This is a genomic window from Flavobacteriales bacterium, assembly GCA_021739695.1.
Classification (GTDB): domain Bacteria; phylum Bacteroidota; class Bacteroidia; order UBA10329; family UBA10329; genus UBA10329.
Genome location: JAIPBM010000021.1, coordinates 1 through 57671, shown reverse-complemented (window position 1 = coordinate 57671; position 57671 = coordinate 1). Strand labels below are relative to the sequence as shown.

The 57671-nt window shown below is 44.6% G+C and carries 43 protein-coding genes and 1 tRNA gene; 13 read left to right on the top strand and 31 right to left on the bottom strand.

From position 1 onward, the window contains the following. Positions 1–18 precede the first annotated feature (18 nt). On the top strand, positions 19–2463 hold the full coding sequence (locus K9J17_13170) for a DNA translocase FtsK (protein MCF8277677.1): 2445 nt from the start codon (positions 19–21) through the stop codon (positions 2461–2463). 11 nt (positions 2464–2474) lie between these two features. Next, the gene (locus K9J17_13165) at positions 2475–3125 is read left to right on the top strand and encodes an outer membrane lipoprotein carrier protein LolA (GenBank protein ID MCF8277676.1); all 651 of its coding nucleotides are present in this window, start codon (positions 2475–2477) and stop codon (positions 3123–3125) included. Between the two features lie 3 nt (positions 3126–3128). Here the strand turns inward: K9J17_13165 and K9J17_13160 are convergent, their stop codons facing one another. The 5 genes from K9J17_13160 to guaA form a co-directional block, all read right to left on the bottom strand. Next, entirely contained in the window at positions 3129–6470 is a 3342-nt protein-coding gene (locus tag K9J17_13160; GenBank protein ID MCF8277675.1) for a PKD domain-containing protein, read from the bottom strand. A 62-nt stretch (positions 6471–6532) separates the two neighbouring features. Next, positions 6533–10780, bottom strand: coding sequence for a PKD domain-containing protein (locus K9J17_13155; protein ID MCF8277674.1), 4248 nt, complete (start codon positions 10778–10780; stop codon positions 6533–6535). Positions 10781–10894: 114 nt separating this feature from the next. After that, the gene (gene hemF, locus K9J17_13150) at positions 10895–11791 is read right to left on the bottom strand and encodes an oxygen-dependent coproporphyrinogen oxidase (protein MCF8277673.1); all 897 of its coding nucleotides are present in this window, start codon (positions 11789–11791) and stop codon (positions 10895–10897) included. Between the two features lie 2 nt (positions 11792–11793). Beyond that, positions 11794–13461 (bottom strand): ABC transporter substrate-binding protein, encoded by a 1668-nt coding sequence (locus tag K9J17_13145; GenBank protein ID MCF8277672.1) that lies wholly within the window; start codon positions 13459–13461, stop codon positions 11794–11796. Positions 13462–13480: 19 nt separating this feature from the next. Further along, entirely contained in the window at positions 13481–15010 is a 1530-nt protein-coding gene (gene guaA / locus K9J17_13140) for a glutamine-hydrolyzing GMP synthase (protein ID MCF8277671.1), read from the bottom strand. Positions 15011–15144: 134 nt separating this feature from the next. On the opposite strand from guaA, the gene K9J17_13135 reads away from it, so the two are divergent. Next, positions 15145–15945 (top strand): T9SS type A sorting domain-containing protein, encoded by an 801-nt coding sequence (locus K9J17_13135; protein ID MCF8277670.1) that lies wholly within the window; start codon positions 15145–15147, stop codon positions 15943–15945. Between the two features lie 49 nt (positions 15946–15994). Here the strand turns inward: K9J17_13135 and K9J17_13130 are convergent, their stop codons facing one another. The 11 genes from K9J17_13130 to K9J17_13080 all read right to left on the bottom strand — a co-directional run bounded on the left by K9J17_13130 (position 15995) and on the right by K9J17_13080 (position 32264). Beyond that, a complete protein-coding gene (locus K9J17_13130; protein ID MCF8277669.1) occupies positions 15995–16717 on the bottom strand; it encodes a M15 family metallopeptidase in 723 nt (240 codons plus the stop codon). After that, positions 16714–21615, bottom strand: coding sequence for a gliding motility-associated C-terminal domain-containing protein (locus K9J17_13125; GenBank protein MCF8277668.1), 4902 nt, complete (start codon positions 21613–21615; stop codon positions 16714–16716). Before K9J17_13125 ends, K9J17_13130 begins: the two co-directional genes overlap by 4 nt. A gap of 83 nt (positions 21616–21698) precedes the next feature. Continuing rightward, a complete protein-coding gene (locus K9J17_13120) occupies positions 21699–22472 on the bottom strand; it encodes a toxin-antitoxin system YwqK family antitoxin (protein ID MCF8277667.1) in 774 nt (257 codons plus the stop codon). Between the two features lie 12 nt (positions 22473–22484). Continuing rightward, entirely contained in the window at positions 22485–23018 is a 534-nt protein-coding gene (locus tag K9J17_13115; protein MCF8277666.1) for a hypothetical protein, read from the bottom strand. Between the two features lie 88 nt (positions 23019–23106). Further along, positions 23107–23180: transfer RNA gene (locus tag K9J17_13110), tRNA-Arg, on the bottom strand. Between the two features lie 33 nt (positions 23181–23213). After that, the gene (locus tag K9J17_13105; GenBank protein ID MCF8277665.1) at positions 23214–27632 is read right to left on the bottom strand and encodes a hypothetical protein; all 4419 of its coding nucleotides are present in this window, start codon (positions 27630–27632) and stop codon (positions 23214–23216) included. A 1-nt stretch (position 27633) separates the two neighbouring features. Further along, positions 27634–28467, bottom strand: coding sequence for a 50S ribosomal protein L11 methyltransferase (gene prmA / locus K9J17_13100; GenBank protein MCF8277664.1), 834 nt, complete (start codon positions 28465–28467; stop codon positions 27634–27636). A gap of 1 nt (position 28468) precedes the next feature. Next, the gene (gene tpiA, locus K9J17_13095; protein ID MCF8277663.1) at positions 28469–29224 is read right to left on the bottom strand and encodes a triose-phosphate isomerase; all 756 of its coding nucleotides are present in this window, start codon (positions 29222–29224) and stop codon (positions 28469–28471) included. A 71-nt stretch (positions 29225–29295) separates the two neighbouring features. Continuing rightward, positions 29296–30372: an ABC transporter permease gene (locus K9J17_13090; protein MCF8277662.1), complete on the bottom strand. Its 1077-nt coding sequence runs from the start codon at positions 30370–30372 to the stop codon at positions 29296–29298. Then, complete coding sequence (locus K9J17_13085) at positions 30373–31662, bottom strand: DoxX family membrane protein (GenBank protein MCF8277661.1); 1290 nt, start codon at positions 31660–31662, stop codon at positions 30373–30375. A gap of 50 nt (positions 31663–31712) precedes the next feature. Further along, complete coding sequence (locus K9J17_13080; protein MCF8277660.1) at positions 31713–32264, bottom strand: DUF1599 domain-containing protein; 552 nt, start codon at positions 32262–32264, stop codon at positions 31713–31715. A gap of 30 nt (positions 32265–32294) precedes the next feature. On the opposite strand from K9J17_13080, the gene folP reads away from it, so the two are divergent. Genes folP through K9J17_13055 form a run of 5 tightly spaced genes read left to right on the top strand, consistent with a single transcriptional unit; the run spans position 32295 to position 35276 of the window. Then, the gene (gene folP, locus K9J17_13075) at positions 32295–33164 is read left to right on the top strand and encodes a dihydropteroate synthase (GenBank protein MCF8277659.1); all 870 of its coding nucleotides are present in this window, start codon (positions 32295–32297) and stop codon (positions 33162–33164) included. 3 nt (positions 33165–33167) lie between these two features. Beyond that, positions 33168–33404 carry a hypothetical protein gene (locus K9J17_13070; protein ID MCF8277658.1) on the top strand — a complete coding sequence of 79 codons (237 nt, stop codon included), beginning with the start codon at positions 33168–33170 and terminating at the stop codon, positions 33402–33404. Continuing rightward, complete coding sequence (locus tag K9J17_13065) at positions 33386–33691, top strand: type II toxin-antitoxin system RelE/ParE family toxin (GenBank protein ID MCF8277657.1); 306 nt, start codon at positions 33386–33388, stop codon at positions 33689–33691. Before K9J17_13070 ends, K9J17_13065 begins: the two co-directional genes overlap by 19 nt. Beyond that, a complete protein-coding gene (locus K9J17_13060; protein MCF8277656.1) occupies positions 33688–34482 on the top strand; it encodes a class I SAM-dependent methyltransferase in 795 nt (264 codons plus the stop codon). The genes K9J17_13065 and K9J17_13060 overlap by 4 nt, the downstream gene beginning before the upstream one ends. Beyond that, positions 34479–35276, top strand: a complete 798-nt coding sequence (locus K9J17_13055; GenBank protein MCF8277655.1) for a phosphatidylinositol-specific phospholipase C/glycerophosphodiester phosphodiesterase family protein — start codon at positions 34479–34481, stop codon at positions 35274–35276. Before K9J17_13060 ends, K9J17_13055 begins: the two co-directional genes overlap by 4 nt. Positions 35277–35285: 9 nt before the next feature. On the opposite strand, the gene K9J17_13050 is transcribed toward K9J17_13055, so the two are convergent. After that, entirely contained in the window at positions 35286–36140 is an 855-nt protein-coding gene (locus K9J17_13050; GenBank protein MCF8277654.1) for a hypothetical protein, read from the bottom strand. Between the two features lie 82 nt (positions 36141–36222). Between K9J17_13050 and cdaA the strand changes: the two genes are divergently transcribed. Beyond that, positions 36223–37023, top strand: coding sequence for a diadenylate cyclase CdaA (gene cdaA, locus K9J17_13045; protein ID MCF8277653.1), 801 nt, complete (start codon positions 36223–36225; stop codon positions 37021–37023). A gap of 1 nt (position 37024) precedes the next feature. On the opposite strand, the gene K9J17_13040 is transcribed toward cdaA, so the two are convergent. Further along, the gene (locus tag K9J17_13040) at positions 37025–38263 is read right to left on the bottom strand and encodes an ABC transporter permease (protein MCF8277652.1); all 1239 of its coding nucleotides are present in this window, start codon (positions 38261–38263) and stop codon (positions 37025–37027) included. 36 nt (positions 38264–38299) lie between these two features. Here K9J17_13040 and K9J17_13035 point away from each other — a divergent pair, with 36 nt between their 5' ends. Further along, the gene (locus tag K9J17_13035) at positions 38300–39517 is read left to right on the top strand and encodes a DUF1343 domain-containing protein (GenBank protein ID MCF8277651.1); all 1218 of its coding nucleotides are present in this window, start codon (positions 38300–38302) and stop codon (positions 39515–39517) included. Here the strand turns inward: K9J17_13035 and K9J17_13030 are convergent. Next, positions 39514–40713, bottom strand: a complete 1200-nt coding sequence (locus tag K9J17_13030) for a pyridoxal phosphate-dependent aminotransferase (GenBank protein ID MCF8277650.1) — start codon at positions 40711–40713, stop codon at positions 39514–39516. The two genes, K9J17_13035 and K9J17_13030, sit on opposite strands and share 4 nt — an antisense overlap. Positions 40714–40787: 74 nt before the next feature. After that, a complete protein-coding gene (locus K9J17_13025) occupies positions 40788–41231 on the bottom strand; it encodes a DUF1573 domain-containing protein (GenBank protein MCF8277649.1) in 444 nt (147 codons plus the stop codon). Positions 41232–41542: 311 nt separating this feature from the next. Here K9J17_13025 and K9J17_13020 point away from each other — a divergent pair, with 311 nt between their 5' ends. Both K9J17_13020 and K9J17_13015 read left to right on the top strand, forming a co-directional pair. After that, a complete protein-coding gene (locus K9J17_13020) occupies positions 41543–42709 on the top strand; it encodes a proline dehydrogenase family protein (GenBank protein MCF8277648.1) in 1167 nt (388 codons plus the stop codon). 54 nt (positions 42710–42763) lie between these two features. Next, a complete protein-coding gene (locus K9J17_13015) occupies positions 42764–45481 on the top strand; it encodes a PAS domain S-box protein (protein MCF8277647.1) in 2718 nt (905 codons plus the stop codon). Here the strand turns inward: K9J17_13015 and hemN are convergent, their stop codons facing one another. The 8 genes from hemN to ccoS are packed head-to-tail and all read right to left on the bottom strand — an operon-like array spanning position 45482 to position 53124. Next, a complete protein-coding gene (gene hemN, locus K9J17_13010; GenBank protein MCF8277646.1) occupies positions 45482–46834 on the bottom strand; it encodes an oxygen-independent coproporphyrinogen III oxidase in 1353 nt (450 codons plus the stop codon). It abuts the gene before it with no gap. Further along, positions 46831–47538 (bottom strand): sulfite exporter TauE/SafE family protein, encoded by a 708-nt coding sequence (locus tag K9J17_13005; protein MCF8277645.1) that lies wholly within the window; start codon positions 47536–47538, stop codon positions 46831–46833. The genes hemN and K9J17_13005 overlap by 4 nt, the downstream gene beginning before the upstream one ends. Next, positions 47538–47960 (bottom strand): FixH family protein, encoded by a 423-nt coding sequence (locus K9J17_13000; protein ID MCF8277644.1) that lies wholly within the window; start codon positions 47958–47960, stop codon positions 47538–47540. The genes K9J17_13005 and K9J17_13000 overlap by 1 nt, the downstream gene beginning before the upstream one ends. A gap of 4 nt (positions 47961–47964) precedes the next feature. Next, positions 47965–49380 carry a cytochrome c oxidase accessory protein CcoG gene (gene ccoG / locus K9J17_12995; protein ID MCF8277643.1) on the bottom strand — a complete coding sequence of 472 codons (1416 nt, stop codon included), beginning with the start codon at positions 49378–49380 and terminating at the stop codon, positions 47965–47967. 52 nt (positions 49381–49432) lie between these two features. Continuing rightward, positions 49433–50614 (bottom strand): c-type cytochrome, encoded by a 1182-nt coding sequence (locus K9J17_12990; protein MCF8277642.1) that lies wholly within the window; start codon positions 50612–50614, stop codon positions 49433–49435. A gap of 3 nt (positions 50615–50617) precedes the next feature. Further along, entirely contained in the window at positions 50618–50809 is a 192-nt protein-coding gene (locus K9J17_12985) for a CcoQ/FixQ family Cbb3-type cytochrome c oxidase assembly chaperone (protein MCF8277641.1), read from the bottom strand. A gap of 10 nt (positions 50810–50819) precedes the next feature. Next, positions 50820–52958: a cytochrome-c oxidase, cbb3-type subunit I gene (gene ccoN, locus K9J17_12980; protein MCF8277640.1), complete on the bottom strand. Its 2139-nt coding sequence runs from the start codon at positions 52956–52958 to the stop codon at positions 50820–50822. A 4-nt stretch (positions 52959–52962) separates the two neighbouring features. Beyond that, positions 52963–53124, bottom strand: coding sequence for a cbb3-type cytochrome oxidase assembly protein CcoS (ccoS, locus tag K9J17_12975; GenBank protein MCF8277639.1), 162 nt, complete (start codon positions 53122–53124; stop codon positions 52963–52965). A gap of 326 nt (positions 53125–53450) precedes the next feature. Here ccoS and K9J17_12970 point away from each other — a divergent pair, with 326 nt between their 5' ends. After that, positions 53451–54206, top strand: a complete 756-nt coding sequence (locus tag K9J17_12970; protein MCF8277638.1) for an SDR family NAD(P)-dependent oxidoreductase — start codon at positions 53451–53453, stop codon at positions 54204–54206. A gap of 14 nt (positions 54207–54220) precedes the next feature. Here K9J17_12970 and K9J17_12965 read toward each other — a convergent pair whose 3' ends face one another. From K9J17_12965 to K9J17_12955, 3 genes are read right to left on the bottom strand one after another with little or no spacing between them, the layout of a single operon-like run. Beyond that, on the bottom strand, positions 54221–55294 hold the full coding sequence (locus K9J17_12965) for an NAD(P)-dependent glycerol-3-phosphate dehydrogenase (GenBank protein MCF8277637.1): 1074 nt from the start codon (positions 55292–55294) through the stop codon (positions 54221–54223). Next, positions 55269–56969: a 1-acyl-sn-glycerol-3-phosphate acyltransferase gene (locus K9J17_12960; GenBank protein ID MCF8277636.1), complete on the bottom strand. Its 1701-nt coding sequence runs from the start codon at positions 56967–56969 to the stop codon at positions 55269–55271. The genes K9J17_12965 and K9J17_12960 overlap by 26 nt, the downstream gene beginning before the upstream one ends. 37 nt (positions 56970–57006) lie before the next feature. Next, positions 57007–57501 carry a DUF4442 domain-containing protein gene (locus tag K9J17_12955; protein ID MCF8277635.1) on the bottom strand — a complete coding sequence of 165 codons (495 nt, stop codon included), beginning with the start codon at positions 57499–57501 and terminating at the stop codon, positions 57007–57009. Between the last annotated feature and the right edge of the window lie 170 nt (positions 57502–57671).

Here is a 57671-nt window from a genome sequence, read left to right as displayed (position 1 = left end):
TTTGAGTTCGCGGGAGGAATGGCTGAAAAACAGGAAAAATCAACTTCAAAAAAGGATTCATCTAATGCCAAGAAGGGAAATAAAAATGGCCTTCTTGAGTTTTTAGGCGATTCGAGAACCCGTACCATTACGGGGCTTTTCTTCGTTATCGTTTCCCTCTTTCTGGTGCTTTCGTTCATTTCGTACCTCATCGATGGTTTTACCGATCAGAGCGAACTTCAGGAATTCGCTGAAACGCTGGCCGACCCTAGCACCAACGTCAATAACATCATGGGAAAATTCGGTGCTGCGGTAGCCGAGAAGTTCATTTACAACTGGTTCGGAATTGCTGCTTTTCTATTTCCGTTTCTATTGATGTTGGTAGGCTTGAAAATTCTGTTCCGCAGAAGCATCCTTCCGATAGGAAAATCAATCAAACATTCCCTGTTCTTCCTTTACGTGTTGCCGCTGGCGATGGGTTTTCTGTTCTTGGAAAACTTTGTCCTTTCAGGCGCGTTGGGATTTCAACTGAACAGATGGACAACAAGTCTGATCGGTTCTGCTGGCACCGCTCTGCTCCTTCTCTTCATGGCTGCAGTTTATTCTGCTGTTGTTTTCAATCTATCCGTTGATAGCATCAAAGCACTTTTCGCAGCCAAGCCTCAAGATGTAGCATCTGCTGATAATAAAGTGGAAAAAGACGATGATGATTTTGAGCCAGTTGCAGATGTGACCATCAAAACCAATGAGCTGGATCTGAAGGAAACGGTATTCAAACAACGGCCTCCAGTTCAGGAAGAACCAAAAGCAGAGCCTGAATTGAAGTTGGAAACATCCGTTCCATTCGAACGACCGATGATTATTGACGCTCCAACGCTAGATGCAAGTCCGTTATTGGAAGATGTTCAATTCGACATTGAAACGGTTGCAGTTGAAGAAGAAACCGTTGCTGAATCTGACGGAGAAGGTATGGGAGAATACGACCCGACACTCGACCTCAGCAACTACAAAAAACCTCCGTTAGATCTTTTGGAAGCCTACGGAAAAGGCGAAATATCGGTAGATCAGGAAGAACTTGAATCGAACAAGAACCGAATCGTTTCAACCCTCAAAAATTACAATATTGAGATTGAAAGGATCAAAGCTACCATCGGTCCAACCGTTACGCTTTATGAAATTGTTCCAGCTCCCGGAATTCGAATTTCGAAGATCAAAAACCTAGAAGACGACATTGCACTGAGCCTTTCTGCTTTAGGAATCAGAATCATTGCGCCAATTCCAGGTAAAGGAACAATCGGTATTGAGGTACCGAACTTGAACCCTGATACCGTTTCGATGAAAGCCGTGTTGAGTTCAGAGAGGTTCCAACACTCAAAAATGGAGTTACCTATTGCGTTAGGAAAGACGATTTCTAACGAAACCTACGTAACGGACCTTACTAAAATGCCCCACCTTCTGATGGCTGGAGCTACAGGACAAGGTAAATCGGTAGGATTGAACTGTATTCTCGCTTCCATCCTTTACAAAAAACACCCAGCGCAGGTCAAGTTCGTATTGGTGGATCCAAAAAAGGTAGAGCTAACGCTGTTCAACAAGATTGAGCGTCACTTTCTAGCCAAATTGCCAGATACTGAAGAAGCAATTATCACCGACACGCAGAAAGTAGTTACCACGCTGAATTCTCTTTGCTTAGAGATGGATAATCGCTACGATCTTCTGAAAGATGCGCAGTGCCGAAATCTAAAAGAATACAACGCTAAGTTCATTGCCCGAAGGTTGAACCCGAAAGAAGGACACAAATTCTTACCATACATCGTTCTGGTGGTTGATGAGTTCGCGGATCTGATCATGACTGCGGGTAAGGAAGTGGAAACGCCTATCGCCCGTTTGGCGCAATTGGCGCGTGCTATTGGTATTCACTTGATCATAGCTACGCAGCGCCCTTCCGTGAATATCATCACTGGAACGATCAAAGCGAACTTTCCAGCGAGAATTGCCTTCCGCGTTACGTCTAAAATTGACTCACGGACAATTCTTGACGCAGGTGGAGCTGACCAGTTGATCGGAAGAGGAGACATGTTGATGTCTACCGGAAATGACATGATCCGTATTCAGTGCGCATTCATAGATACGCCCGAAGTGGAAAAAGTGGTGGATTTCATTGGCAATCAACAGGCTTATCCATTCGCGTTCGAATTGCCTGAATTCATTGATGAAAGTAGTGGTAGTGGAGAATACGGAGCGATGGATCCTGGCGACCGCGATGCGCTTTTCAATGAAGCTGCTCACATTGTGGTTCAGCATCAGCAAGGATCAGCATCTTTGCTACAACGAAGACTAAAGCTCGGTTACAACAGAGCTGGCAGAATTATTGATCAATTGGAAGCTGCGGGAATCATCGGCCCGTTTGAAGGAAGTAAGGCGCGACAAGTGCTTATACAAGATGAAATGAGTTTGGAACAAAAGTTGCAAAACCATAGTTGAGAAATTTAATCATGTTTAGAAAGATCCTTTTCATTGCCCTTTTACCCTTGGCTGTTTTTGGCCAAGATGACGAGAAAGCCGCATCAATACTTAAAGCCGTAAGCACAACAAACGGCAGCTACAAAGACATTCAGGTCAGTTTTAGCTACACGCTCGAGAACAAAGAAGCCAAGGTGAATGACACCAGAACGGGTGAATTGACCCTTGCTGGAAATAAGTTCCATCTGCAACTGATGGGACAAGATATTTACAGCGATGGGAAAATTGTTTGGTACGTTATGAAGGACGACCAAGAAGTCCACGTTAAGTCCATAGAGGAATTCAAAGAAGAAACAGAACTTGATCCATCCAACTTCTTCAGTCAATACGACAAAGGTTTCAAATCAAAATTCTATGGCGAAGAAACCAAAGAAGGCAAGGCACTGAACGTGGTGGACCTTTTTCCTGAAGTGCCAGGTAAAAAATCGTTCTCAAGAATCAGAATGGGCATCGACAAAAAGACGAACCATATCGTGTATTCCAAAACCTTTGGAAAGGATGGTACAGATTACCTTTTGGAAGTAAAGAGCATGAAAACAAATGCTGGTGTTACTGCCGATAAGTTTGTTTTCTCTAAGGAGAAATACGAAGCACAGGATTTCGACATTGTCGATTTCAGGTAGTGCTTAGCGCACCAAATTCACACTTCCAGTAAACTTTTTACTTTCCCCTTTCACGTCTACGATCTCAATTCGATATACGTAGCTGTCTGATGGTAGCAGCATGCCTTTGTAAATTCCATCCCAAGGTTCATCTATCCGAGCAGTATAGTACAATTCTGTTCCCCATCGATTGAAGATGGTCATCTCAAACTTCTCAATTCCAATCCCTTTCGCAGTAAATCCATCGTTTAACCTGTTTCCATTTGGTGTAAACGCATTCGGAATATAAATGAAGGTTTCTGGGTCTATATGAACGATTCGAGTTGTGGCATCAGAGCAGATTCCATTTTCAGCCAAAAGTGTTACCACATAATCGCCTTCGGCAGGATAAGAATTGGTCGGGTTAGCTTCAGTAGACGATCCTCCGTCACCAAAATCCCAAACATACGTAACTCCATTTGAAGTAGTGTTTGTGAACCTAATGCGTGGATCTAGCATGGTCGCATCCGTAGGCCGGTAATTGAAATTGGCCGTTGGCGTAATGTAAATGGACATGGCCTGAGCAATCGTCAACGTGTCTGCACAACCACCATTCTGAGTGGTCACGATCAAACTTACATCGTAAATACCAGGCGTAACATATGTGTGCGAAGACGAAGCTGAGGATCCCGTAGAACCATCTCCAAAAATCCATTCGTACGAACCAATAGTGTAGTTGTTTGGAATGGTGCTCTCATCAACAAAATTGATGGCAACGGGCGTGCAACCTTCAAACTCAGAATAACCGATACCCGCTACCGGATATGGATAAACTTCAAGCTCTGTGGTTGCCGAGCCAATGCAACCACTATCTGAAGTGGCTGTCAGCTCAGCGGTAAATGTGCCGTAATTCTGATATTGATGTGCAGGTGAATTTTGGTTACCTATTTGACCATCGCCAAAATTCCAACTCCAAAGTGCAATGGTATTATCATTCGGTACCGTGGAATTGACAAAAACGGCCTCTTCTCCCAAACAGATATCGGCTGCATCTATCGTGACAACCGGAGTTGGATTTACGTAGACCAATTGCGTAATGGTATCTCTGCACCCCATGGCGCTTTGCGCTATCATTCGAACTTGATACGCACCAAAATTTGTATACGTATGAGTTGGCGTTTGCCCGTATGCAATATTAGAACCATCGCCAAACGTCCATTCCCAACCCGTTACGGCTCCTTCTGGAATGATTGATGAATCTGTAAAACCAGTTGCTTCTCCAAAACATGCGGGCGTTGAACTGAAAGCCGCTTGTGGGATCGGATGTACGATAACATCTTCCGTTGAAGTGTTAAAACATTGATCGGCTGTTCCAACGGTGAGTGAAACGGTGTAGGTGCCAAAACTTGAGTAACTAAAGTTTGGAACCATTGCCGTTGAAGTAGTTCCGTCACCGAAATCCCACAGGTAGGTCACAATCGGGCCGAAACTTGAATTGGTGATCTGTAGCAACTCCTGTTCACAAAAATCAGGGCCGTCTGCCAACGAAAAGACAGGAATCGGTCCATCAATTACTTCAGCAGTTCCTGTGGCTGTGGCACTGCAACCATTGGCGCTCAAAGTTGTGAGCGTTACTGTGTATGTGCCAAGATCGGGATAAACGTGTGTTGGATTGGTTCCCTGTCCAGTGGTTCCATCACCAAAATCCCAATTGTAACTGACGATTGTTCCCGTTGAATTGTCATTGAATTGAACAGCATTACCGTTACAAACAGGCGTTGGATTTGGAAAATCGGCTATCGGAATTGGATCAACATCAACCACAATACTATCAACTGACGAGCAATTGTTAGCATCTGTTAGTGTTACGAGATACGTGGTTGTAACAGAAGGGCTGGCACTCGGATTTGCAATCAATGTATTGCTTAAAGCCGTTGGCGGTGACCACGAAAAACTTCCTGTTCCGACAGCATTCAATTGCACCACATCTCCTTCGCATACATTCTGATTTTGACCAGCATCTAAAATCGGTGCGGGTTCAACTGTAATATCCACGTTATCAGTGTTTGAGCAGTTATTGGCGTCCGTTACAGTAACCGTATACGTGGTGCTGGTGATAGGAGAAGCTGAAGGATTGCTGATGGCCGCATTGCTCAAACTTGCTGCAGGCAACCAATTATAACTCACTCCGCCAGAGGCTTGCAAGGTTACTGGAACGCCTTCACACATGGTCTGATCCTGTCCTGCATTAGCTACGGGCAACGGATTTACGATCACCTGAACGTTATCTGAACCAGAACATCCATTGCTTGACGTGAATGTGAGGTTATAATTGATATTTGAAACGGTTGAACTTGTTGGACTTGGAGCCGATGCACTGCTGAGTGCTGTTGTCGGAGACCAGCTATATGTTCCACTTCCGAGCGTATTAGGGCTGTTCAGCTGTACCGTCTGTCCATCGCAAATACTCAGATCAGGACCAAGATTGACAACTGGTGTAGGGTCGATGGTTATTGGAATAACGGTGTCTTGAGAGCAACCTTCCGTGGTTATGCTCAAATTCACGTTAAAATTGCCAGCGCTAGAGTATGTATGTGAAACCGGAGCGCCAGAACCCGTGGTTCCATCACCGAAATCCCATGTGTAATTGGTGATGTTCCCTGATGATGTCAACGAAGCATCCGTAAAATTGATCTGATCACCAACGCAAGTAGTCGAATTGCTAATTGTGTAATCTGGCAGGATGGAATTGCAAAAGCGCTGATCGGCACTGGCGGATCCCGTTCCGCCTGTCCAACCCCAATAAACCTGAGAAGAACCACCGAAAATAGTATTGATGATATCGCCCGTGTAGCTCGTACGGAATACTCCATCGAAGAAAACAGCTAAGGTATTAACACTAGGCTGCCAGACAACCTGTACTGTGTGCCAAGCACAATCTTCTATATTTGGTTGTGTGCTACTCGCCACAACCGGTCCTGCAAGATTATTTGCTGAACCATGGTTCGAATCGCCATTCTTCATGATAGCGATATGATCCTGTGGAGGATCAGCCATCGTCACATCATTTGGCCAGGTATCAACTTCAACTTCCAAGGAAGGAACTATACCTCCATAACCCAAAGAACTAGAACCTCCTCCTTGTGTCACATTTACAGGCTGCAGCACAAAGGCAATTCCGTCTGCTCCCCACTCACTACAGCCGAGCCAAACCTCAAAATTGTAATTGAAAGGAGTGTTAAGATTGATTTGATTAACGTTCCAAACTGAACCACCAGAATATGGTTGATCTTCAGTTAGTTGGTAGCAATTACAGGAGATCTGATTGGCGTTACCGTTTATCTGGTACTGTCCAAATCCTGCCAACGGCAAGATTACCGCTATCATTGAAAAAACAAACCTGAAAATCTTGTCGAACTGTATCAAACCCACGGGACACCTTAACTCTTCTACCTAAATAATGTTACACCACCACGATACAAATGAGGTTCGCCTTTGATATCCAAAATATTGAACTGGTACACGTATACGCCCTCTTGAACTTGCTCTCCCATGAACGTGCCATCCCAATGGAAATCATATTCATTGGATTCAAAGATCTGTTGACCCCATCGGGTGTAAATGCGCATTTGATATTCGATGATTCCAATTCCTGAACCGAAAAACTCTTCATTCACGCCATCAGCATCCGGAGTAAAGGCTGAAGGAATATAAAATCTGAACTCAGGATCTACAATAACTATCGCCTTGGCGGTATCCTTGCATCCGAATTCCGTTACTACGTATTGGATAATCTCATAATGACCAGTATCGGCATATTCGTGGGCAGGATTCTGAAGATTCGAAGTGGAGCCATCGCCCCATTCGTAAGTCCAACTGACCACGTTGGGAGATGCTAGATCGGTAATATTGAAATTCGGAAAAAGAATCTCGGTGCGCATCGGATCCACCGAGAACAGCGCATCCGGTTTCGGATACTCCGTTATGTAATCCTGATAGATGGTGTCGGAAACACAGCCATTGGCCGAAGTAACCCGCAACCAAATGGAATAAACTCCAGTCTCAAAATCGCCTAGCTCTTCGTCATTATAGGTATGAACTGGATTCTGCGTAGAAATAATTCCAGGGCCATCGCCAAAATTCCATTCCCACGTTGTGAGTAGATAAGGATTCGGAATCTCGGTCAAATCCGTGAATTGAACACGGAAAGGTTGGCATCCTAAATTCGTGTCGACCGTAAATTTGACATCTGGCAACGGGTAGATTTCTACTGGAATGATGGTTGTGTCTTGGCAGCCATGGTTGGTCTCCACACCCAGAATTACGTTGTAAAAACCGTGTGTTCCAAAAACGTGATCGGTATTCTGATCATTGCTTCCGTAACCATCTGTAAAATTCCAGCTCCAAGTAGCTAGAACATCTTCAGGACCGTTCTCCAATGTTGATAGGTCTTCGAAAACAGTAGTGTCGTTCAAACAATTGGCCAATTCATTGCTGAAATCAGCATGCGGTTTAGGATACACGCGAACTGGCGATAGTGTGGTATCTGCCTCGCAACCAGCGTCTGTCGTAACTGTTAATTGAACAGAATAATCGCCCCACGATGTGTAAGCGTGTGTCGGATTTTGAATTCCTGCATTCACAATTCCATCGCCAAACTTCCAGTCCCAATCGGTTACACTATACAGCCCCGTTACGTTCGAAAGATCAACGAAATTGGTAGCAAATGGAAAACACACAGAATCGAAGGTGAACATGGCTGTTGGCACAGGAAATAACTCAACTGTCTGAACCAAGGTATCTCGGCAACCATGATTTGATTGCGTAATCAGTGATACATCATAGAATCCCGCAGCGGGATACGGCTGCCCGACCGGCTGCTGAGCGGAAGAAATATCACCATCTCCAAAATCCCACTCATTGATTACAATTGAACCAGACGGAATGCTTGAAGTGTTATTAAAAATGACCGGGTCGTACAAACAGACATCACTGAAAGTGAAATCAGAAATCGGCAGGTCATACACTTCGGTAGTGTGCTGAACGGTATCACGACAACCGAAATCGGTTTCTGTCATTAGCGTTACTGTATAAACGCCACTTCCTGAATATACGTAGGTTGGAAATTGGACTGAAGATGTCCCCATACCATCACCAAAGTCCCAATCCCAACCAACAACTTGAGATCCGGCAGCCACATTCGACTGATCGATGAATATGTTTTCATCATTTTCACAAGCAGCCAAAGCTGTGAATTCTGCTAGTGGTTTCGGATAAACAATAACCGTTTTGGCGATGCTATCTATACAACCGAGGTCGGACTGAACCACAAGCGAACTGGTATATTGACCACCAATTGAATACACGTGAATTGGATTGGGAACCGCAGAAACACCTCCATCTCCAAAATACCACGACCAGTTTGAAATAATTCCGGAAGGAACGGTAGTTGTATCAGTGAAGGTCATTTCCAGCTCTGCGCACACGGTATCGTTCACAAATCCGGCTACCGGACTTGGGTGAACCATGACGCTTTGGGTAATGGTATCGCGACAGACAGAATCGGTAGTTGAGATAAGTGTAACGTTGAAAACGCCTGTATCTCCGTATGTATGAACCGGATTTTGAAGCGTGGAGGAAATCGTTCCATCTCCAAAATCCCACAGCCAACCTTCTACCGAACCTGCTGAAACTGTGGTAAGATCAAGAAAACTCGATGCGTTACCATAGCACACATCCGTAGGTGAAAAATCGCCAATCGGCAAGGGAAATGAATACACTTGTTGTGTGAGATATGCGGGACAACCGCTATCTGAAACCGCAGCCAAGGTCACATCGAAATAACCTGTGTTGGCAAATTGATGCGTAGTGCTTGGAAGTTGAACTGGAGCTGTTCCATCTCCAAAATCCCATGCCCAGGAGACCACTTGGCCAGTATCTATTGTAGTAAGATCAGTGAAGGTAAAAAGTGTGTCGGTGCACACATTTTCAAATTCAAAATCTACTCTCGGAGGTGGATTGGCCCAAACGGAACTCCAAGCAGTATCCACACATCCAAGATCGTTCGTCACAATAAGTTGTACTTGATACAATCCTGCCGTATCGTATGCATGGGTTGGATTTTGGACACCTGTAAGCGTTGATCCATCTCCAAAATCCCATTCCCAATCAACAATGGTAATTGGTGGCAAATTGGCAGGATAATTACTGAAAGATTGATCCACAAAAGCAACGGCCGAATCGACACACGCACCTGTTGGGTCAAAAAATGCGCCTTGAGGATCATCTACGTAATAGACCTCTATCGTATCACTTCCTGTGCAGCCTTCATTGTCTGTAACTTCAACAATATATTGTCCGGCCCCAACCCATCTACTTGCGCCAGCATATCCATCGTTCCAGAGAAAACTATAGGGTGGTGATCCATTGGAAACGGTGGCAACCATTTGAACCGAATCCGCACAGGAAATGGCCACCGTATCAATATCAACTAATAATTCGAGGCCGGTGATGGTAAAATCGTAGGTGAAATTGGAAAATCCGACCACGGGACAGTTATCATCGAACGCAGTGAATACGAGTGTTTGGTTGGAGCCGATGGAACCTTGATCAGGAGTCCAAAAGAACTGACCGACAATGCCTCCTGGAGCTGTTCCACTTGGCACTGTATTGAATGTGGCGCCAGGGAAATCCGCTAGATTTTCCAAAACCATATTGTAATTGGCGTTGGGAAGGGTGTTGTTCAGATACACATCCAATTGGATCTCGTTGTTCGCACAAATCACGAAGTTGTTCCCGTCAAATATCCCATCCTGATCAATGTCGAAATCGTTGCCTGGATTTTGTGGACAGTTATTGATCACGCGCACCTGCATGTCTCGAACCACACGTCCGATGAGCACACCGTTCCGATACTCTTCCACCATCACACCAATTACAGTGATCTGACCATTGGAAGTTGGATGAACTTCAATCACACCATCAGTAAACGTGTAGTTGGAATTAGAAAGCGGATTATTTGGATTAAATCCGCCTGTGTAATTAACGCTCTGACCTGGATTGTGCCATGGAGTGTAAACGCTGTAAACAAGAAGATCGCCATCGGGATCAGTGGCGGTTGCCAAAATCGTATTGTCTTGGTTTAAGCATATGAAACCACGAGCTGCCACGTCAAACTCAGGAGAACTGTTGCATGGTGCAGCTTGATTATTTAGAAAAGCACTGACATAAATATCCTGATTACCAGGTGCGCTTATCGTATTGATAGCAGCACTGCGACAGCAAAGGTCATAGCTAAATGTCCAGTCTGCACATGGAGGAAGCGTTACCGTTGCCTCATACACGTATTCTTGCAAACCAGGATTATTACCACTTCCACAATCAGAAGCAGAACAATAAACAGGCAGTTCGTAAGGCGCCAAATACTGATCGAACGGTGGATAAGCTGGTTCTGGTGGTTGCAATGTCATTGCCAGACTCTGATTTCCACATGAAGATGAAAGAGTCAATGCCGGGGCCGTTGGTGCTGCAATTCCGCCACAATCACGGTAAAAAACCAACCTCACTCGATACTGATCGCCTCCCAAACATTCGTACGTGATCTCTGCTCCCAAGGCGTGCGAAGCCTCAGCCTTATTGGCAGAAAAAACTATGGAACATATCACTGCAAAAAGCAGACGGAAATAACGGTTTTTCATTTCAAGCGAATGGCTGGGCGACAGCCATTTCAATAACGACCTATGAACGCTTCGGTTGCTTCATAAAGCCACGAACATATCAACCAAAAATAGCCAAAAATGAACTGAAAATTCTTAAGATTGAATCCAATCTAGCCCTTTGACCAAAAGGCTCTGAGTTCGTTCCTCCAAACTGCCTGCTTCGGTTTGAAAATTATATATCCAAGATGCATTTTCAGGCAGACTCATCAATATCGATTCGATCCTTCCATCGGTCTCCAAACCGAATTTCGTTCCCTTATCGTACACCAAATTGAACTCCACGTAGCGACCTCTCCGCACATTGCGCCATTTCATGTTGGATTCAGTGAACGTTTTGGCCTTATTGGCAGAAACGATGTGGCGGTAAGTGGGCGCGAAAGTTTCTCCAACTGCTTGCACAAAATTCCAGATATCAGTTTTCGATTTCGAATCGTTTTCCATCAGGCGATCGAAGAAAATGCCGCCAACTCCACGTGTTTCTTTTCGGTGAGGAATGAAAAAATAATCGTCAGCCCAATTTTTAAATTTTGGGTGATACGCTGAATCAAATCGGTCACAGGTTTGCTTCAATGCCGTGTGAAAATATTGAGCGTTGTCGTCAAAGATGTAATGAGGTGTAAGGTCAATTCCTCCACCAAACCAATAGGTACCATCGCCCAACTCGAAATAGCGAACATTCATGTGAATGATCGGAACAAAGGGATTGATGGGGTGAATGACGATTGAAACGCCTGTTGCAAAAAAGACGTTGGATTTTACACCCAAAGCCCGAACGATATTTTCACCAAGTTCGCCATGAACTGCCGAAAAATTCACGCCACCTTTTTCGAAAACATTTCCGTGTTGGATAACGCGAGTTCGGCCTCCTCCTCCACCTGGTCTTGTCCAAATATCTTCCTCAAACTTGGCTTTGCCATCTTCTTTCTCAAGCTCCGTGCAAATGTGCTGTTGCAAGCCCTGGAACCAACTGGCAATTTCTTCCTTGTTCAAACTCAATCTGTGGCAATTTTTAGTTCGAGGTCAGTGTAGTCAACCATAATTGCATGGGAATTCTCGAATCCACCATCTGGAACTTTTGACCACGAAAATGACGATTGTAATCCCGTTTCGCGCACCTGCTGCATGTAATCCACACCTTGCGATTTTATCCCATCCAAATTCCGGATAAAATGCATGGCAAGATCGTAGCCTCTGAAAGCAAATGAACTTGGCTCGGCATTGAACTTTTCTCTAAAATTCAGAACGAAGTATTCCACGTCCAGCCTTTCGTAATTGACATGAAACGGAACCGGCATATGCAATCTCAGCTTATCGAAATAATCGATCTCGAGATTTTTGAAGGTTTGCCACGTGTTCGGAGCGTAAGCCACTATGTAATCGTCTTCTGCCCACGATGAAATCTTCTTGATAAGACTAGCCAATTTTACCTGATTGTTACTCAACACCACGATGTTGTTTCGCTTGGCATGCGATAGATGATTTCGGATGGAATCCGATCCAGAGGTATAAATGTTGTAGGATCTGAAGGAAACCGGTTTCCCTCCTCTTGCTTTCAGACCACTTCTAAACCTTTCAACCATTGCAAGCTCATCGGCAGCACCATAATGCAAAATCATATTGTTGGTTGAATCTGATGCACCGAGGTAGCGACCCATTTCTCCTATCATCGCATCATCCGCAGCAATCATTTTGAATACGTTTGGAGAATTAAGAATGATGTTTGAGCCCTTAATTGTGGGAGAAACAATTGGCACACAGCTCTGATTGGCGTAAGCAGCCGCTTCAGAAAAAACCTTCGAATAGAAAGGGCCAATTATAAGGTCAACATTTTTCAATCCGCCCGTTTCTGCTATCCGCTTTACTTTCCAAGCACGGTTTTCTGTATCAATGACCTTAAGCTTCACATTATAACCAATGGCATTCAAAGAATCCATGGCCATTAGAAATCCTTCATAGAATTGAAGAGCGATTTCTGATTTTTCGTAGATCTCTTCTGGCTGTTCCTGAATTCGCTTCGCTTCGATTGTATCATTCATATCCAGATACAAAGGCAACATCAAAGCAATGGTATAAGCTTTGCCTGAACTCGTTTCCGCTTGCGTAACGAACTCTTTACGCTTCACGATGTCCGGCAATCCGACCATCTCCATTTTCACATCCTTCCTCTCTCCTTCTTTATTTCCATCTCCAAAAATCTTGGGGGTTGGAATCCGAATGGTGGAGCCAACTTTCAATCCTTCCGAAAGCTCTGGATTCGCATCAATTATAGCGCTAACCGTTGTGTTGTACTCTTTGGAAATTGCATACAACGTTTGCTGCTTTGGCACGGTATAAAGCACATAGTGGCCGTCCAATTCCAGCGTCTCTTTGGTGGACTCGGTTGGCTGCGTTTCGCCCATCGCACTTTTAAGAATTCTTAACGGCTGATCAAGCTTCAACCCGTCCAGAACACCCGGGTTATCGAATGCAATGCGGCTTAGTTTTACTTCGTAAGCTTTTGCAATGGAGAATAACGTTTGCTTGGGTTGCACCACATGAATGATGTAAACATTGCCTTCAATTTTGGCGATACTATCGCTTAATTGAACTGCAACATCCTGCGCAAATCCATTATATAGATTCAGCAAAAAGGCAAGAAGTATGAATAAAACAGATCGCATATCCAATGCTAAACAAGCATTATTCCCATTCTATTGTTGCAGGAGGTTTTGAAGATATGTCATAAACCACCCGATTGATGCCCCTGACCTTGTTAATTATTTCATTCGAAACCTTGGCAAGGAACTCATAAGGCAAATGACACCAATCTGCGGTCATGCCATCTCTTGATGACACCGCTCGCAGACAGACCGCGTTCTCATAGGTTCGCTCGTCTCCCATAACTCCAACAGAATTGACGGGTAAGAAGATAGCGCCAGCCTGCCACACATCATCGTACAGATCTGCTTCCAGCAGAGACGAAATGAAAATATGATCGACTTCTTGAAGAATTCTGATCTTCTCAGGAGTGATATCTCCCAAAATACGAATGGCCAGACCTGGACCTGGAAATGGATGTCTGCCCAACAAGCGCTCTGGCAAGCCGAGATGTTTACCCACTTCGCGCACTTCGTCTTTGAAAAGCGTGTTCAAAGGCTCCACCACTTTGAGCTTCATAAAATCAGGCAAACCACCAACATTATGATGTGACTTGATGGTTGCTGAAGGTCCATTCACCGAAATCGATTCAATCACATCGGGGTAGATCGTTCCCTGAGCCAACCATTTCACATCTTGAATTCGCTTTGCTTCCTGATCGAATACTTCGATGAACACACGACCAATGATCTTTCGTTTGGTCTCAGGATCAAAAACACCAGCCAATTCATCCAAAAATTCGGATTTGGCATCCACTCCTTTTACATTCAATCCCAAACCTTGATAGGTTTGAAGAACTGTTTCAAACTCGTTTTTACGAAGAAGACCATTGTCTACAAAAATGCAGTACAGATTCTTGCCAATTGCTTTATCAAGCAGCATGGCAGCCACGCTACTGTCCACTCCGCCCGAAAGACCAAGAACCACTTTGTCATCACCCAATTGTGATTTCAGCTGAGCAACAGTGCTATCAATGAAAGAATCTGCGGTGTGAGATTGATCGCAGCCGCAAATACCAACTACAAAATTCCGAAGCAAAGTGAGTCCATCAATGGAATGCGTCACTTCTGGATGGAATTGAATACCGTAGGTTTCTTCTCCCGAAAAACAGAAAGCAGCCACTTCCACATCTTTGGTACTTCCGATCAGTTTCGCTCCATTCGGCAGTTTTTTGATGGTATCTCCGTGCGACATCCACACTTGCGATGTTTCAGGAACACCTTTCATCAACGCGTTTGCACCATCAGAAAACGAAAGGTTCGACCTGCCATACTCTCGCGAATTAGAAGCCTCTACACTTCCTCCGTCGGCCTGAGCCAAATATTGTGCTCCGTAGCAAACGCCAAGAAGTGGAAGTTTTCCTCGTATTCCACTAAGATCAGGCGCTGGTGCACCTTCGTCTCTTACGGAAGATGGGCTTCCAGAAAGAATCACTCCTTTTATATCGCTCGTGATAGCTGGGATTTTATTGAAGGGATAAATTTCGCAGTAAACGTTCAACTCGCGAACTCTACGCGCTATGAGCTGGGTGTATTGCGAACCGAAATCGAGTATCAGAATGGTCTCTTGCATCAAGATAAATCAGGTAAAGTACTGTCGGTTTATTGTACGTCTACCGACACTTGGCAAAAATATGATTTGACTTTCGAGAACCTATTCTGATCTGTTCGTTAGATTTACGGAGTTATCAACCTTAAAAAAACACGATGAAAAAACTATTACTTCTAATTTCTTCAATTATTGTGTCATCTGGAAGCTACGCCCAAATGGGAACTGCTCCTGATTTCACAGTGACCGACATTGACGGTCAAACACATCATCTATACGGGATTTTGGATCAAGGCTATGTGGTTGTGCTAGATGCATCTGCAACTTGGTGCGGTACCTGCTGGAGTGTTCACAATGCTAATTACCTGAATGACCTGAACACGCAAATGGGGCCAACTGGAACCAATCAGATTCGTGTCATCTTCTACGAAGCCGATGCTAGTACGAATACTGCAGACCTGAATGGAACTGGCAGCAACACGCAAGGCGATTGGGTTACTGATGCCAATTATCCAATTGTGGATGAGTCAGCTCCACTTTCGCTTTCTGGAAGTGTTTATTGGCCAGATGGATTTCCAACAATCAGTGTAATTCGTCCTGCAGACAGAGAAATCACTGCCGATGTTTGGAATCAAAACCTTGCTGGAATGGTGAGTGCTGTGAATAACGCCATCGCTACAAATCCAGCTTCAATCAGCTCAGATTTCCTTTCAGAGCATGGTATTTCAATCTTCCCAAATCCTGCAACAGACCATTTGGCAATCAATCTCGGCACTGCCAACGATTTGGTTGATATGATCGTGATCCGCAATGCAATGGGACAATCTATCCGAGTGATTCCAACTAGCAGAAATCAGCGATTGGACCTTACAGTTTCTGACATCGCATTCGGAGCTTACATCTTGGAATTTCAATCTCAAGGTTCTGTAATGGGTGTTCAAAAATTCATGAAGAACTAAGAATATCATTCAGCAGTAGAAAAGGCCGTCTCAAATGAGACGACCTTTTTTATTTGCAATCGGTAGAAATACCTAATACATATTTTCGGATCTCGCTGAACGGAAGCGCATCTGCCCCATCAAACCCTTGTATGTCCGTTTGCTTGATATTTCGTTTGTAGTAAGCCAAGTATCGGGAAGATAACGGCACATAACTCCAGTGCCATTTTTCCTCCTCGTAGCCGTGTTTCCGCTCGTTTCCTTTCTCCGAATAAACCTGACAGAATCCAAATTCCAGCGCATTATCACGCAGCCATTCATATTCCTTCTTCCCTTTTCCCGATTCAAAATAAGCTGAACTCAAGGAATTGACATCAATGTCTGTTCCCCAATGATGGCGCGAAGTACCTGGCATAGAACTGTATTTTAGGATTTCCTTGGCGCGTTCCGCAGCATTAGGAATTGATTGGCTCAGATCCTTCCCTCCTACTTTACGGCTGCCATTCCACTTGGCTTCCCAAATACTTTTCTGATGATTAAAGTTCCTACAAGCAGAAATGATGGTCAGATTCACGCCATCAGTCTGCGCTTTCTTTCGCATCAGAATGAATGCGTCCAAGGCTTCTTTCCGCAGATACATTCCTTCCTTATTGGCGTAGGCTTGTGGGATTTTTACAAACTCCGAATGCTGGGCGTATTCAACTTTCCCAAGTACAAACTTGGCTGTGTCCGAGCTTTGAGCGAATACTGAGAACGGGAAAAGGAGAAAAAGAAAAACGGGTAATTGTCTCATTGATAAATGACCGTCACGTATCCCGCATGATCCATGCCATGAATGACGGATATGTAGTAATACGTTCCTTCGGGTACCATATTGCCACCTTTGGTCCTTCCGTCCCAACAGTGATTCTGCCCAGCAACTGATTCAAACAAGAGCTCGCCCCATCGATTATAAACCTTCAGTTCGTAACATTCGCTGAACCGACCGTCAAAATCGGGTTTGAAACAATCGTTTATCCCATCAAAATTTGGGGTGAAGACATTTGAATAATCAATGGTCACGCTATCATTCCCAAACCATTGACCGGAATAATCAATGGTCATTGAATCCACGCACAGACTATCATTATTGTAAGCCACCAAGGTCACCACATTTCCAGATCCAACTGCATAAATGTGAGTTGGTTCCATTGAGGAGGAAAACGTGCCGTCACCAAAATTCCAAGAATAGGTTTGTGTGTTTTCAGATGTGTTGTTGAAACTTGCGAAAATCCCATCACAGCTTGGTTCAAACGCAGCAGTGAACCCTGCAATGGGTAAGCTTAGAACCTGAACATTGACTTCGGTTTCAGCCAAACATCCAAATGCACTTGTAACCGAAATGATGTAGTTCGTACTCGTTTCGGGGCTAAGATATGGCGCATTGGAGGTTGAATCACTTACACCTAAAGTTGGTGTCCAAACATAACTTGACCCGCCAAGAACCGTTGCTTGAACACTATCATTCAGACAGATCACGTAGTCGCCCGAATTGGCAGCAACACCGAAAATCATGATTGAAACCGAATCCATATTCGAACAACCGTTCACATCCGTTCCGGTCACGTAATAGGTCGTTCCGTTGGTCGGTGATGCTGATGGACTCGCACTTTGAGGATCGCTCAGACCCACAAGTGGACTCCACAGATATGTGTTTGCTCCGCTTGCCTGTAGCACGATGGTGGCATTGGCGCAGATCATGCTGTCCTGTCCTGCATCCACTATCGGTAGCGGATTTACCGTCACTGTGGTCTGATCCGTGTTCACACACGCGTTATTGTCTATCACCGTTAGCGTGTAGGTCGTGGTCGCCTCTGCTGTGGAGATCGGCAGTTGTGCGGTCGGATCGTCCAGATACGTGGTCGGGAACCATTGATAGACCGTGCCGCCAGAGCCTTGTAGTACTACGCTCTCTCCGATGCATATCGCATGGTCGGGACCTGCATTGGCCTGTGGCAATGGGTTCACCGTCAGCGTCATCTGATCGGTGGCCTCGCAACCGATGTTGTCTCTTACGATGAGCGTGTAATTGGTGGTGGTGATCGGTGATGCGTCCGTGTTCGGGTCGGTCGGATCGCTGATCCCTATCGGTGGAACCCACTCATAGGTGCTTCCTCCAGATCCTTCCAACTGGGTCGTCTCTCCGATACAGATGGCCTGATCGGCTCCTGCATCTGCCTGTGGAAGTGGGTTCACTGTAACGGTCACTTCGGCCGTGTTCGTGCAGAACGTGCTGAACGTGATGTCGTCCAATCCGAAGTCGTTTCCGCCCGTGTTGGTGTTCTGGTTCACCACGCAGATGGTGGCTGTGGTGGCATTGCCTGAGTTCCATGTCTGGAAGAACTGTACCCAGTTGTTCGTGTTGAACGGGGCGCTGAACGGTGAGCCGAGTACCTGTCCGTTGATCGAGAACTGAAGGATGGCTGGGCTGCTGGCAACCATTGTGCTTACCCATGCTCCAAAATAATAGTCCGTGTTAGGGCTCACCGATACGGTCTGACACCAGACATTCTGGTTCGGTATGCCTGCTCCGTTCACCACCATGAAACTGTCCTGTGGGGCGTTGCCGGTGTGACCTGTGCCTTGGAAAGCGTTGTGAACCGCATTCGCATCTGTCTCAACGGCATACAGCCCTTCACCCATATTCGGTCCGCCACTATAATAGGTGTAGTCGCTTCCGAAGCCCACATTGCCCTGTGAGAAATCTCCGTTGAAAACGATGTTTCCGCTCTGCTGACCTACCGTGACCGTGTAGGTGGTCGTGGTGAGCGGAGTGGCCGTGGGGTTCTGTGATGTCGGGTTGTTCAATCCTGAGGTAGGGCTCCAGATGTAGGTCTGTCCGCCTGTGGCGAACAGTTCAACACTTCCGCCCACGCAGATGGTGGTGTCGGGACCTGCCAATGCCTCTGGTAGTGGCTCTTGCCAGACGGTCACCGCATCGGTATTGGAGCATCCGATATTATCCGTGACGGTCACTTGATAGGTGATGGTGTCTGTACTGAAGGTGACAACAGGGTTCGAGATGTTCGGGTTGCTAAGTCCTGCGGCCGGTGTCCATACGTAGCCTACTCCGCCTGTGGCGTTCAACTGTGCCTGATTGCCTGCACATACGCCTTGGTCGAAGCCTGCAAATACGGTCGGAAGCGGACTGACCGTTACTGTGACATCATCGCTGGCCAGACAGCCTGTGCCGTCATCCGCTATTACCGTATAGGTTGTAGTTGTTGTTGGATCAGCTGTTGGAAACTGTGCGCTCGGATCGGATAGTCCCGTGGTCGGTGTCCAACTCCAGCTGGTGCCGCCAAATGCTCCAAGTTGTGCCTGATCTCCGATGCAGATGGTCGTATCGGCCGTGGCACTTACGGTGAACACATCGACCAGAACCGTATCGGTGCCTGTGCAGCCGTTCACATCTGTACCTTCCACAACATAGGTGGTCGCCTGCGTTGGTTGAGCGGTCGGGTTCGGAATGTTGGAGTCACTAAGTCCAGTTGATGGTGTCCACTGATAGGTATCTGCTCCTGTGACTGTCAATTGTACTGACTGTCCAAGACAGAGGGTCTGATCCACTCCCGCATTGACAAGTGGCAATGCGTTGACCGTCACTACGACTGTGTCTAGGTCTGTACAGCCTAAAGAACTTGTGCCTTCGACCACATATGTTGTAGTTGATACTGGCGAAGCAAGCGGTCCTTGGCTATTTGGATTATCCAAAGAAGCAGAAGGACTCCAAGTGTATGAATTAGCTCCGATTGCTCCGAGCAACGTAGATTCACCATCGCAAATCGATACATCTAAGCCAGCATTGACGTTCGGCAAAGCATTAACCGTTACTTCTACAGCCCCAGAAACTTCACATCCATTGCCAGTAATAGCATCAACCGTGTAAATAGTGGTTACCGTTGGAGAAACAAATGGTGAAGAACTGTTCACATCACTGATATCCTGATTAGGACTCCACAAATAAGTGACTGCCCCACTAGCAGAAAGTTGCGTGGAATCTCCGAAACAGATATCCACATTACTGGAAACTTGCAGTTGAGCACTCAATACTTCAACCAAAACCGTATCCACCCCAACGCAACCATCACTACTGGTCACTCCGACAATATATTCGGTAGATGTAGGTGGGAACACGAACGGGTTCGCGATTGTGTTGTCATCGATGAAAGTGAACGGGAACCACAAATAATCAACACCTCCAGTGGCATTCAGCTGAACCGAATCCCCGGAACAGATCTGTACATCGGCCCCTGCATTAGCGCCAGGGTTTGAAAGAAGACCGATGGTGACGGCATCACTTCCCGAACAGCCAACCGCATCTGTCGCGGTCAAAGTATAAACTATTTGTTGGGTAATGCTCGCAGTTGGCTGAGCAATATTTGCATTATCCAAGCCTGTAGCAGGCGTCCACTGATAGGTCCATCCTGGTACTGCCGGTGTTCCAATTTGGACAGGAATACCAGGGCATGTTGATTGATCTGGTCCTGCATCAGGAATAACCGTGTCTTGAACCGTAACCTGCTGAACCACAGTATCAGTACAAAGTGGGTCGTTAGGGTTGATCGGATTGTAGACAACGAGTGTTAGGTCGTAAACCCCCGGCCCTGGGTAAGTCCAAGTAGGATTTTGGATTGTGGACTGGTCACTTGTCGTAGTTGGATCTCCAAAATCCCACCACACACTGAATCCTGCAGAATTAAAGGCATTGAACTCTACAAATTCAGTACAATTAATGAATGAGGTCGGTGAGATTTCGTTGACATCATCTGGAAAAGCAACGGGTGCTTGACAATTCACCACATTAACTTGAATTCCTCGTCTGGTTTCTCCTAGTAAAACACCGTTACGATATTCTTGCACACACATACCAATAACATAAGTACCAACGCTGGTGGGAGTGGCATTTAGCTCGCCTGTTACTGGATCAATGGTTAATGGAACAGTTCCGCCCATCATATCAGTTAAACTATAAGGCGCAGCCCAAGTTATAGGTGTGTAAGGTGGTGCGGCTGGCGGATCTGGTTGAGGAGCATTGGCCGTTGCGCCTTCGTAAGGGTTGCACAAGGAGTAAACCAACACATCACCATCGGCATCAAACGCAGAATGATTGAACTGCCACGGCAAATTCACACAGACGTACAACGGGGGAAGATTATTCCAGAATGGGCTACTATTTGCAGGACTTGACTCAGTTCCTGGAATGGTAGCTACATATGTAGCACCCACATCACCGGGGTTTTGAATATTCTGAACAACTGCATTTCTGCAGCAACGTTGATACGAAATAGTGTAACCTCCAGCTATTGGCGGTAAAGTGACAATCTCGGTGTAATAACCCGCTTCTGTACAAACATTACTAGGGGCTGTTACACAGCTCGAGTTGATTGATGATTGTATAGAAACAACCGAATCAAGGTTGAAATTCAGATTCTGAAGTAGCGTTCCACTCGAATTGAAAATACCGACAGCAGCAGGATCATCAAAATCCGCAGTACCACTTAGACAGTCGCGGTAAATCACAAGTGTTACGGCATATTGGCTATTTCCAAGGTAATTGTACACGAGCTCACCACCAACAATATGTGTTGCTGAAGCATTTTGGAATCCAAGAAAAAATATGGTTGAGAATAAGAGTAGAAGTCGTTTCACAAATCTCTAGCTTAAGTTGGTTTGCAAGCTTTAAAGAAATGGAAAATTACGCAGCTTTTTTAAATCCCAATACTGTTCTAACGTTATTGATCCGGCACAGGGTGAGATTCCTCCTTTTCCAACTCGCCAAAAGGTGACCAATATTGCCATTTACCAACTTTTTGCTCACCCTTGTAGTTGCCTTTGCTTTTCATTTGGCCGTTATCATGCCATTCAATCCAAACTCCTTTCAAACTGCCTTCAAAATACTCGCCTTCCTTAGACTTTCTTCCACTATCAAACCAATATGTCCACATTCCATGAGGAATTCCCGCAAAATAAACTCCTCTTGAACTTAATTTACCGTTGGGATGCCACTCTTCCCACGTTCCTACTCGGGTATTCATTTTATACTCTCCTTTGTCTTTTACGGCTCCATCTTCGTAATAGGTGGTCCAAACTCCCACCTTCGTACCGTCTTTCAAACTGCCTTCACTCCTTGGTTTTCCATCATTGTACCATGTGAAAAATGGTCCGTTTGGCACCCCGTTGAGCATATTTCCCTCTTCCACCTTCGCACCGTTCATGTCGTAATCTTCGTAGCGACCGTTCGGTATGTCATTTTCAAAATAGGACAATGACCAAAGTTTTCCGTTCTGGTACCACTCTTGCCACTTCCCTTGTTTCTTCCCTTCTTTATATAATCCTTCAGATTTCTTGCTACCGTTCTCGTACCATTCGGTATAGATCCCGTTCAAAACTCCATCTTTGGTTGTTGCAACCGATTTCAAACGTTTGGATTCGTAATAATCTTTAACAGTTTCTTGACCTATGGCCAAATGTGGAAGCACAAAAAGGATTAAAAGCAGGATTCTCATCGTAATTTGGGGTTAGTTGAAATTCTTCTCTTCAATGAGCTTGCCAAGTTCGTAGACCTCCTCACGCTTCATATTGCCGTCCAAAAACCAATAGGTCCACTTTCCTTGGCGCTCACCATTGGAATAAGCGCCTTGCTCCGACATCTGGACCTCATCAAACCAAGTTGTCCAAACACCGTCTTTTTGACCATTTGTCAATTGTCCTTCAAAAACAAGGGTGCCATCTGTTCCATACCTTTTGAATGCTCCATTCTGCTTGCCATCAACAAATGAAGTTTGCTCTTTGAGCGTATTGTTGGGATAGTAGAACTCAACGACACCATGAACCGAACCCTTTTTCATAGGTGTAACCGACAGGGTATCTCCACTAGGATAAAATCTGATTTCCTTGACTAAATTATCTGGAGACTCAGTACCCGCATAAATGAGTTCAACGTTGCCATTGGGATTTTCCACCAATACCGACATCAACTTCTTACTACAGGAAGTGACCAAGGTTAAACTGGCCGTTATCACCAGTAAGCTTCTGAATCTGTTTTTAAACAAGGTTAATGCGTTTGACTGCAAATGTAAATAAAGTGACACGTTGCGGTCAACAATAAAAAAAGGAGGCAATTGCCTCCTTTTCTTATTGTGACCATGTAGGGATTCGAACCCCAAACCTCCTCATCCGTAGTGAGGTGCTCTATCCAGTTGAGCTACATAGCCATCCCGTTTTTTGGGGCTGCAAATATAAGCAGATCATTCTTCAAACGAACGCACAAAATTTCTTCTTTGGATCGCTGTTGATAGGACGTAGGTAATATTTGGCTTTCCCTTCTCCCCTTTCTGTGTGCGCTTATCGTCTTTCGTATCACGAATCTGTGCGTTGAAATCATCGTTCGAAGAGAATGCACCAAGCATTCCTCGTTTATAGTTGAAGAAAAACCAACTGTCATCACTCGGCTCAAAATAAACCGAAAGTTCATCGCCATTACGCTTTTTGGTGAGCTCAACCAATCCGTAAACCATCTTATTGACCTGGAATTTTCCAACACTGGAAATACCGATGAATCCTTTATAGCGATACGATCCAGTAGTTGGGTTCCAAACAAGTTCCACATCTGTAAGGAACATGGTTTTTTCAAGCTCCTTCGGTAGCTTTTTGAAAGTTCCATAAAGATTGAGCTCTTGGATGAGCTTGGTTGTTTCGTCTTTTCCAACCAACTCGATCAAGGCTTTTTCATATTCCGTTCCATAGAACACAGCATCCAATGGAGGGAAGTGATTACTGATCTTCTCGGCCATGATCCTCAGCGACTCATCATTAAAGAAAAAGTCGATACCAAGGAATAGATTGAATTTGGTTGAATCATTATTCATGTTGTGCTCAACCGTTCCGAGCGGAGTCAATTCAACTTGCCCGAAATCCATTCCCATGTTCAATTTTCCTTGACCTCTGGCAATACACTCGTTGCTTAAACTCAAGTAATTGCCACCAACAACGGCACCTTGCAATTTTTCCTTGTTAGAAATCCGGTATTCTTGACTCTCGTTATCGAAATGGAGATAGCCTTCTGCTGCCACAATATCAATATCATTCGGTTTGATCTTCTTGGAAAGGAACGTTGGATAAACCGTTGTAGAATCTTTACTGATAACAACACCTGAAGACATCGGCATTCCATTGGCATCTTTCGGCTCAGCAGGTATCGGAATATAGATGTTTTTCGGATCGATATCTGCATCAAACGCTAACCAGTCGCGGGTAATACCAGGACAATCATGTTTGATTCGCGTACTACCATCGTAGGTGAGAAACTCCTGACTGGCAAACAATTTTGCCTTGCCCTTGTAATCGAAATTTGGACTGAGCGTAAAGGCTGCTTCTTCAGCAATGATTCCCTCACCAAAAGTCTGCCCAGCCGAGTCGATACCGATCTTGGCAAATTCAATCAATTGTTTTTTACCCGTTACATCTTCATAATCGTACTTGCCTTTAGCGTTGTACTTCCATTTGCCCAGCACATTTACAGTAGACTCATAGAATGTATGAAACTTGGTGATTCGGTTGGCCACAATCCGCGAATTTCCCAACGGATCCATCGCAGCCTGTTCACGGATGGTCACGTTTCCACTATCAGGATAAATGATTGCATCGGCCACATCAATGTGGTCCACTTTTTTGGCGGAAATGATGAAATTATCAAGATTGAATTTTGCTAACGGAGAGCGGAACTCAAGCGAATCCTGCTTCGGGTTGGTGGATACGTAGCGTGAGCCTTCGCCATCAGACACTACATCAATATTCTTCTGATCAATGTTCCACTTGAACTCATCAATGTAGCAGATGTATTGATTCACTGGAAAATCAACAAAATCGCCTCCCGTGTTCGACTTGAACTTTCCTTGTCGGTCATCCAAACTGATGTCCATTCTCACGTTGCTTGTTTTGAAAGCGTATGAGTTTTCTGAAGCGCCTTTCAATTTGAAATCCGCAGTATCCGCATGGAAATCCCTGTATTTGAAATTGAATCTGTTCGACCGCATGTAGCTATCAGCAAAATCGAGATTCCCGAAACCATCAAGACCTTTTGGAGAAAGGTCGAGGCCGCCATGATGTGTCACTTCGCCCTCATACATATCGAAGGGGTTTTGAAGCTTATAGGCATAGAAGTGGTCTAGTTTCGGCTCCCAATGCACGCGACTATCAACACCCGTAACTGGCGGATATGGCGTTGGGCTCTTTTGCTTGTTTATCACAAAATCTTGAGCAACTCCGTTTACAGAATCTGGATAGAAAAGGAAATCATCTGACTTGGAAATGGATGTCAAATATTCCAGATTTCCATCTCCTCTCAAACCCTCATGACTTAGCTTGATAGTGGCTTTGTATTTTCCTTTTCCACCATAAGTATCTAAACCTTCTGGCGGAGTTTCTCGCACAAAACCAAGAGAAAAGTCTGGTTGAAGTCTTAACGTTTCCTCGAAATCCGGAAAAATACCGGCTGACACAAAATTCCCATCAAAGGCCAAACCTTCTTTGGTAAAATTCTCCAAACTGTCTATACTGAATGGCTTAAGGTGCATGTAAAACTCCTCTTTCTTATAAGCACCATCTTGAATTGAACGCTTGTCATAATACACGAACGAATCGTCCGTACTATTGAACACGGGATACCGAGGATGATCTTTGAGTCCTGATTTGTTATCGGGCCTATCCACCAAGAGTTCTCCTTTCAGATCGCGAAGTACCGTTTTAACCGCTCGCAAAGGTTGCCTTCCGCTGTCATCAGGCGTGCCATCCGGAACCTTCAATCGCAATGAATCCACTTGGTTCATGGTGATTTTGAAATCGTCATAGCTGAAGTAAAAATCGCTTCCAAAGAAGTCCAATCTACCACCAACTACTTTTCCGTTGAAAAGGAAATCCCGATTCTTTTTCAGTGTCAATTCCTGCTCGTATGGAAAGACGATCACATCCTGCGAATCGGAAAGGAAAATGCGACCAACTCCATTCATGTCCATATCCCAGTTCAATAGATTCAGTTTGGCATTTGGCAAACCATCTACAATAGACTCGAATTGAAGAATGTCGTAATCTGTCTTTTTCGAACGGGCCAAGACATAGTGATGCAGACGAGGCTTGAGCATTACAAGGTCTTTCTCGTAGTTGTATGTCATGAAACCTGAGTTTGACAGATTGATGAGAAAAACCTTTGTTTCACTGATATCTGACTTAAACAGACGCGCTACCTGTTCTACTGTCAGCTCCTCCATGCCCAATTCCTTCGCATAGTTCCGGATTTTCCAAAGTGGATGAATATCCGCAGTTCCTCTGATTCGGTCGTAGCGGTATTCATCGTAATAATCATCAGACTCAAACATGGCGCTACTTTCTGCTCCACCAGTGGTATTTTGAAGCGTCATCCAATCGGCACTCATATTCCAAGTAATGGCATCCACGTGCATATCAACCTTATGGTAGGTATCGTAAAACGGACTTCTGCCCGAACCTTCCTTGTCTTTTGCAAAGACCACTTCGTGTTTTTCCACATTGTAATCCACCCGAATTCCAGGATGATAAATGGAATCGCCTTCGTAATAGAAAGACACTTCCGCCTTTTTGGAAAGCACTTTATCAGGACGGATCACAAACGATTTAGATCGAGCAGCAATGAAATTTTCATTCTTCTTCGTGAGGTGATTCATCTTTTTGAATATCAGCGTGGCATCTTGATCCGCATCTCCAGAACCAATGAACTTGATTCCGTGCTGCGAAAACCCTCCCGAGTAATCGATATCCTTATACATGTCTTTGATAAGGATACGCTTGTCGTAAGAATCGAATCGAGGATAAGAAGCCGATTCTTCGTCCACATCGGCCAGAATTTTTTCGGTGAGAACACCAATGTGTGGTCTATCAAGATAGTCGGGATGATAGAACGTAACTGAGTCTATTGAATAGGTTGATTTGGTTGCATCAACGGTATAATTCCCAATATCAGCGTAGGTTTTTGCGGGGTCGAATCCAGCACGGCTCCAATCTATTTTTCCGCCTTTGCCCACCCATTTGGTAAGTGTTGGATAATAGACTCCTTGCGTTCCGTAGATGATTGAACTATCGCGCTTGGAATATGCTTTCAGGTCCAATTTCCCAAAAACAATCTTGGGCAAAGAATCGAATTGAATCTTGTAAGCATCAAATTTGGCCACCCATTTCACGGCCTGAGAATCGTACAGAATGTAATCAGTAAAGAGGCTTTTACACACTTCCAAATACTCGGTAAACTGCTTTCTTGAAAGTTGCGTGATGGTTTTTTCCAAACCGTCATGAAATGCATCAAAGTCGGAAGCTGGCTTCATACTCTTTGCAAAACTCATGAGTGCAAAAAGGTAGTTTTCAAAATCGACCGCCTTTTTTTTCTCCTTCAACATCAGATCCGAAATCTTGTAAACCCGCTCCTTCTGCTGCGGACTGTAATGACCGCTATTCCAAACAGGAAGAAAGGTTTCCTCAATCAGCTTTTTGGCTGCTTTTGGATCGCCCATTGCAAAGAACTCTTGCAATTCGGTGATGTACTTTTCGTTGTCGTGAGTAAAGGATTTGAGCTGCTGCGCTTGCGCAAATTGAACCGTGCCAAGTACGAGCGCGGCAAATAGGAAAAGAAAATTTCTCATGTTATTGTTTGATGAATCGGGCTGAGACCCAATTGTTCTTAGTCAGATTTCCGTTAAAGATAAAGCCTGATCGAATAGCTACGTCTTTGATGATATCTAAGTCTTCAACATAAAATCCACTTACAAAAAGCTGTCCGTTTTTCTCGAGTGATGCTGCATATTTCGGAATATCTTCCACCAATACATTCCGATTGATATTGGCTAGAATTGTGCGAAACTTCTTCGTTCCGAGCAGAGAAGCATCGCCTTTAAGAATCTCAATATCGTTGATGTCATTCAACTCGCAATTGTCTGGCGCATTCTCAAATGCCCATTCATCAATATCAATGGCGGTAACGTCTTCCGCACCAAGTTTGCGCGCAACAATGGCCAGCACCGCTGTTCCAGAACCCATGTCCAACAGCGGACTTTCCACTTTGGTGGTCATCAGGTATTCCACCATCAGCGAAGTTGTGGCATGATGACCTGTTCCGAAAGACATTTTAGGCATAATGAGAATTTCCATCTTGAAGCCTTGTTTCGATTCATGGAATGGCGCTCGGATGCGGCAAAGGTCTTTGATCTCAACCGGATCGAAATTCTTTTCCCATTCCTCATTCCAATTCTTTTCCTCAGAAAGAGATGTCTCAAACGAAACGTCAAATTCAGCTTCGCGAATGCGGGAAAAAACGGCTTCCACGTTATCCAAATTCAACGCTGATTCTTCGATGTAAGCTTCCACACCTTCATCGGTTTCCAAGAAACCTTCGAAGTCAATATCGGAAAGTTCAGAAATAACGATCTGTCGTCCCATTTCTACAGGACTGACCTTAATTGTAAGCACCGCGTGGGCCATATTAGAAAGAGTGAATGATTTGTAAAAAGTCGGTAGCAGCTAAAGATGCGCCACCAATAAGGCCGCCATCAATATCTTTTTGAGCGAAGAGTTCGCTGGCATTTTCAGGTTTTACACTTCCCCCATAAAGGATGGAAATTTCCTCTGCGTGTTCAGACAGAACCTCAGACAGTTTTTCGCGAATAAATGCATGCATTTCCTGTGCCTGTTTCGGTGTAGCAGTTATCCCCGTACCAATGGCCCAAACGGGCTCGTAGGCAATTACAATCTTGCTTAATTCGTCCTTTGTAAAACCTTGTAAAGCAGATTGAATCTGATCTCCGACCACATCAAAATGATGCTCCGATTCGCGTTCTTCCAACGATTCGCCACAACAGTAGATCGGTGTGATTCCATGCGAGAAAAGACGCTGAATCTTCAAATTGACAAGCGCATCATCTTCTCCGAAATACTGGCGTCTTTCAGAATGACCCACAATGCAATATTCGCATCCGAATGACTTCAGCATTTCAACAGAAACTTCGCCTGTAAAGGCACCATTTTCTTCTTGATAACAGTTTTGGGCAGAGACGGAAACAGCCGATCCATCAGCTTTGGAAACAAGGTCAGAAATGAAGGGGAAAGATGGCGCCAAAATCACCTTAACATCTGACGAAGCACCATCAGCCAATCCTGTAAAAATCTCATCCGCCAAACTTAACCCTGTCTCTCGGGTCATGTTCATCTTCCAGTTTCCAGCTACTATTTTCTCTCTCATTTTAATGAGTTAAAAGGAAAAGGGAGGAAATGAAAAATGTGAATCCATTCTCTCATTTCTCCTTTTTCGTTTCATCCAATACTTACACGTGGGTCAAATATACCATAGAGCACATCAACCAACATATTAATAACCACAAAGATGACAGCCACTAAAATGATGCAGCCCATCACCACTGGAAGGTCGTAGGTATTCAGCGCATTAAGCATGATAAGTCCCAAGCCTTTCCAGCCGAATACGATCTCGACAAAAACGGCTCCTGCAAGCAACGAAGCCAACCAGCCCGAAATAGCCGTGATAACAGGATTTAGCGCGTTGCGCAATGCGTGCTTCAGCACAACGGTTTTGAACGATAGGCCTTTTGCCGTAGCAGTTCGTACATAATCCATCGAAAGGACTTCGAGCATCGAGTTTCGCGTTAACTGCATAAAAACGGCCAATGGTCGAACTCCAAGCGTGATGGCTGGTAGAATCAGGTTTTTGAGCACCAGCTTTTTCCCTTCAAATTCATCTATTTCGTACAAGCTTCCTGTTACTTCCAAGCCCGTGATGGAACCAAGCAAATAAGCGAAAACCCACATGATGAGAATGGCTGCTACAAATGATGGCAAACTCATTCCGAAAATGGAAAAAACCATCAGCAGTTTATCCAACCATTGCCCTTTGAACAACGCTCCGAAAATGCCGAATGTGATTCCAAGAAACGTAGCAATAATGATTGAAGTAACCGCCAAAACGGCTGTTCCGGGAAGTGCTTCCAAAACGATAGAGACAACCGTTTGCTGCGACTGGTATGAACGTCTCAGATAAGGCGCTTTCAGCACAAGAACAGTTGAGCCAGAATTCCAAAGACTTTTGCTGCTTTCGTGTTCAGTAGGTTCGAAAAAATAAGCACTTTCAGAATCGCTAAGATTGTAAAACGCCAAGGGCGATAAGTCGTTGAGATAAACGAAATATTGCGTCAAGAGCGGTTGATCCAAGCCAAGATCTTTTCGGATCATCTCAACTTCCGATTGATCTGCACGCTGACCGAGCATCAATCTCGCAGGATCGCCAGGCAAAGCCGCAAAAAGCAGAAAAACCACGGTCACGATACCGAACAGCACCGAAATGCTGTACAGTAATTTACGTGAGATATATCCGATCAATTAAGGCTGATTGAGATAATCCAACTCCAACACCTGAAGCTCTGGCAGATCATTGTAATGCCACTTGCCATACACTTTTCCATCCTTTAAAAGCAATAATCCGGGATTGGAACGAATGATGGTTTTTAGCACGATCTGATCGCAGAAAAGGTAGCTGAAAGGATTGCTGTTCTCCTGTGCAAAAGCAACAGCATTTTGCGGAGAACTGGAAGTCAAACCGACAAACCTGTAGCCTTTTTCCTGCAAGCGTGCCGCAAGCTCATTGATTCGTGGCTGAGGCTGCGTTACCGCCAAATTCAGGTCATAAGAAATAAGAAGGAACGTGAAGTTCTCACTCATCAAGAAATCTTCGGTAAGATCTTCGCCTTCGGCAGATGTGATGGAGAAATCCATGATCTTAGGTTCAACGCCCTGCTCAATCACTTCTGTTCTCGAATCTACGTACTCATACTTCTCTTGATAGTTCTCTGGGAACTTCTCAAACTCTTGTTCTTTACCCGTTTCCTTATCGCGCAAGATGTAGAAGTACTTTAACTTGTCTGGAATGCCTTCCATCTGTTCAGCAATGCTTTTTCCCGGAGCGTAAGCACGGAAATCCTTCGCAGGTAGATAACTGTAGGTATAGAATGTAAAAAATGCCATAGCAAAAGTTGCCAGAATGGTAGTGAACATGGGTGCTTTTCGGTGCTCTACCAAGCGCACCAAGAAGAAGAAGGTGAAGGTTGAAACCAAAAACCAGAATGGGAAAAACCATTCGAGGTCGTAAGACAACTTCAGCATGATCAGCGACCCAACGCCCGCCAACACAAAATCGTTGACGCCTGTTTCGGAAATACTGATCTGCTTCTGTCTGATGAAAATGATCAGAATCAAAACCGATAAGATGACATCCTTATAAAAGCTTTCCCAAGCTGTAAGTGGAATGGCATCGCCAAAACATCCGCAGGTTTTTACAATGCCAAAATAGGCCGATGCAAACGTAAGTGCGGTAAAAAACATGATCAACAACAACAGAAGCGTTGCTGTAAGTCTGGTCTTAAAACGAACCAAAATGGCAACGCCAAGCACAACTTCCAACACAACTAGAAAAATGGCCTGCGGAAGCGCGTAATCATGACAGAAATGGAAAAATGGTTCTAAGAAGCCCCAATACTCGCCCAACTTGGCAAACTCCTCAAAATATTCTTCGAGTTTATAGCTAAAACCTAGCGGGTCGTTGGCTTTTACAATGCCCGAAAAAATGAACAGTACACCTACAAAATATCGGGCTATATCAGTTATCAGTTTCATTGATAGTGGGTTTTAAAAACAAATTTAAACTTCGGTTTCAACCGACAATGTCAAGCCGAGGTCTTTGCCTCATCAAGCTTTATCAACGCAAAAATGGAGTAATTGATCATATCATACAGATTAGCATCAATTCCTTCTGAAAGTTCGCTCTGACCCTGGTTGTCTTCCATCTCTTTGATGCGAAGGATCTTCACCAATATCATATCTGTCAGCGACTTCACACGCATATCGCGCCACGCTTCGCCATAATCATGGTTCTTTCGTTCCATCAGTGCTTTTGCTTCGGCTGCATATTGATCATACCAAGTAATGGCACGATCAAGATTCAGATCAGCTTCATCCGCATGGCCATGTTCCAACTGAATGATCTCCATGATGGAATAATTCACCAGACCGATGTATTCAGGATAGATTCCCTCTCCTACTCTGCTCACGCCTTTCTCTTCCAAACTGCGAATGCGATTGGCCTTGATAAAAAGTTGATCGGTAATGGAAGATGGGCGAAAAATGCGCCACGAAGCACCATAATCCTTCATCTTGCCCACGAAAATCTCGCGGCATTCGGCAAGCGCCTTATCGTATTGTGTATTGGTATCTGCCATCAGTATTGAACCATTAACTTCGGCTCGAAGATGAGCGGCAAAAATAGCTTAACCAACGAAGATAGACCTACTAGGTTTTCAAAACCTAACAGGTCTTTAAATTGCCGAGGTAGACTGGTCATACTCGACCGTCCATTAGTTATGGGAATTCTGAACCTAACGCCTGACAGTTTTTTCGATGGCGGAAAGTTCAATTCCGTGGATGCTGCTTTGAAACATGCCGAGCAAATGCTCAATGAAGGTGCGGATATTCTGGATCTTGGTGCTTACAGCAGTCGACCTGGGGCAGACAATATTTCGGAAGAAGAAGAGTTTAATCGCCTTCTACCAGCTTTGGAAGCCATCGTTTCGCAGTTTCCTGATGCGCTGATCTCCATTGACACATTCCGTTCTGTAGTTGCCAAAAAAGCCTTGGAAATTGGAGCGCACATCATCAACGATATTTCGGGCGGAAATCTGGATAGTGAATTGCCTGCGGTTGCCGCCAAATTCTCTGCACCTTACATCTGCATGCACATGAAAGGTACGCCTCAAAACATGCAGAAGAACTTAGAACGTAAACCAATCACACCCGAAGTGCTTTCATTCTTCGCACAGCGAGTTCCTCAATTGGTGAAACAAGGCGTTAATGATGTGATCATTGACCCCGGTTTTGGCTTTGGAAAAACCTTTGATCAGAACTACGAACTGGTTGACCGTCTTGGCGATTTCGCCATTTTTGGGAAACCCATTTTGGTTGGTGTTTCTCGCAAAAGCATGATTAAAAAGAAATATGGCGAAAGCCCTGAACAAACCTTAAGAGGAACGATTGAAGTGAACCGCCAATTGCTGCAAAATGGAGCTGATATTCTGAGGGTTCATGATGTGAAAGAGGCGGTTGAAATAATTTCCGAACTTTAGAGCATGAAAGCTATTAATACGCTCAAAACAAGTCTTATCAATAAAATTCTCACCATTGAGAATCAAGAACTTCTTGAAGCCTTGCAGACCATTGTCAATTCAACTTCTGATGAAAAAGTGAAGTTTACGGACGCACAGAAGACAATGCTTCAAATGAGCGAAGATGACGTCAAATATGGTCGGTTAACTTCTCAAGAAGATTTAGACGCAGAGGATATGGCATGGCTCAGCGAACAGTAGTTTGGACGGATACTGCCAAACTCCAAAGACGAAAGATTCTCGAATACTGGAATACAAGAAACGGTTCTACCCAGTATTCCAAAAAGCTTCTCAAATTCATTCGCGCACGAATTAAACAATTGGTAAAACACCCGTTTTCAGGAAAAGAAACCGAAGTAGTAGGAACAAGAATTACTTCACTCGGTCACTTTAGTATCGTTTATCAGCTAACTACAACTCAGTTAATTGTCATTGGATTTTGGGATACACGCCAAGACCCCGAAAAGCTGCTTGGTTCGCTCAAATGAAACACGACTATCAAACCACCAACCGAGACGCTTGGAACAAACGGGTTTCAGCACATTTATCATCTGAGTTCTACGAACTTGAAGCCTGGAAAGCGGGCAAATCCAGTTTGAACGATATTGAACTGGATTTGCTTGGCGATGTGCAAGGAAAATCGATTCTTCATCTTCAATGTCACTTCGGACAAGATTCGCTTTCGCTGGCACGAATGGGAGCGAATGTGGTTGGTGTTGACCTTTCGGATGAAGCCATTGCGGCAGCAAAAAAACTGAATGAAGAATTGGGTTTGAATGCTGAATTTGTGGTGAGCGATGTCCTTGAACTCATTGGTAAGCTCGATCAACAATTCGATATCGTTTTCACTTCCTACGGAACCATTGGTTGGCTGCCTGATCTGAATAAATGGGCCGAAACCATTTCGCATTACCTCAAACCAAAAGGCAAACTTGTATTTGTGGAATTTCATCCTGTGGTGTGGATGTTCGATTCGGAATTTGAGAAGATCGAATACCGTTACTTCAAAGACGAAGCAATTGTTGAAACCAGTTCTGGAACATACGCAGAGAAAGATGCAGCCTTCGAGAAAACAGAAATCAGTTGGAATCATGGGCTGGCCGAAGTGTTCCACGCACTAGAAGAAAACGGATTGATACTGAAAAGCTTTGATGAATTCGATTATTCGCCCTACAACTGTTTCAACGGAATGAAGAAATTGGACGAGCGGAAATTCATCATCGAGAAACACGGAAATAAACTTCCATTGGTTTATTCACTTACAGCCACCAAAAAATGAAGCAATTAGTCGCGTTCAGTTTTTTCGTTTTCTCCTTTTTCGTTTTCACTTCATTTGCGCAAACAGTCATTCCTGGCCATGCACACAACGATTACCTGAACAAACCAGCTCTTTATGAAGCATTGGAAAGTGGCCTCGTTTCGGTAGAAGCGGACGTACATCTGATGAAAGGAGAACTCTACGTGGCGCACGTGCGTCCCTTGGGTCGAAACAAAAAACGCTCGCTCGAAAATCTTTACCTGAAACCGCTTTTTGAGCACGTTCAGAAAAATGGCAGAAGGGTTTATCCGAACTATGGCGGACCGTTTTACCTGATGATTGATTTTAAAGGTGGCGGAATGGAAACCTTCAATCGACTGACAGAACTTTTGGGAAAATACCGTTCCATGCTAACGGTTATGGAAGATGGAGAACTGAAACCTGGAGCAGTAACCGTTTTCCTTTCAGGAGGAAGACCGACCGAAGGCGTTCTGAATGCTGAACCCAAACTGGCATTTTTGGATGGACGACCGAGCGATATTGGACAACAGATTCCTGCCGAAGTGATGCCTGTTATCAGCGACAATTACCACAATCATCTTTCGTGGAACGGAGTAGGAGAAATGCCTTCGGAAGAGCAACTCAAACTCAGAAAACTGGTTTCAAAGGTTCATGCTGAAGGCAAGAAACTACGGCTTTGGGCATCACCAGACAATCCGAATGCTTGGGAATCTTTTCAGAAAATCGGCATTGACCTGATCAACACGAACACTCCGAAAAAATTTGCTGAGGAATTCGGAAAATCGGAGACGTAACTGTCCGTTCTAGAAAATCTTTCCCAAAATCGGAATTCGACCTTTTGAAAGTCGGTCCAATTCTTTTTGCATCACGTACATCACATCGTCATTGATGTTTTTCACGATCTCAGGATTATCCGCATCACTTGGTTGGTAGTGATTGAGGTAAAATGGCTCAAGAACGCTTATTGTCATTTGCGAAGGAAGTGGCAATTCGAAATGTGGAAAATGACCTACGTGCCAACCAAAGGGAAACGACCAATACGTGGGCCACGTATGAACTTTAGCCAAGCGTTTCAGACCACTCCAAGCTGCAAAGCGTTCACCAGAATTGAGCACAAAAAGCGTTTCTCCACCGCCACAACCCACAATTGGAAGTATCGGCACTTGCGCCCTCAACGCAGTTTTAACATATCCTAAATGATCAAAGAAATTGATCTTGTTCCTATCGGTAAATGTTCGAGCCACGTCTCTGTCGCCTCCAGGATAAACCGTTACTGCAAAACCAGATTGCAATGCGTTCAATGCGCTATCTGGTTTTGCTTCCAAAAATCCCAATTCGTTCACAGGCAAGTGCACCAATCGGCCAAACAAGTGTGTCATGTGATGAATGAGTGTGAGCATTGGAACAGAACGTTCTTCCGAATGATATTTACTGAGCCAAAGCAACGATTCGGGCATGAAATGCATGCCCGTATGATTGCCTACACCAAGAAATGCTTCACTGGGAATATTCTCTAATCCGAGAAATTTTGCCCGATGGTAGGTTTCGAGAATTGGCAGATACAACTTGGCCACTTTTCGGGCCATTTTCGGGTCAAATACTTCAATATGATCTTCGTCCATGTTGTCTGTATAGAACGAAGTAAGCCAATCGTCCAAATCTTCAACTGACTTTTGACAGCAGTCCCACGCATTACGCTAAATTTGACAACCGCCTGTTGTAAAAGGAAAGCTGATTCTGATGGTGCTTGATATTATTCTAGGATTTCTGACCTTCCGTTGGCTCGATGCCTTGGACATTCTGATTGTGGCCATTCTGCTCTATCAACTTTACAATCTGGTTCGAGGAACAGCAGCCGTCAATATTTTTCTGGGCATTCTTTCGCTTTACCTACTATGGCTGCTCGTTCGAGTGCTCAATATGCAACTGCTTGGGTCGATCTTGGGACAATTCATTGGAGTTGGTGTATTGGCGTTGATCGTGGTTTTTCAGCAGGAAGTAAGGCGGTTTCTGCTACTGATCGGAACTACCGGAATCATGAGCGGAAAGCGCTCTCCACTGAGATGGTTTAATCTGGGAAAAGGGCTTCGCAATCGACAATCATTGGATATCAGCGCCATTGTTTCGGCAAGCCTGAATATGGCACATTCACTTACGGGTGCCATCATTGTGATTAGCCGCGAAAACAGTTTGCAATTTTATGCCAACACGGGCGAACCAATTGATGCGGGCGTTTCTGCAAAGATCCTCGAATCGATCTTCTACAAGAACAGTCCGTTGCACGATGGCGCGGTAATTATCACCGAAAATCGCATTAGAGCCGCTCGCTGTGTTCTTCCTGTAACGGACGACAAGGAATTCCCTGCTCATTTGGGCATGCGCCATCGAGCTGCTGTTGGTCTTTCGGAAAGTTCGGACGCAGTTGCCATTGTAGTTTCGGAACAAACTGGCGGAATTTCAGTGACACATGATGGGAAACTGGAATACGATATTTCACCGAAACAGCTCCGCGATCTGTTGGAGAACATGTTCGGTCAATGACCTAACTGAAGCGGATCGCCTTCAAAGGTTGAATGCGCGACACGACCATCGAAGGCAGCAGCAACATTAGAAAACAGAAGAAAAGTGTTCCTGCATTCAACATTAATATGTGAATGAGTTGAAGATTGATGGGAACAACTTTCACATAGTAGCTTTCTTCTGGCAGCGTAATAATGCCAAAATGCTGTTGTATCAGGCAAAGTGAAATACCAACAAGATTTCCCCAAAACAACCCAACACTTGTAAGATAAAGTGCTTGATAAATGAAGATGTTGCGAATCTTGACATCATTCATTCCAAGCGATTTGAGCGTGCCGATCATATAAACGCGCTCGATGATCATGATGAGCAAGGCCGAAATCATATTGAAACCAGCCACCACCAACATGAGAATGATGATGACGCGCACGTTCATATCCTGAAGATCAAGCCAATCGAACATCTGCGGTTGCAATTCCTTCACCGTTGCCGAAAACAGATCTGTTCCAATGGAGTGATAAACGATGTCGTCCAATTCATCCAAACGGTCGAAATCATCTACAAAAACCTCGAATCCAGCGACCTGATCTTCACTCCAACCATTCAATCGTTGAATGTGCGCGATATCGGTGATCACGTAGCGTTCATCAAAATCTGCAAGCCCTGTTTTATAGATTCCGGTCACGTCAAAAATCCGTGCACGCTGCTTTTCATTCTGGATGAAAAAAATCTCCATCCTATCTCCTACAGCCAGTTTCAGTTTCTTAGAAATGATCTCGGAAATGAGAATATTTCTACTTCGCGATGTGTCAGTGGTGCTGAATACATCACCATCAACCAAGTGCTGCTTGAAGAAACTCCAGTCAAAATCGGCACCAACTCCTTTTACAACTACACCTTCAATTTCATCATCCGTTTTAATGATGCCTGCTTTTGTAGCAAAAACCTGAATGTGGCTGATGCCATCGAGTTCCTCTAAACTGGGATAGAACAATTGGAATTTAGAAACAGGCTGCGGCTCAATGGCATTAAGATTGGAGTATTCGGTAATGACGATGTCTGAACCGAAGTTCACGATCTTATTCGTGATCTCTTTCTGAAAACCCGTGACAATGGCCATTGAAATGATCATCACCGCTAAGCCTAAAGCGATGCCAGCGATGGCAATCCGCACAATTGGACGCGTACCCGAAATAGTGTTACTTTCGGCCTGCCCGCCTGCTCGGATGAGGCGTTTTGCAATAAAAAAGGAAGTATTCAATTGCTTGCCGCTAAATTGATTTTTGTGCGAGAGATAATGGCTAAAACTATCAAATATCTGCTTACCGTTCTGTGGCTATCGTCCTGTGGTCAACCTGTGCCAGCACCACCGCCTGCATCTGTAGAAAGCAGCGCAGAGGAAGTCAGCAAACTCATGCGTTTAGGCGCGGAGAGAACGGAGGCTTACTTGCCATTGTTGGAAGGAAAATCAGTCGGGGTTGTTGCCAATCAGACTTCGCTTATAAGGCAAACTCATTTAGTGGACACACTTCTAGCCTTGGGAGTGAATGTAACATGCGCTTTTGCACCTGAGCACGGTTTTCGTGGAAATGCTAGTGCGGGCGAGAAGATCACGGACAGCAAAGACCCGAAAACGGGCCTTCCGATCGTTTCACTTTATGGAAGCAATTACAAGCCATCAGCCAAGCAACTGGAAGGATTGGAGCTAGTGATCTTTGATATCCAAGATGTTGGAGCACGATTTTACACCTACATCAGCACGATGAGTTACATCATGGAAGCCTGTGCAGAAAACGGAATTCCAATGATGATTCTTGACCGTCCGAATCCGAATGGACGTTACGTTGATGGCCCAGTTCTGAAAAAGGAATTCTCCTCATTTGTAGGATTACATGAAATTCCAGTGGTTCACGGAATGACTGTGGGCGAATATGCCAAAATGGTGAATGGCGAAGGCTGGCTGAAAAACGGAGTGAAATGCGAACTATCCGTGATAGAAATGGAGCATTATTCTCGAAACGAAGCCTATGAATTACCTGTTCCTCCATCGCCTAATTTGCCAAATCAAAAAGCAATTTACCTCTACCCTAGCATTTGCTATTTTGAAGGAACAGTGGTGAGTGAAGGCCGCGGAACAGACAAACCTTTTCAACAATTCGGCTATCCGAAAATGCCTAATGGAAACACCAATTTCACTCCAAAAGACATCAAAGGTGTGGCCACCGATCCGAAATTCGAAGGAATAGATTGTGCAGGAACCGACCTTTCAGTCTTGACCGAAGATAGTCTTCACAACTTGGCCAAAATGAACTTAGAATGGCTTATTTCTACCTATCAAGCGTATCCGGAAAAAGACAAGTTCTTCGACAAGAAATTCTTTGATCTTTTGGCTGGCTCATCGCAATTGAGAGAGCAGATCATGGCAGGAAAATCTGCTGAGGAAATACGTGAATCATGGCAGGCTGACCTAGCTACTTTCAAAACAATGAGAGAGAAGTATTTGGTCTATCCTTAGTTCGTTCTATCAGGATAAACCTTCAACGCTTCGTCAATAATCTTAATAGAGCGTTTCAGATCTTCTTCGTTAAGAACATAGGCAATACGGACTTGCTTTTCGCCATAGGCGCGCGTTGAGTAGAAGCCGCTTCCGGGTGCCATCATCACAGTTTCGCCTTCGTAGCTGAACTCCTCCAACATCCATTGGCAGAAATCATCTCCACTTTCCACAGGCAGTTGTGCCATGGCGTAGAAGGCACCTGCAGGTTTCGGACACGTCACGCCATCAATCGCGTTCAGCCCATCAACCAAGGTGTTTCGCCTTTGCATGTACTCCTCTTTCACACGGTCGAAATACGACTGAGGCGTATTCAACGCAGCTTCGCCAGCAATTTGCCCAAGTGTTGGCGGACTTAATCGCGCTTGCGCAAATTTGAGTGCATTGGCCATCATTTCCTTGTTTCTCGAAACCAACGCACCAACCCTTGCACCACACATGCTGTAGCGCTTGCTCACACTATCAACCATTACCACATTATTCTCAATTCCTTCCAAATTCATGCACGAAAATGGAATGGCACTATCGTAGCAGAATTCGCGGTAAACTTCATCAGCAAACAGAAACAGATCGTATTTCTTCACCAATTTGGCCAAAGCCTCAAGGCTTTCTTTCCCATACAATGTTCCTGTCGGATTTCCTGGATTACAGATAAGAATGGCGCGCGTATTCTCCGTAATTCTTCGTTCAAATTCAGAGATCGGTGGCAAAGCAAAACCATCTTCAATCTTGGCGGTTATCGGTTTTACGTTCAATCCTGCCATCGTGGCAAATCCGTTGTAATTGGCATAGAACGGTTCAGGAATAATGATCTCATCGCCCGGATCCATACAGCTCATAAAACCGAAGATCAGGGCCTCAGAACCGCCAGTTGTTACCATGATGTCAGAATCTTCCAGTTCAATTCCCACACTTCTGTAATACTTAGCAAGACTCGTTCGGTAGCTTGCGTAGCCTTCCGAATTGCTGTACTCAATAACCTTTCGATCAATATTTCTGATCGCATTCAGCGCCACTTCTGGCGTTTCAATATCCGGCTGGCCAATGTTCAAATGATACACTTTTATGCCTCTCGCTTTCGCAGCTGTGGCATAAGGAACCAACTTTCTAATTGGCGATTCGGGCATCATTTGCCCCTTCAACGATAAACGTGGCATTGCTAATTTTTAAGCATAAAAAAGTCCCGACAATAATCGGGACTTTTCAATTCACTCTGAAAGTTTAATTTAGCTTATTCCTCAACAGGAGTTGCTCCTTCAATACTCTTCATTTCTGGAGAATCAGATTCAGTTGGAACCGCGTTCACTGTTCCTTTGATCTTCAACAGCGCAGTGCTGTTATCAACAGAGTTAGAAGTAATGGTCACAGACTTGCTGATAGGTCCAACGCGCTTAGTGTCATACTTCACTTTGATAGAAGACTTAGCACCTGGAGCAATTGGTTCTTTTGGCCATTCTGGAACCGTGCAACCACAAGATCCTTTTGCTTTTGAAATGATCAACGGCTCAGTTCCTGTATTCGTAAAAACGAATTCCGTAGCACCGTTACCTCCTTGGTCAATTGTACCGTAATCGTGCTCAATTCTTTCAAACTCAATTTGTGGACCAGCTACTTGAGCAGAAACGTAAGCAAAAGATCCTACGACCATTGCCAATAACAACATTGTTTTTTTCATGATGATGATTGATTTAATTAGTAAAACGTGAGTGCTTCATTCAAAATACATTCCAAAATTACAGAACAGCCTTAAGGCCAGCTGTTAATGAAATGTTAAACACATCTTATGGGCGTTTCCGCGCGGCTTCGCAAGCGCGGCCGGGCTGTCCGCTATATCTTTTTCCGCCTGCGCAAATGCCCGCCCAATGAGAAAAAGGATGTCGCTTCCATCCCTAACGCGGCTCAAATAGCCCACATCAGCAGTTCCATCAAAACATGGCTTTCCAAGCAAACGCCAAACTATATTTGCCGCATCAAATCACCGACCGAATGATCTCGTTTGAAGACACCAAAATCGCTTTTGCTGACAGAACAGATCAGGAACTGAACAGAGCTCATCTTCTGTTCAAGTTGGTTGGCAACCAAACCTTGGTCAGCGCAGGAAAAACCTTGCTCAAGATCGGTTTGGCACTTCATCTGCCTATCAAAGGAATTATCCGATCAACGGTATTCAACCATTTCTGTGGTGGAGAAAAAATAAGCGACTGCGAACCGACCATTGCGCGTTTGCATCGTTCTGGCGTTTACTCACTTCTCGATTACTCTTCGGAAGGAAAAGAATCTGCCACTGAATTGGACGAAGCGGCAAAAGAGATCATTGCAGCCAATGCAACTGGAAAAACAGACCCACGCGTACCATTTTCCGTGTTCAAACCTACAGCCGTACTGCCCAACAGACTATTGGCAAAAAAGAACGCTAAAGGAGTTTTCAGTGCAAGTGAATCCGTAGAATGGGAGAAGGCAACCGAGCGCATCAAGCAGATCTGTCAGACCGCTACAGACAATAACGTTCCCATTCTGGTTGATGCGGAAGAAACATGGTTTCAAACTGCAATTGATGACCTGGTGGAAGAGCAGATGCAGCAGCATAATCGAGAAAAAGTGATGATTTACAACACCATCCAACTCTACCGAACCGACCGTCTTCAGTTTTTGAAAGACAGTTTGGAAAAAGCCAAGAAAAACGGATACAAATTGGGTGTGAAGTTGGTGCGTGGTGCATACATGGAAAAGGAACGCGAACGCGCCAAACAGCAAGGTTATCCATCACCAATTCATAAAACCAAACAAGAAACCGACCGCGACTACGATCTGGCACTAAAATTCTGCATCGACAATTACCCTGAAGTTCAGTTGATTGCCGGCACGCACAACGAATTCAGCTCAAAATACCTGACCGAACTGATGGCAGAAAAGAAGCTGAATACTGATGATGCGCGCGTGTTCTTCGCGCAGTTATATGGAATGAGCGACAACATCAGTTTCAATCTTGCAGCAAACCACTACAATGTGGTCAAATACGTTCCCTACGGTCCTATTTTAGAAGTAATGCCTTACCTGATTCGAAGAGCTGAGGAAAACACTTCCATTGCGGGCCAAACAGGCAGGGAATTATCGCTGATCGTCAAGGAAAAGGCCAGAAGAAGGGCTTCATAAGTGCCAGCAGTCGATTGGTCGAAAACTTGAACATTTGACCATCTTTACCGTACAATGATTCTACGGACGCACGCGTTCGGATGGATGATGAAGGGAAATAGTTCTAAAGATCGAGAATTCAAATCGTTGGCACCAAGTGCCGAAATGAGGTCGTTGCTCGACCACACTTCGCGTAGCGTGATCATTCTAGACCATGAATTCCGAATCTTGTGGTTCAATGCCCGTGCGGCTAAGGAAATGTTCGGTTTCTTTCAGGAAGAACTTAAAACCGGCAATTCTTATTGGGATTACGTTGACCAACATCAGAACAAACGTTTTATCCGCAACTTCAACACAGCGCTGAACGGACGTACAATCAGCACGGAACAGCGAGTAAAGAAACCTGATAATTCAGCAGATGAAATTTGGGTTGAAGGTAGATTCAGCCCACTACTCAATGATCAAGGAACGGCCGCAGGTGTGATCTACTCTTACAAGAACATTTCAGACCTGAAGCGGACCGAACGCCAAGCCTCTGAGAAAACACAGGTTCTTCAGGCTATTAACCACAACAGCTCGCAAGGTTTCATTCTTCTTGATGATGACGACAGGATAATGAGCTGCAATCTGATGGCGCCAGCCATGATTGCAACCATGCCGAACGAACTGGATCCGTATGGCCAGAACATCATAAAATGTATTCATCCAGATTGGAAGCAAGAGTTTCTGAACGGTATAAAAGTGGCCCGTGGCGGTGGCTCAGTTTCTGTCGAACTCGAAAAACCAGGGCTTGAAAACAACGTCATTGAGGTACGTTTTACACCTGTAAAACACAGCGTTGGAAAGAAAAAAATGGTTTCCATTTGGGCTTTCGATATCACGGACAAGAAAAAGGCGGAAAAAGACGTTAAACGGTCTGAAGAGAATTTACGTGCCGTGTTCGACAGTAGTTCTCAAACATTCTATCTGGTTGATCGAAAATTGAATGTTCTTGCATTCAATCAGGCTGCTTTTGCCATTATTAAAGAACAGTTTGGCATTGAACTGAAAGTGGGCATGAGCGTTTTGGACATAACCTCGAAAGAGAATCTGGTTCAATTCAGAATAGAAACAGAACGTGCCTTTTCTGGCAGAAAAGTTCAGGTCGAAAAGCATTTCAACATCAACGGCAAAGATTATTGGTTCGATCGTCATATCAATCCAGTTGTTAATTCGAATGGAGAATCAGATCGATTGAGCATTTGGTCAATTGATATAACGGATAGAAAAAAGGCCGAGAAAGCGCTGAAAGAGAACGAGTCAAAGTTCAGAAAACTGGCATCATTGCTTCCCGTTGGAATTTATCAGGTTGATGAAAACGGAAATGCAACCTACGTGAACGAAAGTTTGCAGCTCATCATCGGAACAGACCTCACCTCCATCTTAGATGGTTCTTGGACTGAAAACATTCATACGGAAGACAGAGCACGTGTAAAATCATCATGGAAGGCGGTTGAAAAGAACAAGAAACCCTTTTCAATGGAATATCGGTTCAAGCGACCAAACGGGAATGCGCTTCATGTATTAGAACAAGCTCAACCACTGTTCAATCATTTGGGCGAATACCGCGGATATCTTGGAACGATCATCGATATCTCAGAACAGAAAAAATCGCAACAGCTCTTTCAGGCTAAGCAAGTAGCGGAAAACTCACTGAAGTTCCGTTCAGATTTCCTCGCAAGCATGAGCCACGAAATCCGAACTCCATTAAATGGAATAATGGGTCTGAGCGAGATCTTGCTCAGTTCAAAGTTAACGACTGACCAAAAATCGAAACTAGAGAATATTCTGGATGCAAGTAAAGACCTTCGCTCCATTGTAAACGATGTGCTGAACCTGTCTGAACTTGAGGCTGGTAAAGTGAAGCTTCAGCTTGAGTCGTTCCATCTATCGCAATTGATTGAAACAATTGCCGAACGATATGAACCAGAGGCGAAAACCAAAGGATTGTCACTGAACTTCAGTACGCTAAAAAACGAGGTTCAACTTGACACCGACCGTAGACGGCTCACCCAAGTTCTTTCTAACCTTGTTCGCAACGCCATCAAATTCACAGACAAAGGATCTGTTTCTGTTTCAGTTGAAGTAGATGCGGATAATCTATTGCTGATAAAGGTGGCCGACACTGGGCAAGGAATACCGAAGGAAGACCAGAAAAAACTGTTCCAAGACTTCTCTCAATTACAGCACACTACAGCACAGAATCTGGAAGGAACTGGGTTGGGACTTTCGATAAGTAAAAAACTGATGCAGCTTTTAGGGGGCAAGATCGGTGTGGAAAGTACGGTTGGCACCGGAAGTACATTTTGGCTCTCTCTTCCGATTCGGTTGAACTCAATTGAACTGAAACCAATTTCCAAAGTTACTTCAAAACCGATAAAATCTTCCGTTCAGGGAACGAAAGTCCTATTGGTTGAAGACAATCTCATCAATCAGCAGGCATTTAAGATCATGCTACAGCGAATGGGCTGTAAAGTGGATGTCCTTTCCAATGGCAAGCAGGCTGTAGAAAACTTTGAAAAGAGCAAATACGACATTGTTTTCATGGACATTCAAATGCCCGAAATGGACGGACTTGAAGCCACTACAGAAATAAAGAGACGATACGTAGACGTTCCGCCAGTAATTGGTCTGAGCGGAAATGTACTTCAGCGCGATGATGATGGCAATCTGAAATCAGACATGGACGACCTTTTGCTCAAACCCGTTGTTTCCAATGACATTGAAAGAATGATCAAGAAATGGGTGGCCTGATCAGACGCTCTTAGAGAACATCTGCTGGCTGGAATCCTTAGTCCAAACGTATTCATCCAAGGCCATACAAATAGTTCGGATGAAGGCTCTTCCTTCATCATTCACATGAATTCCATCGTTGGTAATCGTCAGAAGATTATCAGCCAAATGTTCTGAAAGCCTATTCACAACCGACTCACGCTCGCCTTTTGGCAGATAATCGATGCTACAATTGAAGGTGCACATCAGATCGAGAATCGTTTTTCGGATGATGAGATCTTTTTCCGTGTGCAAGTGACCTTTTACCAATGGCAATTGCTTGTTCGAAATCCACTCTAAGTATGCCTCAACAGAAATCGGGTTCTGCGCCAAAGAACTCCAAGCATCGCTGATGGCCGAAACGCCAAGACCGATAAGTGTGTCATTCTTGGCTTCTGTATATCCCATGAAGTTCCGATGCATTTCTCCGTGCAGTGCAGCAATGGCCAAACCATCATCTGGCTTGGCAAAATGGTCCATTCCTATTTCCACATAACCGCTGTTCAGCAACTTTTCCTTGCCAGCGTTGTAGAGTGCAATCTTCATGTTCTCGTCAGGCAAGTCGCTTTCGTCATATCCGCGTTGTGATGGACTTTTCCAAGGCACGTGCGCGTAGCTGTAAAATGCGATTCGGTCCGGATTGAGCACCAGAACCTTATCGAATGTATCTAACAGGCCTTCCATAGTTTGTTTTGGAAGTCCATAGATCAGATCATAATTAATGGAACGGAAACCGAGCCAACGAGATTCCTGCGTTACTTTCCGAACTTGTGCAAACGATTGCATACGGTTAATCGTGCGCTGCACAACTGGGTCAAAATCCTGAATACCAAGACTGATTCGGTTAAAGCCTTTCTTTCTTAATTCTCGAAGCTGATCTTCGGTCGTATTGTTTGGATGTGCTTCAAAACTGAACTGCGCCTTATCGCTAACAGTGGCATATTTCAGAACACCATCCATCATCATACCTAAGTTTTCGGCTGAGAAAAAAGTTGGCGTTCCTCCTCCTAGATGCAGCTCTGCTAGCTTCGGTTTTTCTCCCAAAACCTCCACATACATTCTCCACTCATCCAAAACCGCATCAATGTAAGGTCCTTCAACCTGATGGTTTTTAGTGATGCGTTTGTTGCAACCACAATACGTGCACAGGCTTTCGCAATAGGGTAAATGAATGTACAGCGAAAGTCCTTCTGCCTTGTCTTTCTTGTAACTGGCCACAAGCCGTTTAAGATGTTCTTCCTTATTGAAACCAGTTGTATTCCAATGCGGTACAGTTGGATAACTGGTGTATCGCGGACTTGGAATATTGTATTTCTGAATCAGATTCGTGTTCATGGTGTGTGACATTGCGGAACGCCACCGACAGCAGTCATCTCCATATTTGGGCTGATGTATGGAATTCCAAGGTTCAGACCTCTGAGGATGAAAAGCGCTCCCATAATGGCAAACATTACAGGCATCAATTTTCGGATATTGGCGCGCCACTGAAGCGAAATGAGATCACCAAGAAATATGATAGAAATCATTACTGGAACGGTTCCTAATCCGAAGGCAGCCATAAATTCTGCGCTCGAAATCGGATCTCCAAGCGCCAAAGCTCCTGCCAGACCAACGTAAACCAATCCACAAGGAAGTAGTCCGTTTATCAATCCAAGTACCAAGGGACCGAAGGCATTCTTGCTTTGAAAAAGCCCTCTAAAGGTGTTTTTCAACTTGAGAAAAATGCGGGCAAATGTTGATGTGGGATTAAGCTTTTTGGTGATGGTCTTTGGAAGAATGAGAAACGCCAGAATCAATATACCAACAGCGATAGAAAGTGCTTGCTGGTATCCGCCAATGGCAATGCGCTGTCCGAGCAATCCAACCACCAGACCAAGAATTGCGTAGGTTGAAATTCTGCCCAGATTATAGGCCAATGCTCGAAGCACGCCAATCAGGCCATGCTTTCCGCCCATCGGCACTGAAAGCGCAATGGGACCACACATGCCAATGCAGTGAAAACTCCCGAGGGCTCCTATGGCAAATGCGGTAAAAAACATCAGTTCACATAAAATCCATCCTCTTGGAAATACGTTTTACCGTTACTCAACCACTGAACTTTGACCAAGTATTTTCCTTTCGTGAATTGAGAATGGGCAACGTTCAATTCTGAATCTACTGATGCTTCCTCCACTTTAAAATCCATGGTATCATCAGACGGACGGAAGAAATGGATCTTTACATCCGTTGCCTTTGAAGGAAAAACCAATTGTACCGCGTCTCCAACATTAGACACTACAACTTTTTGATTGTCATCCAACGCGTTCGTGAGCTCATCAATTCTACCTTGGTAGGCGATTTCTTGCTCATAGTAATCATCGGCCACAAGATCAAAATCCTGATTGACCGCTAGGTACACCAATCCCAGCATGAAAATGACGAATCCGATGTAACTTAATGCGATACCCTTTCCCCAGCCCATAGTTCTATTTTTTACCGGTTTGTATCGGTCCTATAAAATTGGTCTTCACCTTTTTCAGGAGTTTATCTCCGTCAAAAATTCCAACAGTTACCGATGTCTTTCTTTCTGTAAGTTCATCCTTTGGTACTGCGATGAACATGACACCCTCTGATGTTCCCTGTGATTCCAAATTGAGCATATCACCTACCAACTTCACCTCGCCTGGACCTTTCACAACCTTTAAACTCAAGGTCATATCGAGTGCTGTCTTATTGATCACCTTAAAGTTGTAGAGATTGGTGATGGTGTTGTTTTCCCCTTCCTGATAAAGCATTCCAGGAGTTCGAAGCACCGTTGCTCCAATGTCTGCGCGCGTAATAATGAGCGCAAACATGGCAATCATCAAAATGCTGAGTACAACCGTGTAGGCTTTTAAACGAGTGGTATAGGTGAAAGGCTTTCCAGTTGCAATGGTTTCTTCACTCTTGTAACCAACCAAGGCTTTTTCGAAGCCCACTTTTTCCATTACATGATCGCAAGCATCCATACAAGCCGTGCAATTGATGCATTCAAGTTGAGTACCGTTTCTGATGTCAATTCCTGTTGGACAAACATCCACACAGGCGTGACAATCGATACAATCCCCTTTTCCTTCAGCTTTGCGATTTTCTCCTTTTCGCCACTTACTTCTGCCTTCGCCACGTTCGTGATCGTAAGCAACAATCATTGAATTTCTATCAAGCAATACGCCTTGCAATCTTCCGTAAGGACAGATATTGGTGCAAACCTGCTCCCGCATTCTGGCAAACACGCCATAGAACACAAAGGTGAAAACGACAATCAGGATCAAACCAACTATATGATCTGCTGGCGAATCGGTCATGATCTTAAAAAGCTCATCATTGCCAATTATGTACGCCAAAAATGTGTTGGAAATGATGAATGAAATGGCGAAAAAGAGGAAATGCTTGATGGATTTCTTACGAATCTTCTCTGCATTCCAAGGCAAGGCATCCAAACGCTGCTGATGCTTCCAATCTCCTTCAATCCAATACTCAATCCTACGGAAAAGCATTTCCATGAAGATGGTCTGCGGACAGAACCATCCGCAGAAAATACGACCGAAGGCCACTGTAAAAAGCACAATGAACAACACGAAAGTGATCATGGCCAGACCGAACAGGTAAAAATCCTGTGGCCAAAAAACCTGCCCGAAGATGACGAACTTCCGTGCAAGCACGTTGATCATCAACAATGGCTCGCCACCGATCTTAATATGCGGCCCTGCAAAAAGGACAACAAGAAGTAGGTAACTCAGCCACTTACGCCAATTGTAATACCTACCAAATGGCATTTTAGGATAAATCCACTTTCGATTTCCGCTCTCGTCAAGTGTTGAGAGGTGATCCCTGAATGACCCTTTTTCATCTTTCGTCTCCATGTCTATTTCATTTCGGGGTCGGATATGATTATCCTATTCAAAACTTGCGGAATTACTCCGTTGCAGCGGCCGTAGCGGCCTCTGCAGCAGGAGCTTCCGTAGAATCTGCCGGTGTTGTCTGTGCGCCATCTTCCACCCATATATCTCCTTGTGGTTCTTTTCCGTTTTCAGGATTTGAACCTTGAAGAGAAATGATGTAAGATGCCACTTCTTGAATTTGAACTGGAGAAAGCTGTGCTTCCCACGAGATCATTCCTTTTGCAGGCACACCATATTTAATGGTTTTGAAAATGTTGTTGATTCCACCACCGTGAATCCAATACTCATCGGTAAGGTTCGGACCAACACCCAACGGTGTTTGCGTGCTACCTCCAGTTGCTGCATGGCATGCTACACAAAGCGATTGGAATTTCTCCTTTCCGTTGCCTATTGAAGTTGCATCTGTAAGTAAGGTTGCCGAATTTTCATCTACGTTATTTGCAGAACTGGCTAGCATTTCTGCCTTGGCATCTGCTGCAACAGTCATTTCTGTATTGTACTCATCGTACTGTCCTGGCCCGTCAGAAAACTCATAGTAGGCGATATAAACTACTCCAAATGCAATGGTAAAGTAGAACATGTATAACCACCATGGCGGAAGCTTGTTATCGAGCTCCATAATGCCATCGTACTCATGATCCATCAGAATATCTTTCTCGCGCTCAACTGGAACAGCAGCGGAAAGAGATCCTTCCCATATAGATTTTTCAACAACTGGCTCTGCCTCATCTTTAGAACGTAAGGACTTGATCAGACTGCTCAAGTTGTACAACATTCCAAGCAAAACGAATAGAAGGAATGCATTTACAATGATCATTATCCAAAACAATCCGTCAGACATTTCGAACATTGGAGCGGCTGCTGGCTCTGTTTGCGCCATAGCGGATGAAGACGCAAGAAGCAAAGCTGTACCGATAATAGCCGTAACTGTTTTGGCAGTACTTCTCCACTTTCCTTCCCAAAGCTGCTTATCGGAAAGTAATCCTTTGGTAACTCCGGCTACTACCCAAATAAGAATTAGCAGCATGAGTGCAAATGATGCCAAGACCCAAAATACTGCTGTATCATTGGCCTGAACCATGTTCTCCCAAGGAACAGGAACTACTGATTCCTGGGCACTTGCGTTGGCGGCAACGAGCATTAAAGCCGCTGCACCAAGCACTTTTGTTTTATTAATAAACCATTCTGTTTTCATGATTTAGATTTTATTGGTTGAACCTGCTTCCTCGTCCAACGGCATCATGCTCAGTTGATCGAAGTACTCCTTGCGTTGGATGACCAAGTAAGCCAGCACAGCCACGAAGAATGTGAAGAAAATAATGAAGGAGATAATCGGATAAATCTCTATCCCAGAAATGGTCTCCATATGGTGTTTAATGAACTTTAGCATGGTCTTTAGATTAATTGGTTACCATTGCGGCTTGGCCGTCCTTCACTTTAATATCAGTTCCTAAGCGCTGCAGATAAGCAATCAGCGCAAGAATCTCAGAATTTGGCAACACTTGTAGTCCGTCTTTCTCCAAATTCTTAGCAATGCTTTCAGATTGATATGTCAAATCTTGAACTGCAATCTGATCATAGCCTTCTGCATAAGGAACACCAAGCGTTTGCATAGCTCTGATCTTGCCTGCAGTCAACTCTGTATTCAAGTCATTTTCGAATAACCATGGGTAAGATGGCATAATCGTTCCTGGAGACATACTTCCTGGATCCATCATGTGGTTAAAGTGCCAGCTGTCAGAATATTTGGCTCCAATTCTGTGCAAATCCGGACCAGTTCGTTTAGAACCCCATTGGAATGGGTGATCATACACAAATTCACCAGCTTTAGAGTATTCTCCATATCGCTCAGTTTCACTTCTGAATGGTCGGACCATTTGAGAGTGACAATTGTAGCAACCTTCACGGATATAAATATCTCTTCCTTCCAATTCAAGAGGAGTATATGGTTTCACACTAGCAATGGTTGGAATATTGCTCTTAATAAGCATGGTCGGAATGATCTCTATCGCTCCACCAATGGCCACGGCAACCAAACTGAACACCAACATCTGTATTGGTCTTCTCTCAATTACACGGTGCCAACCTTCACCCTTGTGACCTTCGTAGTTTTTGGTCAACGCAAGTGCTGAAGCCTCTTCCTCTCTTTGGAATGAACCCTGTTTCATTGTCATGATCAGGTTATAAAGCATACTTATTACACCGATGATGTAAATGCTACCTCCGAATGCTCTGGCAGCATACATCGGCTTGATCTGAGTTACCGTTTCCAAAAAGTTCGGGTAAGCAAGAAAGCCTTCTTGTGTGAACTCTTTCCACATCAAACTTTGCGTGAAACCTGCCCAGTAAAGTGGCAACGCGTAGAAGATGATTCCAAGGGTTCCAATCCAGAAGTGGAAGTCAGAAAGCTTGGATGAATACAGTTTTGTGTTCCACAGTTTTGGGACCAAGTAATAAAGGATACCGAAGGTCATGAAACCATTCCAACCCAATCCACCAATGTGCACGTGCGCCACGACCCAATCCGTAAAGTGGGCTATGGCATTCACGTTTTTCAACGACATCATGGGGCCTTCAAACGTGCTCATACCATAGCAAGTAACTGCCACAACCATGAATTTCAGAACCGCACTTTCACGAACTCTATCCCAAGCACCTCTCAGTGTAAGAAGTCCGTTGAGCATACCTCCCCAAGATGGAGCGATGAGCATAAAAGAGAATACCACACCAATGTTCTGCGCCCACTCTGGAAGCGCTGTATACAATAAGTGGTGAGGGCCTGCCCAGATATAGATGAAGATAAGTGCCCAAAAGTGAACAATGGATAATCGATAAGAATAAACCGGACGATTAGATGCCTTTGGAATGAAGTAGTACATCAATCCCAAATAAGGTGTGGTTAAGAAGAACGCAACCGCATTGTGGCCATACCACCATTGCACCAAGGCATCCTGAACACCAGCGTACCAACTGTAGCTCTTGAAGAATGAAACAGGAAGCTCAAAGCTGTTCACAATGTGAAGCATGGCAACCGTTACAAACGTGGCGATGTAGAACCAGATGGCCACATACAAGTGTCGCTCTCTCCTGTTCAAAATGGTCATAAACATGTTCAATCCGAACACCACCCAAACCAAAGCAATGGCGATATCGATCGGCCATTCCAATTCAGCATATTCCTTACTAGTCGTAATTCCTAAAGGAAGCGTTACCACAGCCGAAAGAATGATCAGCTGCCAACCCCAAAAGTTGATGTTGCTAAGAACATCGCTCCACATTCTTGTTTTCAGCAAACGCTGAAGGGAGTAATAAACCCCCATGAAAATCCCGTTACCAACAAATGCGAAAATGACCGCATTCGTATGCAACGGGCGTATCCTACCGAAGGTAAGCCAGGGGGTTAAGAAATTGAACATGGGATCCACCATCTGCAAAGCAGCGGTAAGTCCTACCAGCATGCCGATAATACCGAACGCCATGGTGGCGAAGGCAAATTTTCGGACAATGGTATTGTCGTAACGGAAGGTTTCCTTTTCCATCGATTTAGTTATTGGTTTCTGTTGATTTTTTCTCGTCAAAAAGAATGCGCATCGCAGGCGTTTTATCATCATCATACTGCCCCGTTTTCACAGCCCACAGAAAAGCAGCCAAGAACCCAAGGGCCGCTACAATACTGATCGCTATAAGGAGAAATATGACTTCCATTCTTAGGCAACAAAGAAATTTCAGTAGCTGCTTGTGATTACTGAGAGCAGTCACAGCCAAAACTGATATTGGTCAGAAAGTTCAAGCTTACGTCACGTTGGACCTCGAACTGACAAGGGCGTTTCCCCGATGAAAAATCTGGGTCGGACTTTCCGCTTCTACTCCTCGCTTAGCTGCGGAGTAACCGCTGCAATCCCTAACGCAAGCCGTCTTCCGATCTTGTCATTTCGACAGACCAAAGGGACGGAACAAATCTTTTCCAAATAGATGTCTCGACTTCGCAAGCTCCGCTCGACATGACAAAAGGTAAATCGTAATTTTCCCCCATGTCAAAAACAGCCATCATCACAGGTGCCACAGCAGGAATAGGCGAAGCCACCGCTATCGAATTTGCCAATCTTGGTTACGATCTCATCCTTACAGGAAGAAGGAAAGAACGCCTCGAAAAACTGAAGTCAGAATTGGAATCCAAATACGGAATCACAGTTTCTACTCATTCATTCGATATAAGAGTACGATCAGAAGTCGAGAATTTCTGTCGGAATGAAATTGGAGATAGAACCATTGACATATTGGTGAACAACGCAGGTTTGGCATCAGGACTTTCCCCACTTCACGAAGGCGATGTAGACGATTGGGAAAAGATGATTGACACCAACGTGAAAGGTTTGCTTTACATCACCCGCGAAATTGCGCCTCGAATGGTTGCGGCCAACTCAGGGCACATCATCAACGTTGGTTCCATTGCTGGCATCGAAGTTTACCCAAACGGAAACGTGTATTGCGCCACCAAACACGCGGTGCACGCCATTTCTGAAGGCCTGCGAAAAGAATTGTTTGACAAAGGAATCAAGGTCACGAATATCGCTCCGGGGCTTGTTGAGACTGAATTTTCCATCGTCCGTTTTCATGGCGATGAAAATCGCGCTAAAACCGTTTACCAAGGGATGGAAGCGCTTACACCAAAGGATATTGCCGATTGCATTTCATTTGCTATCACACGTCCAAAGCATGTGAATGTGGCTGATATGCTGATACTCCCTTCAGACCAAGGAAGCTCCACGCAAGTGAACAGGAAATAGATTTCCGGACCTACTTATCGACCTCCGAACATAGAGCGGTCGATGTCCACGTAGAACGGAAACTTCATCAAATAATCGAGTCCTTCTTCCACGGTTTTTTCGCCAAAGATCACATCGTATATCGTTTCTGTAAGTGGAACGCGAATGCCAAGATAATTGGCCATTGCTCTCGAAATTCTAAGCGTATTGAGACCTTCGGCCACTTCTTCCATATCGGCAAGAATGGCTGTTAACGTTTCTCCTTTGGCCAAACGATAACCAACAGTGAAGTTTCGGCTTTTCGAACTCGAACATGTAGCTATAAGGTCGCCAACTCCGGCCAATCCGAGCACAGCCACAATATCGCCACCAAGGTGTTTTCCAATATGGATCATCTCTACCAAACCACGACTAATGAGCAGCGCTTTGGCATTCTCTCCAAAGCCTAATCCGCTCAGCGCACCAGCCGCTAAGGCAATAACGTTCTTAAGAACACCGGCAATTTCAACTCCAGTAAGATCATGGCTTCCGTAAACCTGAAATCGCGGAGTTCGCAAGGTCCGTTGCCCAATTTTTATCACTTCGTCAAAATGACTGGCAATGACCGTAGCTGCTGGCTGTCCTTCAAGAATCTCAGATGCCAGATTTGGCCCTGCCAAACAGCCAACTCTTCGAACGATGGTTTCCTGCATGATCACCTCTGTCATGGTGTTCACCTTTTTCGGATTGAGTTTAAACTCAGCAGTGAGCTGTTCTCCATCAGCCATTCGAACATCCACACCTTTGGTTCCATGGATAAGAATGTGTTCGGGCGTGAGAAAAGGAGCCAATGTTTTGATTGTTTCCCTGAAACCTGCCGATGGAATGATCGGGTAAATGAGCTTGCATTGATCAGCAACTTCCTGCACATCCGTGGTAGCTCGAACGTTCTCGTGCATCGTTCGACCACGATTAATTCGTGTCGAATTGATGGAATCAGCCACATCTTGACTTCTGGTCAGCATGATAACAGGTTGGTTTTCTGCCAACAGATTGGCAATGGCTGAGCCGAAGCTTCCACCACCCAATACGCCAACAGGTACTTTATCTGATGAATTTGTGGAGCTCATATCCTTCTAATCTATTGTGATAGAAATACAGGATCTTAATATCCTGCGACTCAAAATCACCGTCTGCGTTGTACATCAATGGCAACTTTGCGTGGTAAATACCAAGATTGGCAAGTCCTTTTTTAATGATGCTTGAAAGGCTTCCTTCCAGAATTTCCTTCTCTACGTGGATTTCGCCAAGCTCGTTCAATTGTCGTAATCGGGTAACGACCTTATCCACCACATCCATCAATTCTTTTGGTTTTATCACCAAGTCTTCTGAAGGCAAACGCATAAGGCCGTAAAGGTCCATTTTATTATATCGCGTCTTAATAATACGGAAGGCAGCATATGCCAAAATCTGACTACAAAAGGCCACAGCCTCCGCATGAAAACTCTTTACGATTCGCTCTCCAAGCATGCGTGTGTATTCCGCATCGCGCTGCATGTCTTTGGTAATATCCCCGTTGGAATAAAAGTACTTCTTGATATCCACAACGTTTCCGTGCGGATCAAAACTGTTTCCTTCCTCATCAACGCGGTTACCAAACAAATCCATTGGTGCACCATAACGAACAGCAATTTCGGATGAAGCGGTAAAGAACTTGTAGATGAAGCGCATCATTTTGCTCGAAGTCGAAAAATCATCGTTCTCTACATAATAATGCTCTTGTCCACTTATCTTGAGATGCTGATCGATCAGGCTTTGAGCCTCGAGTACAAAATTGTAATTGATGGTTACCGGAATCACGAAAATCTTCTTCGCCTCTTCTCCATCATCTATAAAATTCATCCGTTGGGCCTGAAGCGCAGTACCTAGTAATCCGAGTTTCACCCGCTTCTCCAGCATTCCACTCCGTGACCTTGTTCCGCCTGGAAAAAACAGACCATTGCAACCTTTTCTGAGCGAAAGCTCCGAGTACATTTTCAGTGTTTCGAGGTAAAGCGTGTTCTTCTTTCTCCGATCCACTTTGTACGCTCCTAGCCGATTCATGAACCACGCCATGATCTTGATTCCGAAGAGGTTCAAACCAGCTCCGTAAAGAACCGGTGGTAATCCGATACTTTGAATTGCCCAACCAATAAGCATTGAATCAAGGTTGCTGAAATGCGTTGGAACAATGATGACTGTGCCTTTTTCGGCCAATGCACGAACGTGATCGATCTCTCCTATGAGATGGATCTTATCATGAAGATTGTGTCGACTTCCCCAAAAGCGGGAAAAACCTTTGTCTTGCGAAGCATTGAGCAAGCGCGCAAACATGAAGGTTGTAAAGCCTTTCGCAAAATCATACGCTTTCACATCGAAAACGCCAGCAATTTCTTCCGCATAACGCTTCACAATACGTTGTATCAGGTCTTCATGACCGAAGGCATTCGGATTCTCGTGACCCGCATTTATGCGAACCATGTCCTTTTTTACTTGACTCCAAAATTCTTTCTCATCTGGAGCATCGGCTTTCCAAGGAGTTTGGGTCAATCGAATTCGTTCGGTGTAAAGCGTCCGAGCTAATTCATCTTTCAAGTTAGCTGGATTATTCCCGAGCGATTCCTTGATGTTCTCAATTGAGAGCTCAACCAATTCTTTCAGAAATTCCTCTCGATGATTGGTGAGTTTTACGATAGGCCACGAATCCGAATCGGGAAGAATCGGATCGTACAACCAGCCATCAGAATTATGAACCTTCGTAGCCATGTTCGAATATAGGAATTAACGCTTGCGACCGAAAGGTTTACTTGCTCCGTTTCTTCACCGTCCAAGTAAAAGAGAAGTTTGCAACTTCTACTCCATTATCCATTACTCCTACCGATTTCATTTCAACCAGTACTGCTTCGCCCGTTCGGCAAGTTTCAGAAACGGCATCGAACATTTTCTGTCCATCGTTGCAAGTGTAGGTTACGTGGCCGTTTGCCTTTTTGGTAAACTGTGCCCGATTTTCTGAAACCAACATCGCTACGCTTTCGCCCGAATGCTCAATGGCCAAAACGCAAAGCATGCCAGTGCTCATTTCGGCAGACATACTCTGTGCAGCAAAATAAATAGACTGGAAAGGATTCTGATTACGCCATCCGTAAGGCATAGAGATCTGACAGCCGTCCGTATCAATACTTTTCACCCGACAACCGGCCACCCAAGCCAACGGCAACTTCGTGAATAGAAATAAATTGAACAGAAACCAATTATCTATTCTGTCGCGAAACTTCTTTCCCTTTGTAGATAACTCCATTCTAGATTGTTTCTCCTACTCTCAAGCGTTCGGCATTCTCTGCCATCTGCAACGCGTCCAACATTTCCTGAATGTCACCATTCATGAAATCGGTCAATGAGTAAAGTGTGAGCCCGATGCGATGATCGGTAATTCGTCCTTGCGGATAGTTGTATGTTCTGATCTTGGCA

Coding starts and splice junctions, on each gene's coding strand:
- K9J17_13170 (MCF8277677.1), top strand. CDS start 19: ATGGCTGAAAAACAGGAAAAATCAACTTCAAAAAAGGATTCATCTAAT.
- K9J17_13165 (MCF8277676.1), top strand. CDS start 2,475: ATGTTTAGAAAGATCCTTTTCATTGCCCTTTTACCCTTGGCTGTTTTT.
- K9J17_13160 (MCF8277675.1), bottom strand. CDS start 6,470: ATGATAGCGGTAATCTTGCCGTTGGCAGGATTTGGACAGTACCAGATA.
- K9J17_13155 (MCF8277674.1), bottom strand. CDS start 10,780: ATGAAAAACCGTTATTTCCGTCTGCTTTTTGCAGTGATATGTTCCATA.
- K9J17_13145 (MCF8277672.1), bottom strand. CDS start 13,461: ATGCGATCTGTTTTATTCATACTTCTTGCCTTTTTGCTGAATCTATAT.
- guaA (MCF8277671.1), bottom strand. CDS start 15,010: ATGCAAGAGACCATTCTGATACTCGATTTCGGTTCGCAATACACCCAG.
- K9J17_13135 (MCF8277670.1), top strand. CDS start 15,145: ATGAAAAAACTATTACTTCTAATTTCTTCAATTATTGTGTCATCTGGA.
- K9J17_13130 (MCF8277669.1), bottom strand. CDS start 16,717: ATGAGACAATTACCCGTTTTTCTTTTTCTCCTTTTCCCGTTCTCAGTA.
- K9J17_13120 (MCF8277667.1), bottom strand. CDS start 22,472: ATGAGAATCCTGCTTTTAATCCTTTTTGTGCTTCCACATTTGGCCATA.
- K9J17_13105 (MCF8277665.1), bottom strand. CDS start 27,632: ATGAGAAATTTTCTTTTCCTATTTGCCGCGCTCGTACTTGGCACGGTT.
- prmA (MCF8277664.1), bottom strand. CDS start 28,467: ATGGCCCACGCGGTGCTTACAATTAAGGTCAGTCCTGTAGAAATGGGA.
- tpiA (MCF8277663.1), bottom strand. CDS start 29,224: ATGAGAGAGAAAATAGTAGCTGGAAACTGGAAGATGAACATGACCCGA.
- K9J17_13085 (MCF8277661.1), bottom strand. CDS start 31,662: ATGAAACTGATAACTGATATAGCCCGATATTTTGTAGGTGTACTGTTC.
- K9J17_13080 (MCF8277660.1), bottom strand. CDS start 32,264: ATGGCAGATACCAATACACAATACGATAAGGCGCTTGCCGAATGCCGC.
- folP (MCF8277659.1), top strand. CDS start 32,295: ATGAGCGGCAAAAATAGCTTAACCAACGAAGATAGACCTACTAGGTTT.
- K9J17_13070 (MCF8277658.1), top strand. CDS start 33,168: ATGAAAGCTATTAATACGCTCAAAACAAGTCTTATCAATAAAATTCTC.
- K9J17_13065 (MCF8277657.1), top strand. CDS start 33,386: ATGGCTCAGCGAACAGTAGTTTGGACGGATACTGCCAAACTCCAAAGA.
- K9J17_13060 (MCF8277656.1), top strand. CDS start 33,688: ATGAAACACGACTATCAAACCACCAACCGAGACGCTTGGAACAAACGG.
- K9J17_13055 (MCF8277655.1), top strand. CDS start 34,479: ATGAAGCAATTAGTCGCGTTCAGTTTTTTCGTTTTCTCCTTTTTCGTT.
- cdaA (MCF8277653.1), top strand. CDS start 36,223: ATGGTGCTTGATATTATTCTAGGATTTCTGACCTTCCGTTGGCTCGAT.
- K9J17_13035 (MCF8277651.1), top strand. CDS start 38,300: ATGGCTAAAACTATCAAATATCTGCTTACCGTTCTGTGGCTATCGTCC.
- K9J17_13030 (MCF8277650.1), bottom strand. CDS start 40,713: ATGCCACGTTTATCGTTGAAGGGGCAAATGATGCCCGAATCGCCAATT.
- K9J17_13025 (MCF8277649.1), bottom strand. CDS start 41,231: ATGAAAAAAACAATGTTGTTATTGGCAATGGTCGTAGGATCTTTTGCT.
- K9J17_13020 (MCF8277648.1), top strand. CDS start 41,543: ATGATCTCGTTTGAAGACACCAAAATCGCTTTTGCTGACAGAACAGAT.
- K9J17_13015 (MCF8277647.1), top strand. CDS start 42,764: ATGATTCTACGGACGCACGCGTTCGGATGGATGATGAAGGGAAATAGT.
- hemN (MCF8277646.1), bottom strand. CDS start 46,834: ATGAACACGAATCTGATTCAGAAATACAATATTCCAAGTCCGCGATAC.
- K9J17_13005 (MCF8277645.1), bottom strand. CDS start 47,538: ATGTTTTTTACCGCATTTGCCATAGGAGCCCTCGGGAGTTTTCACTGC.
- K9J17_13000 (MCF8277644.1), bottom strand. CDS start 47,960: ATGGGCTGGGGAAAGGGTATCGCATTAAGTTACATCGGATTCGTCATT.
- ccoG (MCF8277643.1), bottom strand. CDS start 49,380: ATGGAGACGAAAGATGAAAAAGGGTCATTCAGGGATCACCTCTCAACA.
- K9J17_12990 (MCF8277642.1), bottom strand. CDS start 50,614: ATGAAAACAGAATGGTTTATTAATAAAACAAAAGTGCTTGGTGCAGCG.
- K9J17_12985 (MCF8277641.1), bottom strand. CDS start 50,809: ATGCTAAAGTTCATTAAACACCATATGGAGACCATTTCTGGGATAGAG.
- ccoN (MCF8277640.1), bottom strand. CDS start 52,958: ATGGAAAAGGAAACCTTCCGTTACGACAATACCATTGTCCGAAAATTT.
- ccoS (MCF8277639.1), bottom strand. CDS start 53,124: ATGGAAGTCATATTTCTCCTTATAGCGATCAGTATTGTAGCGGCCCTT.
- K9J17_12970 (MCF8277638.1), top strand. CDS start 53,451: ATGTCAAAAACAGCCATCATCACAGGTGCCACAGCAGGAATAGGCGAA.
- K9J17_12965 (MCF8277637.1), bottom strand. CDS start 55,294: ATGAGCTCCACAAATTCATCAGATAAAGTACCTGTTGGCGTATTGGGT.
- K9J17_12960 (MCF8277636.1), bottom strand. CDS start 56,969: ATGGCTACGAAGGTTCATAATTCTGATGGCTGGTTGTACGATCCGATT.
- K9J17_12955 (MCF8277635.1), bottom strand. CDS start 57,501: ATGGAGTTATCTACAAAGGGAAAGAAGTTTCGCGACAGAATAGATAAT.